Source organism: Parvularcula lutaonensis, from assembly GCF_014651915.1.
In the GTDB taxonomy this organism is placed as follows: Bacteria; Pseudomonadota; Alphaproteobacteria; order Caulobacterales; family Parvularculaceae; genus Parvularcula; species Parvularcula lutaonensis.
The window spans coordinates 850,492-906,530 of record NZ_BMXU01000001.1; the positions used below are offsets into that span (position 1 = coordinate 850,492).

At 64.7% G+C, this 56,039-nt stretch carries 55 protein-coding genes and 1 tRNA gene (2 of these 56 only partly in view); 26 read left to right on the plus strand and 30 right to left on the minus strand.

The window, feature by feature from the left end; genetic code table 11:
- From IE053_RS04015 to IE053_RS04065, 11 genes are all read right to left on the minus strand, one after another.
- On the minus strand, positions 1-105 hold the 5' end (the start) of the coding sequence (locus IE053_RS04015) for a DUF805 domain-containing protein (RefSeq protein WP_189572180.1). Its footprint begins 378 nt before the window's first position; the window shows 105 of its 483 coding nt (coding positions 1-105); the start codon lies at positions 103-105; the stop codon falls past the left edge of the window.
- Positions 102-590 carry a DUF805 domain-containing protein gene (locus tag IE053_RS04020; RefSeq protein WP_189572184.1) on the minus strand — a complete coding sequence of 163 codons (489 nt, stop codon included), beginning with the start codon at positions 588-590 and terminating at the stop codon, positions 102-104. Before IE053_RS04020 ends, IE053_RS04015 begins: the two co-directional genes overlap by 4 nt.
- Positions 591-619: 29 nt before the next feature.
- Positions 620-1,186 carry a hypothetical protein gene (locus IE053_RS04025; RefSeq protein ID WP_189572187.1) on the minus strand — a complete coding sequence of 189 codons (567 nt, stop codon included), beginning with the start codon at positions 1,184-1,186 and terminating at the stop codon, positions 620-622.
- Between the two features lie 18 nt (positions 1,187-1,204).
- Positions 1,205-1,729: a DUF805 domain-containing protein gene (locus IE053_RS04030; RefSeq protein ID WP_189572190.1), complete on the minus strand. Its 525-nt coding sequence runs from the start codon at positions 1,727-1,729 to the stop codon at positions 1,205-1,207.
- 90 nt (positions 1,730-1,819) lie between these two features.
- Positions 1,820-3,208, minus strand: coding sequence for a pyruvate dehydrogenase complex E1 component subunit beta (locus tag IE053_RS04035; protein WP_189572193.1), 1,389 nt, complete (start codon positions 3,206-3,208; stop codon positions 1,820-1,822).
- 84 nt (positions 3,209-3,292) lie between these two features.
- Entirely contained in the window at positions 3,293-4,078 is a 786-nt protein-coding gene (locus tag IE053_RS04040) for a sulfotransferase family 2 domain-containing protein (RefSeq protein ID WP_189572197.1), read from the minus strand.
- A gap of 61 nt (positions 4,079-4,139) precedes the next feature.
- Complete coding sequence (locus tag IE053_RS04045) at positions 4,140-4,955, minus strand: SDR family oxidoreductase (protein ID WP_189572200.1); 816 nt, start codon at positions 4,953-4,955, stop codon at positions 4,140-4,142.
- 75 nt (positions 4,956-5,030) lie between these two features.
- On the minus strand, positions 5,031-6,521 hold the full coding sequence (locus tag IE053_RS04050) for a GMC oxidoreductase (protein ID WP_189572203.1): 1,491 nt from the start codon (positions 6,519-6,521) through the stop codon (positions 5,031-5,033).
- 9 nt (positions 6,522-6,530) lie between these two features.
- A complete protein-coding gene (locus IE053_RS04055) occupies positions 6,531-6,809 on the minus strand; it encodes a hypothetical protein (protein ID WP_189572206.1) in 279 nt (92 codons plus the stop codon).
- Between the two features lie 3 nt (positions 6,810-6,812).
- Positions 6,813-7,205, minus strand: a complete 393-nt coding sequence (locus tag IE053_RS04060; protein WP_189572208.1) for a c-type cytochrome — start codon at positions 7,203-7,205, stop codon at positions 6,813-6,815.
- Between the two features lie 93 nt (positions 7,206-7,298).
- A complete protein-coding gene (locus IE053_RS04065) occupies positions 7,299-8,093 on the minus strand; it encodes an SDR family oxidoreductase (protein ID WP_189572212.1) in 795 nt (264 codons plus the stop codon).
- Between the two features lie 143 nt (positions 8,094-8,236).
- Between IE053_RS04065 and IE053_RS04070 the strand changes: the two genes are divergently transcribed.
- The gene (locus IE053_RS04070; protein ID WP_189572215.1) at positions 8,237-10,342 is read left to right on the plus strand and encodes a M13 family metallopeptidase; all 2,106 of its coding nucleotides are present in this window, start codon (positions 8,237-8,239) and stop codon (positions 10,340-10,342) included.
- Positions 10,343-10,510: 168 nt separating this feature from the next.
- Positions 10,511-11,206 (plus strand): alpha/beta hydrolase, encoded by a 696-nt coding sequence (locus tag IE053_RS04075; protein WP_189572218.1) that lies wholly within the window; start codon positions 10,511-10,513, stop codon positions 11,204-11,206.
- Between the two features lie 24 nt (positions 11,207-11,230).
- On the opposite strand, the gene IE053_RS04080 is transcribed toward IE053_RS04075, so the two are convergent.
- Positions 11,231-12,361, minus strand: coding sequence for a M14 family metallopeptidase (locus tag IE053_RS04080; protein ID WP_229786045.1), 1,131 nt, complete (start codon positions 12,359-12,361; stop codon positions 11,231-11,233).
- 81 nt (positions 12,362-12,442) lie between these two features.
- On the opposite strand from IE053_RS04080, the gene aat reads away from it, so the two are divergent.
- A complete protein-coding gene (aat, locus tag IE053_RS04085) occupies positions 12,443-13,072 on the plus strand; it encodes a leucyl/phenylalanyl-tRNA--protein transferase (RefSeq protein WP_505855988.1) in 630 nt (209 codons plus the stop codon).
- On the opposite strand, the gene IE053_RS04090 is transcribed toward aat, so the two are convergent.
- Positions 13,024-13,668, minus strand: coding sequence for a DUF2155 domain-containing protein (locus IE053_RS04090; RefSeq protein ID WP_189572224.1), 645 nt, complete (start codon positions 13,666-13,668; stop codon positions 13,024-13,026). The genes aat and IE053_RS04090 overlap by 49 nt on opposite strands.
- A gap of 39 nt (positions 13,669-13,707) precedes the next feature.
- The gene (locus IE053_RS04095) at positions 13,708-14,121 is read right to left on the minus strand and encodes an NADH:ubiquinone oxidoreductase subunit NDUFA12 (protein WP_189572227.1); all 414 of its coding nucleotides are present in this window, start codon (positions 14,119-14,121) and stop codon (positions 13,708-13,710) included.
- Positions 14,122-14,261: 140 nt separating this feature from the next.
- On the opposite strand from IE053_RS04095, the gene IE053_RS04100 reads away from it, so the two are divergent.
- Complete coding sequence (locus tag IE053_RS04100; RefSeq protein ID WP_189572230.1) at positions 14,262-15,374, plus strand: M48 family metallopeptidase; 1,113 nt, start codon at positions 14,262-14,264, stop codon at positions 15,372-15,374.
- On the opposite strand, the gene IE053_RS04105 is transcribed toward IE053_RS04100, so the two are convergent.
- A complete protein-coding gene (locus tag IE053_RS04105; protein WP_189572233.1) occupies positions 15,371-15,727 on the minus strand; it encodes an I78 family peptidase inhibitor in 357 nt (118 codons plus the stop codon). The genes IE053_RS04100 and IE053_RS04105 overlap by 4 nt on opposite strands.
- A gap of 63 nt (positions 15,728-15,790) precedes the next feature.
- On the opposite strand from IE053_RS04105, the gene IE053_RS04110 reads away from it, so the two are divergent.
- From IE053_RS04110 to IE053_RS04130, 5 genes are all read left to right on the plus strand, one after another.
- Positions 15,791-16,573 carry an SDR family oxidoreductase gene (locus IE053_RS04110; RefSeq protein ID WP_189572236.1) on the plus strand — a complete coding sequence of 261 codons (783 nt, stop codon included), beginning with the start codon at positions 15,791-15,793 and terminating at the stop codon, positions 16,571-16,573.
- Between the two features lie 85 nt (positions 16,574-16,658).
- Positions 16,659-17,249 (plus strand): VPLPA-CTERM sorting domain-containing protein, encoded by a 591-nt coding sequence (locus IE053_RS04115; protein WP_189572239.1) that lies wholly within the window; start codon positions 16,659-16,661, stop codon positions 17,247-17,249.
- Between the two features lie 111 nt (positions 17,250-17,360).
- Positions 17,361-20,105: a TonB-dependent receptor gene (locus IE053_RS04120; protein WP_189572242.1), complete on the plus strand. Its 2,745-nt coding sequence runs from the start codon at positions 17,361-17,363 to the stop codon at positions 20,103-20,105.
- 146 nt (positions 20,106-20,251) lie between these two features.
- Positions 20,252-20,902 (plus strand): murein L,D-transpeptidase catalytic domain family protein, encoded by a 651-nt coding sequence (locus IE053_RS04125; RefSeq protein ID WP_189572245.1) that lies wholly within the window; start codon positions 20,252-20,254, stop codon positions 20,900-20,902.
- Between the two features lie 79 nt (positions 20,903-20,981).
- Positions 20,982-21,647 carry a hypothetical protein gene (locus IE053_RS04130; RefSeq protein ID WP_189572248.1) on the plus strand — a complete coding sequence of 222 codons (666 nt, stop codon included), beginning with the start codon at positions 20,982-20,984 and terminating at the stop codon, positions 21,645-21,647.
- 94 nt (positions 21,648-21,741) lie between these two features.
- Here IE053_RS04130 and IE053_RS04135 read toward each other — a convergent pair.
- The 5 genes from IE053_RS04135 to IE053_RS04155 all read right to left on the minus strand — a co-directional run bounded on the left by IE053_RS04135 (position 21,742) and on the right by IE053_RS04155 (position 24,280).
- Positions 21,742-21,818: transfer RNA gene (locus IE053_RS04135), tRNA-Lys, on the minus strand.
- A 76-nt stretch (positions 21,819-21,894) separates the two neighbouring features.
- The gene (gene tgt / locus IE053_RS04140) at positions 21,895-23,019 is read right to left on the minus strand and encodes a tRNA guanosine(34) transglycosylase Tgt (RefSeq protein ID WP_189572251.1); all 1,125 of its coding nucleotides are present in this window, start codon (positions 23,017-23,019) and stop codon (positions 21,895-21,897) included.
- Positions 23,016-23,498, minus strand: coding sequence for a hypothetical protein (locus tag IE053_RS04145; protein ID WP_189572254.1), 483 nt, complete (start codon positions 23,496-23,498; stop codon positions 23,016-23,018). The genes tgt and IE053_RS04145 overlap by 4 nt, the downstream gene beginning before the upstream one ends.
- Before the next feature lie 16 nt (positions 23,499-23,514).
- On the minus strand, positions 23,515-23,814 hold the full coding sequence (locus tag IE053_RS04150) for a hypothetical protein (protein WP_189572257.1): 300 nt from the start codon (positions 23,812-23,814) through the stop codon (positions 23,515-23,517).
- 58 nt (positions 23,815-23,872) lie between these two features.
- Positions 23,873-24,280, minus strand: coding sequence for a DUF4345 domain-containing protein (locus tag IE053_RS04155; protein WP_189572260.1), 408 nt, complete (start codon positions 24,278-24,280; stop codon positions 23,873-23,875).
- Positions 24,281-24,387: 107 nt separating this feature from the next.
- Here IE053_RS04155 and IE053_RS04160 point away from each other — a divergent pair, with 107 nt between their 5' ends.
- Positions 24,388-25,593: a serine hydrolase domain-containing protein gene (locus IE053_RS04160; protein ID WP_189572263.1), complete on the plus strand. Its 1,206-nt coding sequence runs from the start codon at positions 24,388-24,390 to the stop codon at positions 25,591-25,593.
- Here IE053_RS04160 and queA read toward each other — a convergent pair.
- Both queA and IE053_RS04170 read right to left on the minus strand, forming a co-directional pair.
- On the minus strand, positions 25,590-26,702 hold the full coding sequence (queA, locus tag IE053_RS04165) for a tRNA preQ1(34) S-adenosylmethionine ribosyltransferase-isomerase QueA (RefSeq protein WP_189572265.1): 1,113 nt from the start codon (positions 26,700-26,702) through the stop codon (positions 25,590-25,592). The two genes, IE053_RS04160 and queA, sit on opposite strands and share 4 nt — an antisense overlap.
- 42 nt (positions 26,703-26,744) lie before the next feature.
- A complete protein-coding gene (locus tag IE053_RS04170; protein WP_229786130.1) occupies positions 26,745-27,611 on the minus strand; it encodes an alpha/beta fold hydrolase in 867 nt (288 codons plus the stop codon).
- A gap of 205 nt (positions 27,612-27,816) precedes the next feature.
- Here IE053_RS04170 and IE053_RS04175 point away from each other — a divergent pair, with 205 nt between their 5' ends.
- Positions 27,817-28,488 carry a DUF1013 domain-containing protein gene (locus IE053_RS04175; protein ID WP_189572271.1) on the plus strand — a complete coding sequence of 224 codons (672 nt, stop codon included), beginning with the start codon at positions 27,817-27,819 and terminating at the stop codon, positions 28,486-28,488.
- A gap of 72 nt (positions 28,489-28,560) precedes the next feature.
- Here the strand turns inward: IE053_RS04175 and IE053_RS04180 are convergent, their stop codons facing one another.
- The 3 genes from IE053_RS04180 to IE053_RS04190 form a co-directional block, all read right to left on the minus strand.
- Positions 28,561-29,124: an outer membrane beta-barrel protein gene (locus IE053_RS04180; protein WP_189572274.1), complete on the minus strand. Its 564-nt coding sequence runs from the start codon at positions 29,122-29,124 to the stop codon at positions 28,561-28,563.
- A 109-nt stretch (positions 29,125-29,233) separates the two neighbouring features.
- On the minus strand, positions 29,234-30,280 hold the full coding sequence (locus IE053_RS04185; protein ID WP_229786046.1) for a YeiH family protein: 1,047 nt from the start codon (positions 30,278-30,280) through the stop codon (positions 29,234-29,236).
- The gene (locus IE053_RS04190) at positions 30,277-30,540 is read right to left on the minus strand and encodes a DUF6356 family protein (RefSeq protein WP_189572277.1); all 264 of its coding nucleotides are present in this window, start codon (positions 30,538-30,540) and stop codon (positions 30,277-30,279) included. Before IE053_RS04190 ends, IE053_RS04185 begins: the two co-directional genes overlap by 4 nt.
- A 110-nt stretch (positions 30,541-30,650) precedes the next feature.
- Between IE053_RS04190 and IE053_RS04195 the strand changes: the two genes are divergently transcribed.
- The 5 genes from IE053_RS04195 to IE053_RS04215 all read left to right on the plus strand — a co-directional run bounded on the left by IE053_RS04195 (position 30,651) and on the right by IE053_RS04215 (position 35,585).
- Positions 30,651-31,115: an Lrp/AsnC family transcriptional regulator gene (locus tag IE053_RS04195; RefSeq protein WP_189572280.1), complete on the plus strand. Its 465-nt coding sequence runs from the start codon at positions 30,651-30,653 to the stop codon at positions 31,113-31,115.
- Between the two features lie 58 nt (positions 31,116-31,173).
- Positions 31,174-32,610: an MATE family efflux transporter gene (locus tag IE053_RS04200; RefSeq protein ID WP_189572283.1), complete on the plus strand. Its 1,437-nt coding sequence runs from the start codon at positions 31,174-31,176 to the stop codon at positions 32,608-32,610.
- Positions 32,611-32,670: 60 nt separating this feature from the next.
- Positions 32,671-33,765, plus strand: coding sequence for a PA0069 family radical SAM protein (locus tag IE053_RS04205; RefSeq protein WP_189572286.1), 1,095 nt, complete (start codon positions 32,671-32,673; stop codon positions 33,763-33,765).
- A gap of 42 nt (positions 33,766-33,807) precedes the next feature.
- Positions 33,808-34,410, plus strand: a complete 603-nt coding sequence (rnhB, locus tag IE053_RS04210) for a ribonuclease HII (protein ID WP_189572289.1) — start codon at positions 33,808-33,810, stop codon at positions 34,408-34,410.
- 95 nt (positions 34,411-34,505) lie between these two features.
- Complete coding sequence (locus IE053_RS04215) at positions 34,506-35,585, plus strand: site-specific DNA-methyltransferase (RefSeq protein WP_189572292.1); 1,080 nt, start codon at positions 34,506-34,508, stop codon at positions 35,583-35,585.
- Here the strand turns inward: IE053_RS04215 and IE053_RS04220 are convergent.
- Positions 35,578-36,597 (minus strand): A/G-specific adenine glycosylase, encoded by a 1,020-nt coding sequence (locus IE053_RS04220; protein ID WP_189572295.1) that lies wholly within the window; start codon positions 36,595-36,597, stop codon positions 35,578-35,580. The two genes, IE053_RS04215 and IE053_RS04220, sit on opposite strands and share 8 nt — an antisense overlap.
- Positions 36,598-36,647: 50 nt before the next feature.
- Here IE053_RS04220 and IE053_RS04225 point away from each other — a divergent pair, with 50 nt between their 5' ends.
- From IE053_RS04225 to smc, 3 genes are all read left to right on the plus strand, one after another.
- Entirely contained in the window at positions 36,648-37,136 is a 489-nt protein-coding gene (locus IE053_RS04225) for a DciA family protein (RefSeq protein ID WP_268249043.1), read from the plus strand.
- A gap of 33 nt (positions 37,137-37,169) precedes the next feature.
- Positions 37,170-37,904 carry a DsbA family protein gene (locus tag IE053_RS04230; protein ID WP_189572301.1) on the plus strand — a complete coding sequence of 245 codons (735 nt, stop codon included), beginning with the start codon at positions 37,170-37,172 and terminating at the stop codon, positions 37,902-37,904.
- 63 nt (positions 37,905-37,967) lie between these two features.
- Entirely contained in the window at positions 37,968-41,405 is a 3,438-nt protein-coding gene (gene smc, locus IE053_RS04235; RefSeq protein ID WP_189572304.1) for a chromosome segregation protein SMC, read from the plus strand.
- On the opposite strand, the gene IE053_RS04240 is transcribed toward smc, so the two are convergent.
- The 4 genes from IE053_RS04240 to sppA all read right to left on the minus strand — a co-directional run bounded on the left by IE053_RS04240 (position 41,382) and on the right by sppA (position 45,772).
- Positions 41,382-42,590 (minus strand): CCA tRNA nucleotidyltransferase, encoded by a 1,209-nt coding sequence (locus IE053_RS04240; protein WP_189572308.1) that lies wholly within the window; start codon positions 42,588-42,590, stop codon positions 41,382-41,384. The two genes, smc and IE053_RS04240, sit on opposite strands and share 24 nt — an antisense overlap.
- Entirely contained in the window at positions 42,577-43,215 is a 639-nt protein-coding gene (locus IE053_RS04245; RefSeq protein WP_189572311.1) for an NUDIX hydrolase, read from the minus strand. Before IE053_RS04245 ends, IE053_RS04240 begins: the two co-directional genes overlap by 14 nt.
- Positions 43,215-43,754 carry a DUF1285 domain-containing protein gene (locus tag IE053_RS04250; protein ID WP_229786047.1) on the minus strand — a complete coding sequence of 180 codons (540 nt, stop codon included), beginning with the start codon at positions 43,752-43,754 and terminating at the stop codon, positions 43,215-43,217. Before IE053_RS04250 ends, IE053_RS04245 begins: the two co-directional genes overlap by 1 nt.
- A 77-nt stretch (positions 43,755-43,831) precedes the next feature.
- Positions 43,832-45,772: a signal peptide peptidase SppA gene (gene sppA, locus IE053_RS04255; RefSeq protein WP_189572314.1), complete on the minus strand. Its 1,941-nt coding sequence runs from the start codon at positions 45,770-45,772 to the stop codon at positions 43,832-43,834.
- Between the two features lie 183 nt (positions 45,773-45,955).
- On the opposite strand from sppA, the gene IE053_RS04260 reads away from it, so the two are divergent.
- From IE053_RS04260 to topA, 7 genes are all read left to right on the plus strand, one after another.
- Positions 45,956-46,933, plus strand: a complete 978-nt coding sequence (locus tag IE053_RS04260) for an AAA family ATPase (RefSeq protein WP_189572318.1) — start codon at positions 45,956-45,958, stop codon at positions 46,931-46,933.
- Positions 46,930-47,802 (plus strand): DUF58 domain-containing protein, encoded by an 873-nt coding sequence (locus tag IE053_RS04265; RefSeq protein ID WP_189572321.1) that lies wholly within the window; start codon positions 46,930-46,932, stop codon positions 47,800-47,802. Before IE053_RS04260 ends, IE053_RS04265 begins: the two co-directional genes overlap by 4 nt.
- A complete protein-coding gene (locus IE053_RS04270; RefSeq protein ID WP_189572324.1) occupies positions 47,799-50,426 on the plus strand; it encodes a DUF4159 domain-containing protein in 2,628 nt (875 codons plus the stop codon). Before IE053_RS04265 ends, IE053_RS04270 begins: the two co-directional genes overlap by 4 nt.
- A complete protein-coding gene (locus tag IE053_RS04275; RefSeq protein ID WP_189572327.1) occupies positions 50,416-52,527 on the plus strand; it encodes a hypothetical protein in 2,112 nt (703 codons plus the stop codon). The genes IE053_RS04270 and IE053_RS04275 overlap by 11 nt, the downstream gene beginning before the upstream one ends.
- A 51-nt stretch (positions 52,528-52,578) precedes the next feature.
- Positions 52,579-52,809 (plus strand): hypothetical protein, encoded by a 231-nt coding sequence (locus IE053_RS04280; RefSeq protein WP_189572330.1) that lies wholly within the window; start codon positions 52,579-52,581, stop codon positions 52,807-52,809.
- A 35-nt stretch (positions 52,810-52,844) separates the two neighbouring features.
- Positions 52,845-53,786 (plus strand): tyrosine recombinase XerC, encoded by a 942-nt coding sequence (locus IE053_RS04285; protein WP_189572333.1) that lies wholly within the window; start codon positions 52,845-52,847, stop codon positions 53,784-53,786.
- Between the two features lie 322 nt (positions 53,787-54,108).
- Positions 54,109-56,039 carry the 5' portion of a type I DNA topoisomerase gene (topA, locus tag IE053_RS04290; protein WP_189572336.1) on the plus strand. Its footprint extends 661 nt past the window's final position, so 1,931 of the gene's 2,592 nt are visible here — the first part of the coding sequence; its start codon is at positions 54,109-54,111; its stop codon lies off the right edge, out of view.

Sequence of the window (56,039 nt, forward strand, 5' to 3'; positions counted from 1 at the left end):
AATCATCACCCCAAACAGCGGCAGCAGCATGCCGAGCGCCAGCTGGCGCCGGTCGATGCGGCCCTTGGGGCTGAACCAGAATTCCAACAGGTCTTTGGGGCTCACGAGTCCTTCTCGCCTCGGGGGTCGGGTCCGAAGCGATTGGCACCTTCCTGGCCAGGCCAAAAGGCCAGGACAAGGAACTGGATCGCGCCGATGGTCGCGCCGATCTGGGCGAACTCCGCACTGACGGGCGGAACCTGCGAATCATTGCCCCTGACGACGCTCAGCCAGTCTCCTGCCCGGATGACTGCCTCCCCAGGACCGGAGACAGGGCCGATGGTCGAAAGCAGGAAGACGACAACCACGACGACAAGATGGATCCAGCCCGGCGCGCCGAGGTCGTGGAGCCTCGACATAGGTGCCGCGAAATTCGCCGACCAGAGGAGGAGCGCCGCAATGCCACCGATGGCGAGGTCGCCGACCATGCCGAGATCCAGGATACGGATTGCGAGAATTGCGATAACAGCCCCGATATTCGGCAGGATCAGATCATAGATGAACCAGCGCCGCTTCAGCCGACCGCGCGGATCGATGACCATGCCTTTCATGCCGGAACTCCCCTAGCCCTCTGGCTGGATCATTCCTCCAAAGAGGGCGCGCTTTCAAGCCATCCCGGCGCATAGGTTCCAGGGGGCAGGCACGCTTTCGGGCTGTCGAAATTGGGCGCAATGACGATTCGCAAGGCTACAGAGCGCTTGGCCCTGGAGTAGCCGCCGTCGACGACCTTCCAGCAGGTGCCTGCGCGGTCGAGCGGTTCCTTCGTGGCAGCGTCGAAGGCGCGGTACTGGAGCGCGGAATGCTGCCTGCCGACAGCGTAGATCACGTCGCGCTCATTGGAGAAGCCGAGGAAGAAGGACGGCTCCGGCAGGCGACGCATCTTCGTCTCGCGTTCAACCGGGAAAGCGGGGGGTTCAAAGACGCCGAAATCGTCGGGGCGGCTCGACCGGTAGGGATTGCTGGCAGCGACCTCCTCCGCATCGAGAGGCCCGTGCCTGGAGCAGTCGCTGTGCCCGTAATGGGGGTCGAGCATCACCCGCACTTCTTGGGGCGGAGGCGCTTCGGTGGTGAACTGGCCGGTCAGGCGGACTTCCCCGCCTGACGCGCAGGCGGCGGTCAGGAACAATAAGCCAAACCACCGCTGCATATGGTCATCTCCCTGCCGTCAGTCGGCGAAACCCCGACCTCCTACCAACGGATCATTGCCATATTGGTTCGGTCCTGACTGTCCCGGGAAGAACAGCAGGTAGATGACGAAGCCGAAGTAGATGATCGAAGCCATCGCGCCCATCACCATCGCGGCGGGCGACTTCATGACAAGCTCGAACATGAACATGCCGACCTCGTCTTCGGGCATGCTCTCCATCTGCGCGGCAAAACCCTCGAACCCGCCATCGGCCTGGCCCGCGCCCATGACCACAGCAGCGACGATCAGGACCAGAGCGACGATCATCGCGCCCAGATAGAGCCAGCCGGACTTGCCCAGATCATGCATCCGCTTGAACGGGACGGCGATGACCGACGGCCAGAGGTAGAAGAGGGCGATGAGGCCGAAGACGACGCCCATACCGGGAACGCCGCCCAGAAGCCTGGGCGCGAGTTCTGTGAGCGCCAGGTAGGGAAGCAGGAACCCGATCCAGTAGCCCTTCCGGCTGATCCGCCCGCTGGGATTGAAAAGAAAATCAAACACGCCCTGTCCTCCTCCACGGCTCACATGGACGGACAGTTAGGAACGCTTCGAAGACTTAGCAAACCCTTGGGGCAATCCTTTGGGCCGGGATCAGCGGTAGAGGACCTTCTTCACCGCAGCGACCACGCGCTCCGCGTCCGGCAGGCTGAGCTTCTCGAGGTTGGCGGCATAGGGCAGCGGGACGTCTTCCTGCGTGACCCGCGCCGGCGGGGCATCGAGATAGTCAAAAGCTGCCTCAGTGACCGACCAGCCGACTTCGGCACCGATGCCCATCGGAGCCCAGGCCTCCTCCACCGTGACGAGACGGTTGGTTTTCTTGACGCTTTCGATGATCGTTGCGCGGTCCATCGGGCGGATCGTGCGCAGGTCGATGACTTCCGGGTCGATGCCCTCCGCTTCGAGCTGAGCAGCTGCTTCGAGGGCGCGCTTCATCCCCTGGGCATAGGAGACGATGGTCACGTCCTTGCCCTGACGAACGACTTTCGCCTTGCCGATGGGAAGAACGTAGTCGTCGTAATCAGGAACCTCGCCCTTGTCGCCATAAAGCATCTCGTGTTCGAGGAAGACGACCGGATTCGGGTTGCGGATCGCGGCCTTGAGAAGCCCCTTCGCATCGGCTGCCGAGTACGGAGCGATGACGAGAAGGCCCGGCACGTGTCCGTACCACGGGGCGTAGTCCTGCGAGTGCTGGGCGGCCACGCGGCTGGCCGCGGCGTTGGGGCCGCGGAAGACGATGGGGCAGCCCATCTGGCCGCCTGACATGTAGCGCGTCTTGGCGGCCGAGTTGATGATGTGGTCGATCGCCTGCATGGCGAAGTTGAACGTCATGAACTCGACGATCGGCTTGAGGCCAGCAAAGGCCGCACCAACGCCGAGGCCGGCAAAGCCATATTCGGTGATCGGCGTGTCGACGACCCGGCGCGCGCCAAATTCCTGAAGCAGGCCGCGCGTGACCTTGTAGGCTCCCTGGTACTCGGCAACCTCCTCACCCATGATGAAAACAGTCTCGTCGCGGCGCATTTCCTCGGCCATCGCATCGCGCAGGGCGTCGCGAACGGTGGTCTCGACCATCTGGGTGCCCTCGGGCAGCTCGGGATCGGACCCGACAGAGAACCCCGGTCCAGCACGTTCGATATTCTCGGGCTGCGGCTCGGTTTCGTTGGCAGCCTCCTGCGGCGCAGCCTGCGCGGCGGCAGGCGCACCGAGATTGCCGAGGTCGATGTCGTCAGCGCTCTCGCCATCCTCCAGCAGGACAGCGATCGGCGCGTTGACCTTCACGTTCTCCGTGCCCTCCGGCACGAGGATTTTGCCAAGGACTCCTTCGTCCACGGCTTCGACTTCCATCGTCGCCTTGTCAGTTTCGATCTCGGCCAAGATGTCGCCGGAGGAGACGGTGTCGCCCTCCTTCTTGAGCCATTTGGCGAGGGTGCCCTCTTCCATGGTGGGCGACAGGGCAGGCATCAGAACGGGAATCGTCACGGGGCGTACGCTCTCAGGTTCGTTGTTCGACATGAGCGGCTATCACAATTTCGGCCGCTCACAAGCCGTCAGATTGCGGTTTGGTCAGTTGGACAGCCCGGAGAGCCCATCGGCAATCTCAAAATCCCGCGCGTAGTAGCGTTCAACGAAGGCCTCGACCTCCGGCCCGCCGGGGACGGGTTGGGCCTCGTCACCGTTTTTCTTGGTGAGGAGCGGCTTCGCGACGTTGAGGATCGCCTTGTAGGGGGCTTCGGGCAATGCCTCGCGCAGGGCCTTGTTGGTACTTCGAGCTGCCTTGATGAGGCCGGGGAAGCGATGTTCCACGGTTTCATTGGCCCTCGCCGGCTCGCCCACACGCTTGCCGATATGGGCGCTCAGGGCGTCGAACATGCGATCGACGGCGTGCATCGGGAAAAGCTCGTCGGTGATGCGCTCCCCGTCGAGCTCGACCCACCGGTGTTGGGGCAGGAAGTGGATGAAGGCGGCAGGCGGCATCTCCTCGCCCTTGGAAAGCTCCTGCACCACAGCCTGCGCTTCGCTAGCGACGAGTTCGCTTTCGGCGTGCGCGAATTCCACCCCCCTCACCTCGCGCAAGCGTTGAGCCAGGGCCGAGCGGAAGCGCTCCTTGGGATCACGGATGATCGCGAAGCTGCGATAGGTGCGCACTCTCTCGAAGGTTTCGGGGAAGTGCTGGCGCAGGACAGACAGCGGGACATGGGTGCCGTAGATCCGCCCGAGAACCGCGTGGTCCATCATGCCGGTGAAGCGGCCGTCGGTGGTGTCAAAACCCTCGAGCTGCCGACGGACGGCGGTGCCTGCGCATTTGGGAATGTGCAGGAAGACGAAGCGATGATCGTCGGAAAGGATCATGGAAAAGACGCTACGCGACGTTGGAAGAAAGGTTCGGTCGCACGACTGTTGGAAGCGGAAGTCAAGACATGATCGTCCGCTCGATCATCCGGTCCACCATCTTGGCAGGCAGGATCGCGCGCATCAGCAGGAACCGCTTGGCGCTGGCCGGGCAGGCATAGCGCGTCCGCGGATTGGGGTCGGTGAGAGCCTTCTCGACCTCCCGCGCCACGACGACCGGGTCGGGGGCAACCTTGTGGCCCTTTTCGAGATGCCAACGGGCATAGCGGTCATGCCACGCGCCGTAGGCCTCCATGCGGTGGCGCTTGAGGCTCTCCTGCTCCTGCTCCCCGAAGCCCGTGTTGACGAAGCCCGACCGGATGAGGCTGACCTTGATGCCGAAGGGTCGCAGCTCCCGGCGCAGGGCGTCGTTAAGCCCTTCGAGGGCGTGTTTCGATGCTCCGTAGACGCCCTGGAACGGCGGCACGAGCCTTCCCGTGACCGAGCCGATATTGACGATGCGGCCCTCGCCGCGCTGGCGCATCTGGGGCAAGACAGCGCGGCACATGTTGGCCACGCCGAAGACGTTGGTTTCGAACTGGCGGCGCCACTCCTCCAGTGGCACGCCCTCGATCGGGCCCATCACCGCGACGCCGGCATTGTTCACGAGGCCGTCGACAGGGCTGATCTCCGGGATTGCCTGTTCGATGCTCTCGGGATCGGTGACGTCGAAGGTCGTGATGGAGATCGCGCCCGGCCGCTCGGCCTGCAGCTTCTCCAGCGGCTCGCGGCGGCGGCCTGCGGCGATGATGTGGAAGCCCTCGTCCGCGAGGTAGAGCGCGCAGGCCCTGCCGATGCCGCTGCCTGCCCCGGTGATCAGAATGCGTCCTCGGGTCATGGCAGGCTCCTTTGCGTTCACTCGGGCCAGAAAAAAAGCGCCTGATGCGGGGCGGATGTCAAATCCGCCCTGTTGTCACAGCCGGCCGGCCTTCGCGTTGAGATGCTCGCCAAGGCGCACGGCGAGGCTGACGAGGGTCAGCGTCGGATTGACGCCGCCGCCGGTCGGGAAGACCGATGCCCCTGCCATGTAGAGATTCGGGATGCCGTGGACGCGACAGTCCTTGTCCACCACGCCGTCCTTCGCATCGTCGGACATGCGCGTCGTGCCCATGTGGTGGCAATGCGCGCCAACGCCGATGGTCCGGTCGAGAAGCCCTTCGCGGACACGGAGCCGCGCGATGTCCTTTCCCGCAAGGAGCTTGCCAAGCTCGAAGGCGTGGCTCTCGATCGTCTTCCAGTCCTGGTCTGTGACCTCGTACTGGAGGAGGAGCTTCGGCTTGCCGAACTGGTCGCGGTCGTCGGGATCGACGAGGATCCGGCTTTCCCTGTTTGGGACCTGTTCCGTCAGCGTCCCGATGAAGTATTCATCCTTGCACGTCAGCGAGCTGTCATTCTCCTGCACCCTGGCGCGAAGGGGCTTCACGCCGCAGATGATGGCGCGGCGGGCTTCGCGATAAGGCGCGAGGCGTCCGTAATAGCGCTGCTGCGCCGCGGAGATCATGGTGATGATGCCATTGCCGATGTCAGCATCCTGCATCTTCGCGACGGTCGGCATCAGCGGCGGCGTGCGGCCATCCTCTTCGACGAACTCGGACCAGAAGCGCTCGTCGGTCGTCAGCACCTTGCCGAAATCGACGTTGAAATGCTCCATGAAGGTCCGGCCGACCATGTCGTTCTGGTTACCGAGACCTTCCGTGCGCTGTGTGTTCGCATTGAGGAGGAAGCGGGCGTTCTCCATCGCACCAAAGGCGATGACGAACTCCGCAGCCTCGACGATTTCTTCGCGTCCGTCATAGCCGGTGATGACAACAGCGCTGATGCGCTCGCCGTTCTCATCGAGGCGCAGGTCGGTGACGTTGGCGTTGTAGAGGCAGTCGATATTCCCGGAGGCTTCGAGCTCTGCCTTGTACTTCACGCCGAAGCGGGTCGGCGGGCTCATCGCATAGGCGCCGATGCGGAAAGGGCCTTCCGCCCACGGAGTGGCGGGCTCGAGCGTCAACTCCGCGTCAGGGATGTCAAGGATCGACTTCGCCTCGTCGAGGTGGCGGTAGGTCTCGTCGTAGCTGATCGGCCAGCCGGGGAGATCGAAGATGTCGCGCTGCTCGAAATCAACGCGGTCGAAGATCGCGCAGCGGCCTGCCCAGTGACCGGACGTGCCGCCGAATTGGCGCAGGCGGCAGGTCTCGATATGGCCGTAGGGGACCGTGCCGACATTGCGGCCTTCATAGACCGCGCGGCTCTCGGGCGTCGGGCCGAGGCCACCACCTTCGAGGAGAAGGACCCGGCCACCCGCCGCCGCGACCTTCAGCGCAACGGTCATGCCTGCCGGTCCTGTCCCGGCGACGCAGAGATCGTAAGGACCGCTCAGCGAGCCGGGTTCAACGGTGCCAAAGTCGCGCAGCATCGCTCTCTCCTATTCGCCGGCCCGCTCGAGATCGTCAGCGGTCAGCACCCAGCCGTCCACGAGGAAAAAGCCGTCGCCCAAGTCCCGGATATCGGCGCGGGGCGTATCCTTCGCGGCACGGATGAACGGCGAGCTTTCGCCGCTTGCCGCCGAAAGGCCAATGGCGCCGATGGTGATGATAGCTGTCCCGCCAAGCAGGACCTTGCGCCGGGTCGGCATGTCACTGACGGAGGCTGCGACGGCTTTCGTCTGGTCACCGAAGGTCTTGAGGAGGCTCTGGTCCGCCATGGGCTAGTCCTGCAACGACTGGAGATAGGCGATGATGCTGGCGCGTTCCTCGGCGTCACTGACGCCTTCGTAGACCATCGACGTCCCGCGCACGACGCCCTGCGGATTCGCGAGGTAAGCGTCGAGGGAGGCTGCACGCCATACGATGCCCGAGCTGGCCATGGCCGGTGAGTAGGCAAAGCCCTCCGCCGTGCCCGCTTGCCGTCCGTAGACGCCGTAAAGATTGGGCCCGAGGGAATGGGCCTCGCCCTTGCCGACCGTGTGGCAGGTCGCACACGGAGCGAAAGCCTTCTCGCCGGCGGCAATCGCTTCGGCGGACGGCGCATCCTCGCCGCAGGCGGTGAGCGCGAGGGCGGCAAGCGCCGCTCCCGCAGTTTGCATCGGATAAGAACGCATGATGTCTGTCGCCTCCGCTCACGCCCGTTCTTGGGCACGCCCCTGTTCCGGGTCAACAAGAGAGCAAAGACGTGAGCGTATCGTGAAAGCCGGTCAGATCTTCATTGCCTGGGAGGCATCGCCCAGGGTCGTGCCGCCTTCGACTTCGAGGATCGTGCCCGTGACGTAGTCAGCGCCCGGCGAGGAAAGCCACAGCGCCGCATCGGCGATGTCGTCGCGATCGCCAAAGCGCTTGAGAGCGAGGGCCTCACGGTACTTCTCTCGCATTTCCTCGCTCGGCGCTAGGCGCGCCATGCCTTCGGTGCCCTCGATCGGACCGGGACTGATGGCATTCACGCGGACACCTTCGATCCCCCATTCCAAGGCACAGCATTTGACCAGCATGTTCACGCCGGCCTTGGCCGCGCAGACATGGGCCTGGAACAGCCAGGGCTGGGTCGCCTGGGGCGCGGTGATGGCGATGAAGCTCGCACCGGGGCGCCTCGCCTTGTGGATGGCGGAGCGGAAGACGTTGAAAGTCCCGAGAAGATCGATATCGACCACGGACTTGAAGGCATTGGCCGACATCTGCGCCGCGCCGGCCGGGAAATTCCCCGCCTGCCCTGCCAGCACCATATCGATATCGCCGAACTTCTCGGCGCACTGGTTCACGGCGGCTTCGACATCGGGGTAGCTCCGGGCATCCACCGAAGCACCGTCGGCAGCCTCGGCGCCGGCCTCCTTCAGCATGGCCACCGTCGCCTCGACCTTCTCGATCGACCGCGAGACGACGAACACTTTCGCGCCTGCTTCAGCAAAGCGCCGCGCGATCTGCTCGTTGATGCCGGAGGTAGCGCCGGACATGAAGCAGGTCTTGCCCTTCATGTCGTAGGTGGGGGCTTGGGTCATGGGGTCTCTCCCTCATCGGTTCTGTTGTCGGGGGGACTTAGGCGCCGTTCTCGGTTCGCCCGCAAGACTGCCATGCTGTTGCCTTTCGTCCCGGCTTGGTCGAGAAACCACACCGTTTTTCGATAACGAGAGAGACCACAAGCATGAAGAACTTCCCTCTCCTCGCCTCGACGGCCCTCGCCGGCGTCCTGGCTCTGGGCCTTGCAGCATGCGACGGCGTGCAATGGGGTGAAGGCGACCAGCCAGAGTCCGAAACGAGCCAAGCCGTAGAGATCGCTTCGGAAACTGAAAGCGTCGGACCGGAGCTGGGCACCTTCGGTATCGAGACCGCCGACATGAAGCCTTCGGTCGATCCGGGCGACGACTTCTACGCCTATGTGAACGGCACCTGGCTCGATACTTTCGAGATTCCGGCGGAGCGCTCCAGCTACAACAGCTTCACGCGCCTGTTCGAGCGCTCCGAAGAGCGCGTCCGCAAGATCATCGAGGACGCCGCGGCAGCAGATGCGCCCATGGGCTCCACCGAACAGAAGATCGGCGACTACTTCGCCGCCTTTATGGACACTGACGCCATCGAGGAAGCGGGCCTTGCGCCCATCCAGGACGAGCTCGACCGCTACATGGCCGCCGAGACCCATGACGATATCGTCGCGCTGATGCTCGACCCGTCGGTCGCCGCGCGCAGCATCGTTGGCATCGGCGTCTCGATCGACGCCAAACAGCCTGACAAATACTCGGTCTATATCGGACAGTCGGGCCTCGGCCTGCCGGACCGCGACTATTACCTGTCCGAGCGCTTCGCGGACAAGGCTGTCGCCTATCAGGACTTCCTCGGCGACCTCCTGCGCTTCGCCGGTGTCGAGCAGGCCACTGAAAAAGCCGCAGAGGTCTATGCGTTCGAAAAAGCCCTCGCGGAGGCCCACTGGAGCCGCGCCGAGCGCCGTGACCGGGACAAGACCTATAACCGCTACACCCTCGCCGAACTCGAAGAGATGGCGCCGGGGCTCCCGTGGGCTTCCTCGATGGAAACCCTGGGTGCGGATGGTGAAGAGTACTACATCGTCTCCACCCCGAGCGCTGTCGAAGAAACGGCAAAGATCTTCCGCGACACGCCTGTCGAGACGCTGAAGAACTACCTTATCGCCGGTGCGATCCGCAGCTACTCCTCGGTCCTGCCGAAAGAGATCGACGACCGCGTCTTCGCCTTCACGGGCACCGAACTGCGCGGCGTGCCGGAGCAGCGCCCGCGCTGGAAGCGCGGCGTTTCCGCCGTGAACGGAGCGATGGGCGAAGCCGTCGGCAAGGTCTATGTCGAGCGCTACTTCCCCGAAGACAGCAAGCGCCAGATGGACGAGCTGGTGAAGAACCTCCGCGAAGGCTTTGCCGAACGTCTCGAGAACCTCGAATGGATGGGCGACGAAACACGCAAGGAAGCGCTCGCCAAGCTTGACGCCTTCACGCCGAAGATCGGCTATCCGGAAGAGTGGACGGATTACTCCGCCCTCGAAGTCTCGGCCGACAACCCTGTCGAGAACATGCGTCAGGCCCGCATCTTCGGCTTCAACGAAAACTGGTCCCAGCTCGGCCAGCCGATCGACAAGAAAGAGTGGTTCATGACCCCGCAGACGGTCAATGCCTACTACTCTTCTACCCGCAACGAGATCGTCTTCCCGGCAGCGATCCTGCAGGCTCCGTTCTTTGATCCGGAGGCTGACCTTGCCGTCAATTATGGCGCCATCGGCGCGGTGATCGGCCACGAGATCGGCCACGGCTTCGATGACCAGGGACGGAAGTCCGACGGCACGGGCGCGCTCCGAGACTGGTGGACCGAAGAGGACGCCGCACGGTTCCAGGAGAAGGCTGACGCTCTTGGAGCTCAGTACGCGACCTATGAGCCGGTGGAAGGTTTCTTCATCAACCCCGAGCTGACCATGGGCGAGAATATCGGCGACCTTGGCGGCCTGTCGATGGCCTATCACGCCTACAAGCGCGCGACGGCTGGCCAGGACGTGCCGGTCATCGACGGCTTCACCGGCGACCAACGGTTCTTCATGGCGTGGGCACAGGTCTGGAAGGGCCTCTACCGCGAAGAAGCCCTGAAGCAGCAGGTCGCGACGGACAGCCACTCGAACGGCAAGTTTCGGGTCAACGGCGTCGTCCGCAACATGGACCCGTGGTACGAGGCCTTCGACGTCTCCGAAGACGACGAGCTGTACCTGCCAGAAGACGAGCGCGTGTCGATCTGGTAAGCGCCTGCGGTCCGTCATGGACGGGCCGCGCAGGAATTGTGAAGCTCCCGGGCAATTTCTGCCCGGGAGTTTTTTATGCGCCTGCTCATTGTATTGATCGCGATTTCCTTTGGTTCTTGCAGCGCTATTCCGCCTCGCGACGGGGCCACGTCGGCACAGGCCGTTCCGATGAGCCAGGCCTACCTGACGGCCGAGACGAGCGACGGGGTGACCGTCTACGGACATATCTGGGAAGGACGCCGAGCGGATCGCCGGCCGACGATCCTGTTGTTCCATCAGGGGGGCTCCAACGGACGCGGCGAGTACGGAGAGATCGCCGGCTGGCTTGCCGGGGAAGGCTTCACGGCCATAGCTTGGGATACGCGCAGCGGCGGAGACCTCTACGGCTCCTCGAACCGAACGGCGGAGAACCTGCCGGACGGCGTTGCGGCAGGGTTCTGCGATACCCTGCCGGACCTCATCGCTGCAATCGACGAGGCCGAGAGCAACGGCTTCGGGGAGCACGGCTTCATCCTTTGGGGCAGTTCCTACACCGGGGCGCTGGTCTTTCATGCGGCGGCGGATCGGCCTGAAGTGACCCGCGGCGTGATCGCCTTCTCGCCTGCCTCAGGCGGGCCGATGCGCTCCTGCCTCGCCATGGAGCGCGCACCGGAAGTGAAAGCCCCAATGCTGGTGATCCAGCCACCTTCGGAAATCGTCCGCCCCACCGCCGCTGAGCAGCGCAGGCAGCTCGAAGCCCTGGGCGCGAGTTATGTCATCCCTGAAGATGGCGTGCACGGATCGTCCACCCTCTCCGACGAGCGAACAGGCAAGGATATGACCGGCACACGGAAGCTTGTCTTGGGATGGCTGAAAGGGCTTTGAGGGCACCTTGCGCTCAATCCCGGATCAGCGAAGCCGCTCCGCGATCCGTGCCATGCTTTCGATCGTGTTGCGGGCGAGCTCCTTGCAGCGACGGGGCGACCAGCCTTCGCCGGGGATGGCGTTGGTCCGCGCATCCTTGAACGGCATCTCAAGGGTCATCGACAGGCAGTCGAAGCGCTCGGCCACGGCGTTGCAGGCGATTTTCATGTTGGCCTTGCCCGCGGGGTCGATCGGGTAGCCTTCCTTGTCCTGAAAGTCAGGGGTCGCCTGAATGAGCTGGTTCTTGAAGGTCGAGAGCAGCTCCGACAGCCGCGGCGACCAGCTCGGGATGCCTTCGGAGCCGGCGATGAAATTGTTCGCGATGGCTTCGTCGCCATGGGCGTCGAGGAAGAGGTCGCAGCCCACCTCGTCCATTTTGTTCAGGACACAGAGGACCTCGGGACTTGTCTCTGCGCTCGGACTCTCCCATGCGCGGTTGAGATCAGTCCCTGCCGCATTGGTACGGAGGTGGCCGCGGGCGACACCGTCGGGGTTCATCATCGGCACGACATAGACCGTGGCATGACGCAGGAGCTGTTGGGCCATGTTGTGGTCTTCGTCCACGAGGGTCTCGCAGAAGCCCTCCGCGAAGAAACTCCCCATTGATTCGCCGGGATGCTGGCGCGCGATGACCCAGATCTTCCTCTTGGCCTCGGCAGGCTCGCCAAAGCGCAAGGCATCCACCGGGCGACCGTCGAGGGAATAGCCGAGGGGCATCCATTCCACGCCCTTCTTCTTGGCCATCCTCGCGGTGAAGCGCATGGCCTCATAGGCCGTGTAGGGTGCGAAATAAGCGTAGTAGCAGACCGGACCCTTCGCTTCGTGTTCGACGATCAGCTTGCCGTTCTCGTAGCGGGTCGGGACGCGGAACCAGTCCTCGAGATCGTAGGAGGCGCAGGCGTGGTAGTCCTGCCACCCGCCTTCGTAGCTCGCCTTGGCCGCGTTCTCGAAGGTCATCACACGCAGGCCCTCGGGGCTTTCGAGGCGGAAATAGAACCACTGGAAGAAGTCAGCCTTGCCATCGCTTTTGATTTCCAGCCGAATATCTCCCGGTTCATCGGCGCGCAGCACGCGAATGTTGCCGCTCTCAAAGGCGGAGGTGATCGTGATCGACATGACGCTCTTCCCAAGGCTGCCTGCGCTCCTGCGTTTAACGACTCTCGCGGGGCGGGCAATCCTGTGAAGCTTTCGCCCGAAGTGTTGATGCAAGCTTATCGTCTGGGCTTTTTTCCGATGGCGGAGGCCCGCGACAGCGACGAGTTGATGTGGCTGAAGCCCAAGTTCCGCGGGATCTTCCCGCTGGACGGCTTCCATGTGCCGCGGTCGCTGAGGAAAGTCGTGCGGCAGGACCGCTTCACCGTGAAGGTGGACACGGCCTTCGAAGAGGTGATGCGCTATTGCGGCAGCGAGGAGGCGGGCCGCGAGGAAACCTGGATCAACGAGGAGATCCTCGAGGTCTATTCCGCGCTGCACCGCGAGGGCGTGGCCCATTCGGTCGAGAGCTGGCGTGGCGACAGGCTCGTCGGGGGCCTCTACGGCGTCGCGATCCAGGGCGCCTTCTTTGGCGAGAGCATGTTCAGCCTCGAAACCGATGCGTCAAAGGTCGCCCTCTGCCATCTCGTGGCACGGTTGAAGCAGACGGGATTCACCCTGCTCGATACGCAGTTCCTGACGCCGCACCTTGCGCGCCTGGGCGGGATCGAGGTGCCGTCGGAGGAATATAGCGCGCTGCTGGCAGCCGCCATGAAGGCCGAAGGGCGGTTCACCGCCCTGCCAGATCAGATTTCGGGATCTTCCATTTTGCAGGCGATCACCCAGACATCATAGGTCGGGTGTTCCATCGCGTTGAGCGATGGCGAGGAGGCGAACATCCATCCCTTGAAGACAGGCTCACCGAAGAGCTCGGTGTCGATCTGCGCCTGGATGCTGGGCGGGACTTGCGCATCGCTGTCCTCGATGAGAGCGGCGATGGGATCGGCTTGACCGTCCGGCGTGCCAGCTCCGTTGGCGACGTCAGAGGTGTCGCGGGCGCGCTTGCCCGCTGCGTCCGTGTCACCGGAGTAGACTTCGAGAAACACTGTCGTCTCCGGGAATTCCTCCGGCGGACGGGTCGAACAGGTCCGCGGCAGCAGGGTCAGCGAGCCGAACGCCTGCGGGAGGCCGATCGGGACCTCGAGATCGACGAAGCTGGCGGTCACTTTGTCGAGCGCGCGCAGGGTCACGGAGACCGGGATGCGCGAATCATCGCTGTCGGTCCCAAAAACACTGTCGAGGAATCCAGCACCGGATTTCGAGCGCGACAGGCGGTCGAGTTCGGTTTCCTGCCCCTCGACAGGTGCAGGTGGCTCCACCGTCCAGCCGAGCAGATACTCAGGCTCCTGGGCCTGAAGCTGCGCTGCGAGGGCGAGGATTGAGATCAACATGAACAAGCGACTCCGATGCGCGGAGAACCCCTTAGCACATCAAAGCGCGTCAGGTGACCACGCTTCATAGTCTTTCTGTTCAGGTTGCGGGCGGCTCGCCACCGAGATTGAGCCGTGCGGGCGATAGGCGAGCGGCGTGCCGGTCATGTTTGGCAGGTGCGGCTTCTCGAATTTCTTGACCTCCGGCGGGTTCACCGTCGGCGGCTCGTCCCAGATGTGGTGCAGCCAGCCGTGCCATTCGGGCGGGACCCGGCTGCCCTCGGCATGGCCGTGATAGACGACCCAGCGGCGCTTGCCGCCTTCGGGGAAGCTCCCCTCGCCACCCTCTTCGAAATAGCGGTTGCCCTCGAAGTCTTCGCCAACGAGACGGGCCTTGGCCTTCCACAGGGTGAAGCCGGTGCCGATCGTCGACTGGTGCCACCAGGTGAAGATGCGTTTCAGAAGGCCGATCATTGATAACTCCGCGGGCGATGGCAGCAGCCTATGCAAAAGACCGCGGCGTCTGTCCAGTGAATGCGGGAAAAGGCTGGCCGGGAAAGCCTGCACGAGGGTTTCCGTTGAGCGGCGGACGGGCGTCTCCTATCGTCACGATCATGTTCCGTCGCTTAGCGTCTGCCACCCTTCTCCTCGCCGCCTGCGCCACGCCAAGGGCCGACATGCCCGCCCTCGACAGTCGCGCCGTCAATGAGCAACGCCTCGCCGTGCAGCGCGGGGCGGTGGCCGATGCGCTGGCGCGAGAGGACCGCGTGCTGCGCCTTGCCTGGCCGATCCTGACCGCGAACGCGGAGCTCTGCACGAAGACGGCCCCTGCGCTCGGCATGAGGCTCGGTGATGCGAAGACGATCGGAGTGCTGGCGGAGGGGCTTCGCAAGGAACAGGTCGAAGCGCTCGGCTATGACGAGACGGTGCGCGTGCTGAGCATCGCGCCGGGGGGACCTGCCGCGAACGCCGGACTGCGCCCCGGAGACGTGGTGACGGCGGTCGGCGCCGAGAATGTCGAAGGCCTGCGTGAAACGGGCGAAGCCCTCGACAAGGTGCTCGGCAAGCAGGACCCCGCGCCCGTCACCCTCTCCATCGCGCGCGGAGCCGAGATGTTCGAAGCCACGCTCGAACCGGTGGAAGCCTGCGACGTGCGTGTCGTCTCCAGCCCGAAGAACGCCATCAACGCCAAAGCGAGCTTCAAGACCATGACGGTCTATGCAGGGCTCCTGCGCGCGGTGGAGGATGACAATGCCCTGTCCTTCATCATCGCCCATGAGCTGGCCCACGTCGCGGGCAGGCATCCGCGCAAGGTGATCCGCAATGCGGGCGTGACCGGAACCGTGCTTTGGGCGCCGCCCCTGGTCATCGCAGGGCAGGTTCTCGACATCGTCGCGCGGCCTGTGGCCAAGGGCCTCGGGGCCGAGGCTGCGCCATTCACGACCCTGACCACCCGCGCCGCCGCAGGCGCAGTGCGGTCAGCCGATTTCGAGCGGGAGGCTGACTATGTCGGCCTCTACATGCTCGCCCGCGCTGGCGGTGCGCCCGAAGGGGTCGGCGACGTCTTCCAGCTCTTCGCCAATGTCAGCCCGCTGAGCTCCTGGATCCTCGTCAGCCATCCGACCGTGCCCGAGCGCCAGCTCAGGCTCGATCTCGCGGCGGCGGAAATCTCGAGGAAGCGCAAGGCGGGTGCGCCGCTGCTGCCAGAAGGTTGGACGACGGACTAACCGCAGACGATCTTGGTGATCGTACCGTCCTCGTCGACATGGATGTTCATCCGGTCGGCGATGTATTCCATCGTCACCATCATCCCCGGCTCGATGATCCTGACCTTGAGGTCGGCAGGGTAGATGACCGCCGCGAGGTTCTTGCCGACGAAGCCCTGATAGTCCTTCGCAGGACACGACATCTCGCCAGTAGGGCCGATCAGGTCCTCGCCCGCTTCGCGCGGACGATCGATCTGTGCGCCCTCGTCGAGCAGCGGTGTGTCATCGTCCAGCAGGATGGGCTGGTCGTCTTTCGAACATGACGCACAGGCGGCGGCGAGGATCAGCGGGAGAATGAGAAGGGATCTGGCCATCGGAGGCTCCGGAACGCTAGCACGGGGGCAACCTAGCAGAACCTGAGCGTGAGGAACGCCCCAATGATCTCTCCCAACGAACTTTTCAGTGTCTCCGGCAAGACCGCCGTCATCACCGGCGGCACCCGCGGCATCGGCTTCGACATGGCGATGGCCCTCGTCTCCAACGGCGCGACGGTTTTCGTATCCTCGCGCAAAGAGAATGCCGTCGCCTCCGCTGTGGAGGAACTGGCAAAGCACGGCACGGCTTATGGCTTCGCCGCCGATCTCGGCACCGTCGAAGGGGCGAAACTGCTCGCGGATTTCGTCAGCTCCAAGACGGACAAGGTCGACATCCTCGTCAACAATGCCGGCGCGACCTGGGGCGCAACCCTCGAGGAGTTTCCCGAGGAGGGTTGGGACAAGGTGATGAACGTGAACCTCAAGGGCCCGTTCTTCCTGACCCAGAAGATGCTTCCCCTTCTCAAGGAAGCCGCTTCGAAGGAACAGCCCGCCAAGATCATCAATGTCGCCTCGGTCGAAGGCATGCGCGCGGGTCAGATGGAGACCTATTCCTACGGCGCGTCCAAGTCCGCGCTCATTCACCTTACGGAGCACCTGGCGTTGCAACTTGCCGGCCGGAATATCACCGTCAACGCCATCGCGCCCGGACCCTTCGCCACGAAGATGATGGCGGGCACGATCCAGATGGCAGGCGAGGACACGATCGCGGGCATGGTCCCGCTCAAGCGCCTCGGCCAGTCCGAGGACCTCTACGCCATGGTGCTCTATCTCGGCTCGCCGGCGTCGAACTACGTGACGGGCCAGACGATCGCGCTGGGCGGCGGGCTCGGCACCGTTGCCTGATAGCTTAACCCTATGATGTGATAAGGTTGCGTTTTCGACTCAAATTGTAGATATCCCCCATCAGACTAATCCGATGGGGGATTTCATGCGTCATTTCCTGCTCGCGGCAGCAACCGCAGCCACCATGGCGATCGGCAGTGCCAACGCTGCCATCGTCAGCTTCACCGAGGGCGCCCGCCCGCTCGAGCCCGGCTCCACCAAGCTCGGCGATGCCAGTGCATCTCCGAACGGCACCGATCTCGATGCCGGTCTCGGCGGCTCTGTCGATCGCGGTGACATCATCAATCTCTTCGGCCGCATCGTCGGATCCGAAGACGTGTTCAACTTCACCGCTGGCAACAGCTTCGACTTCAACCTGATCCCGGCACCGAGCGGCAATTCCGCTGGCGTGACCCCGGAGCGCGGCCCGTCCCCGCACCAGATCTTCTTCAAGTTCACGAACACGGACACCAACATCGTCACGACCTTCGTCGCCAATGCGAGCACGCCGGTCGGCACGCTCGGCACGCTGATCGCTGGCAACTACATTCTCGAGCTCGACATGGATCCGGACAACCGGCGCCGCGTCGCGCTCTACGATATCCAGGTCGCAGGCGTTCCGGTTCCCGGCGCCCTCCCGCTCTTCGTTGCGGGTCTCGCAGGCTTCGGCGCCATGCGTCGCCGCAAAAAGGCATAACGACAGGCGCGCAAAACAGCCTGCACGTTACGCTTCGCGACATTTGCGCACTCGCATGTCCCGGTGGATCGGTTAGATCCTCCGGGACTTTTTGTGCGGGGAACTGACTGAATGATCGCCGAGCGCAGCCTAGCCGCCTTCTTTTTCTGTATCGGAACGTCTCCCCTCGCACTCTCCACGGCCATCGCGCAGGAGCGGGCGACCCAGGACGATACCGAGGTGACTGCCGAAGCAGAAGCTGCTGGCGATAGGGATATCATTGTCGTCGATGGCGTCCGGCGCCGGGGCATCACCCTTTCCAACGTCGAGCCCGAACTGACCCTGACCGAGGCCGACATCGAGGCCTATGGAGTCTCTTCCATCGCGGAGCTGCTCGAACAGCTTGCGCCGGAGACTTCTTCCGGCCGCTCTCGTCGGGGCAGTGGCGGCAGGCCCGTGGTGCTTCTCAACGGGCGGCGGATCTCAGGCTTTCGCGAGATCGGTCGCTATCCACCCGAAGCCCTCGCACGGGTCGAGATCCTGCCCGAAGAGGCCGCCCTCGCCTACGGCTTCAACGCCGACCAGCGGGTCATCAATTTCATCCTCAAGCCCAACGTCATCGTCCGCGCGGCGGAAGGCCAGGTTCAGACCCGGCAGGCCGGCGGCAACGCCACGACCCAGGCGAGCCTGCAGCGCCTCTCCGTGGACGGATCGAAACGCTTCTCCATCGACCTCAGCTACGAGACGCAGTCGGAGCTCCTCGAAAGCGAGCGCGATTTCATCTCCGAGCAGCCCGCCCTTCCCTTTGCATACCCCGGCAATCTCGGTGCCGACAATTTCGGCGACCCCATCGGCGCACAGCTCGGCGGCGATCCTGCTTTCACGGTGGCGGCACTGCAGGACAACAGCTTCAACCTTCCTCTCGTCGGCAGCCGGAACCCCGAAGACGACCAGTCCCAGCGGACACTCCAGCCGGAACGCGAGCAACTCGTCCTCGGCTTCAGCCGTGCTTCCGGCTTCGCCTGGGACAGCGTGCTGACGCTCACCGGTGAACTCGAGCGGAGCGAGGCGACCCAGAAACTGGGGCTCGGCGACATCGCACTCGATCTTCCGGGGACGAACCCGTTCGTCCCCTTCGGCGACGGGCTGACGCTCTACACGCAGGTCCCTTCGGACGGGCCCCTCTTGCAGGAAAACGACACGGATGTTCTTTCTGGCGGGATCGCCGTGGTCAGCAAGCCGAGCAGGACCAACTGGACCTTCACCGCAAACTATGAAGTCTCGGACAATGAGACGGTCACGGATCTCTCGCTCGACACCGCGCAGCTTCAGGCAGCAGTTGATGGCGGCGCCGATCCCTTTGCGGCGCTCGGCACGGCGGTCTTCACCCGCGAGCAGCGGATCACCGAAAGTGAGACCCGTACCGGCGAGGCCGAATTCGTCGTCAATGCAAAGACCTTCGCCCTTCCCGCCGGCGACCTTCAGGTCTCCGCGCAGGCCGGCCTCTTCAGCCGCGAACTCGATACGCGGGTGGTCGACAGCGCCGGAGAAACCGAATCCGCTCTCAGCCGCGAGACGGTGCGTGGGCAGTTGAGCGTCGATGTCCCGCTCGTCGATGCCGTAGACGGATGGGTCGGGCGCCTTGCGGTCAACGGGAACATCAACGCACGCGACCTGTCAGACTTCGGCACACTGACGAGCTGGGGCGGCGGCTTCAACTGGCGCCCTTCGGAGAGATTCCGGTTGCTCGCTTCCTACACCCGCGAGGAAGGCGCCCCCGGCATCGCCCAGCTTGGCGACCCGGTTCTCGTGACACCCAATGTCCGGGTCTTCGATTTCACCACCGGCGAGACCCTGCTGGTTGATGCGATCACTGGCGGCAACCCGGCGCTCGTCGCGGACAGCCGCGACGTCTCGAAGGTTGGCGTGCAGATCAAACCGTGGGAGGAGCGCGAGGTCACGCTCAATATCGACTACACGCAGTCCTTCCTCGAGGACGAAGCCCGCGCATTCCCCGCCCTGACGGCCGAGATCGAAACCGCCTTCCCCGACCGGTTCACGCGGGATGCGAGCGGGACGCTGATCGCCATCGACCAGCGTCCGGTCAATTTCGAGGAGGGCAACAACCGCCAGCTCAGGACGGCGCTGAACTGGTCAAAACGGCTTGGCGGTCGCGGCGGGCGTCCGGGCGGCGGCAGGCCGCAAGGCGCAGGCGGCCCTCCTGGCGGAAGACCCCAGGCGGCATCACGGCCGGAAGGCGCCGAGGGGCAGAGCCAGCAAACCCAAGGCGGACCCCCTCAGGCAGCGAGAGGCGGCAGGCCAGAGGCGGGATCTGCCCAACAGGCTGAGGGTGGCCGCAGGCAATCCAACCGGCAGCCGACGCGCAGCGGTCGACCCGGCCGCGTCAGCCTCGGGATTACCCACGTCTGGACGCTGGAAGACACGCTCCTGGTCCGCGATGGCCTTCCCGAACTCGACCTTCTCGGCGGCTCGGCCATCGGCCCCAATGGCGGAACGTCAGAACACGAACTCAACGTCGTCTACAGGCGCTGGAACAAGGGTCTCGGCCTGTTTGCCCGCGCCCAGTGGAAAAGCGGCACAAAGGTCGATGGCGCCCTTGCTGGCGGTTCGGACCTCGAATTCTCCGATCTCCTGATCGTCAACACACGGATTACCTACGACCTCGGATTCTCCGGCGCGATCATGCAGAAGGCTCCGTGGCTACGCGACACCCGCGTGGCGATGAGCGTCAACAACGCCCTGAACCAGATCCAGGACGTCCGCGACGACACCGGCTCCATCCCCCTGCGCTACCAGCCAGACCTCATCGACCCCAATGGCCGCATCATCGAATTCGAGATCAGGAAGCGGTTCTAAGCGCCTGAAGATCCGTTCAGGTTCCACCAAGGCGGTTCACAAGACGCTCGAGATCCCCATCTTGTGAACGGGACAGCGCGAGACGTTTTCCGGTCCGGTTTTGGCCGCGGATTGGCACCTTGCGCGGAAATTCAGGGGTTCATTTCATGATTTTCTCAAAGCTTCTCGCTTCTGCCATGCTCGGTTTCGCATCATTTCTCCTGGCGCCGTCCGCCTTGGCTGCCGGACTGGCGACAGAGGAGGTTTCCGGCAGCTTTGTCGAGGCTGGCCTCAACCCTGCGGTCCTGAGCAAGGCCCTCAAGGCTTATGAGGAGCATCAGGACGTGGTGGAGAACGAGCGCTATATCGGCATTATCGACTATACGAGGCACAGCTCGGAGCCGCGCTTTTTCGTCCATGACCTTGAAACCGGAGAGACCGAGGTCCTGCTCGTCTCCCACGGGCGCGGTTCTGATGCTGCGCACACAGGCCGCCCGGTCAGGTTCAGCAACACGCCCGGCTCCAAGATGACCTCGGTCGGTGCCTATGTCACGGCGGAGACCTATCACGGCAAGCACGGCCTCAGCCTGCGCCTTGACGGCCTGAGCGAGACCAACAGCCGTGCAAGGGAGCGCGCGATCGTCATCCATGGCGCCGACTACGTCGCCCCAGGCCGGACCATCGGCCGTAGCTGGGGTTGCCCGGCGGTGGAGCGCCGCCTCGCAGGCGACCTGATCGAGAAATTCAAGGGCGGCGCGTTCCTCTATATTCACGGCGAGGAACCCGACGAGCTGGCCCAGGTTGCGTCCGCCAGCTAGCCCGCTGGCGCAATCGGTCCTAACTGAAGCCCATGATGCTGGAGACAATCCCCTGCCGGTTCCTGAAAGGCGGCGCTTGATGTGGCCCGTCCTGCTGCGCGCGGGTCTTGCCGTGGGCACCGTGGTCGGTGCCGCGGTTGCGGGCCGCAAGGCGCTCGACAAGAAGATCGAGAAGAAACTCCTGACCGCGACCGAGGAAGCCGTGATCCTCGCCGAGGCCGAGCTGGACCGGAGCGTGAAGGCCGTCCTGCGTGAACGGTCGATCCGCTTCGCCAAGACGATGGCGGTGAAATTTGCTCTCCTGGGAATCGTCGCGCTCAGCTACTGGGCGGAGCTTCTCACCCTCCGGGGCTTGCGTTTCTCGATCATTGCGCTGGGGATAGGCTACATCGTCTATGACCTCCGGCAGGTCCTGCCTCGCCTGCTGCCGGCCCTCGCCTATGCACGGCTGCACAAATTTTCAGTACGCAGCATGATTACCGATACCGTCGCCGCCGCCGCCTTCGAGCGCGCGCGCGAAGAAGTGGCCGAGCGCCTGAGCGGTGACAAGCATCGCCGCTGGATTGCCCTGTCGAGCTTCACGCCCGAAGGCATGTCGCACGACATCGCCGAAGCCGTCGCGGAAGTCGCAAGGCATGCAAGCTATGACAAGGTGATGCCCCGTGCACTGATGTTCATCGCCGCAACGGTCGCCCTGTCCATGGTCTACACCGGCCTTGCATGGCTCGTCGCATCGCTGGGCTAGCAGGACACAACCCCTTCTCGACCAAAGCAAGCAGCCCACGCGCCCGGCGACCAGCCCGCTCGCTCGGTAATGCCGAGTACCTTGAGAGATGAGATGGTGAGCCCTCTCGGATTCGAACCGAGGACCTACTGATTAAAAGTCAGTTGCTCTAACCAACTGAGCTAAGGGCCCATCCAGAGCGGCGTGACTAATGGGCTGCGGCGGAGGCGTCAACCGCTTTCTCGGTGCGACTTTTGGTACTTTCTGCTCAGCTTTTCTCGCGGTGGCGGGCGCGGAAATCGGCGGCGAACTGGGCGAAGCGGCCCTCGGCGATGGCGGCGCGCATGGCAGCCATGAGTTTCTGGTAGAAATCAAGATTGTGCCAGCTCAGCAGCATGGGGCCGAGATACTCACCCGCACGAAAGAGGTGGTTGAGATAGGCCTTGGTGTAGTCGCGGCTGGCCGGGCAGTCGCTCTCTGGATCGAGCGGGCTCTCATCCTCGATGAACTGGGCGTTCTTGACGTTGATCGGGCCGTCCCAGGTCCAGGCCTGGCCATGGCGGCCTGAGCGCGTGGGCAGGACACAATCGAACATGTCGATGCCGCGCTCCACCGCGCCGACGAGGTCCAGCGGCTTGCCGACACCCATGAGGTAGCGCGGCTTGTCGGTGGGCAGGACTGGCGTCGTGAAGTCGAGCACCTTGAACATCTGCTCCCGGCCCTCCCCCACGGCGAGGCCGCCGACGGAGTAGCCGGGGAAGCCGATCTCCTGCAGCGCTTCGGCGGAGCGCTTGCGCTGGTCCTCGAAGACCGAGCCCTGGACGATGCCGTAAAGCGCCTGATGCGGGCCGGCCATCTCCTCGAAGGCCTGTTTCGAACGTCTGGCCCAGCGGATGGAGAGTTCGAGGCTTTCGAGGGACGCTTCCTCGGTGATCGGGAAAGGCGGGCATTCGTCGAGCTGCATCTGGATGTCCGCACCCAGCAGGCATTGGATCTCGATCGAGCGCTCGGGCGTCAGCATGTGCTTCGAGCCGTCGATGTGGCTGCGGAACTCGACGCCCTTCTCCGTCAGCTTGCGCATCTGGGCGAGGGACATGACCTGGAACCCGCCTGAATCGGTGAGGATCGGGCCATCCCATGTCGAGAATCTATGCAGCCCCCCGAGCTTCGCCACACGCTCCGCCGTCGGACGAAGCATCAGGTGGTAGGTGTTGCCAAGGATGATGTCGGCGCCCGTCGCCTTCACGTCCCGCATCTGGACGGCCTTGACCGTGCCTGCCGTGCCCACTGGCATGAAGGCAGGTGTGCGGATCGTCCCGCGCGAGGTGGTGATCTCACCGGTGCGGGCCTGGCCGTCGGTTTTGTGGAGGGAGAAGGAGAAAGGCGTGGTCATGGAAGCTCTTCGCGGGCGTAGTCAGAGAGGGCGTACTCGGGCTCGAAATACCTATCCGGAAAGCCGGGAGCTGCGATAGCGAGAGAGCACGGCATCGCGTTCGGAACGATCGTCATTTTCTGGCCCTGCTCCCACAATATCTCGATCCCAGACTCGATGGTGGCATGCTCTTCCACGGAGATTAGTTCAGTGATTGACCGATCACCTTCAGGGAGAGGAATCTTTTCGGCACAGAGCGAAGCGATGCAGGAGTCAACGCCGACGTTCAGCCTACCGACTTCAAGCCGCTCTTCGATATCGATCATCTCAATGAAGAGAGTGATTGCTGTTCCTTGATCCGGTACAAGTGCTGCGCAGCCGTGAGATCTGGCAGCAAGTTCGGGTACAGCAAGCCACCGAACAAGGCGAAGAGCGTTCACCAGATCAACGTGGCTGAGATCCGTCGCGTAGGGAATATGTCCCGTCGGCCAATCGCTCATACTGAACTCTTCCGGTTCAACTCGCGTGCTCTTCCCCATAAAGCTGCATCGTATGGTACTGGATCGGGAACTTGGCGAGGTCCCGCACGAGCCCCGCTTCGGTCGGGTCGTCCGGGGTGCCGAAGATCTCGCGCTTGTCCTCGAAGTCCACGACGTCATAGCGGAAGTGGCGGCGGAAGTGGTGGGTGACTTCCTGCTCGAAGGTCTCCCAGTCGTCGAACTTGCCATAGACCCAGCAATAGCCGCCGGCGGGGCCGCCCGGGGCGGCGCCGCGGTTGCGGGTCTTGAAGTGGATGACCATGGCGCGGTCGGACATGCGTTCACTCCCGATAATCCTGGGCCGCGGGCGTGCGCGGCTCTCGTTCGGGAGGCGGCTAGCAGGATGTGGCGCGCATGTCTCGCCCCACCTGGGACGCCTTCGCCACGGCCCGCTGCCAGAGGATGAGGACCGGCGCGCCGATCTCCAGCCCGGTGAAGAAGACCTGCTGCGGCAGGGCATCGCCGACGGTCATCATGGAGACCAGACGCCCGATCCCGCCGATGCAGAGGGCCACCGTCACGAGAGCGAGGGTCGCCCCCTCCTCCTCGATCCGCGGGATGATCCGCCAGGCGAGGAGCGTCACGAGAATGTAGACGCCGGAGAGGTAGCGGAGCTGGTTGTCGAGGGCGCCCGGCACCCCTTCCCCGCCAAGCCGCTCGGCCCCAGCGAAGATCCCGACGACAGCGAAGAACAGGGGGATTAGCGACAGCACCCCAAGGACGATCTGCAGGCCTCTTTTCATCACTCTCTCTCCTGTGCGTCAGTCACTCGCAGGCGGGCGGTTCGTCTTTCGCTGGCTACCCTGCTAGGAAGAAAAGAGAAACGACTCGGGTCAGGAGGAACAGGGCCATGAACAGGATCGCGCGGATCGCGAGCTTCGCTGCGGCAGGGGTCGCGGGACTCGCAGCCGTCACATGGATCGGCATCGGCAAGGACTGGCGCGCGCTGCTGGCCAACCCGCCGAGCGGGACGGACGTCCTTTTCTGGTCGCAGGAGCAGCGCGACGCCGGCTTCAGGATGATCGACAAGGTTCCCTTCCTCATCGAAGCGCGGAGGATCGAAGCAGGCCGCGATGTGCGGGAACTGCCCGAAGGCGAACCGCTGGACCTTGGCGACGCGCTCGAAACCTATATGGACGAAGCGCGCCTCGCCTCCGTGGTGATCCTGCACAATGGCGAGATCAGGGCCGAGCGCTACGGTCTCGGCTTCGGTCCGGGCAAGCGCTGGACCAGTTTCTCCGTGGCCAAATCATTGACCTCGACCCTCGTCGGCGCGGCCATCGCGGATGGCTATATCGAAAGCCTCGACGCCCCGGTCACCGACACGATCGAAGGGCTCAAGGGCTCCGCCTATGACGACGTGACGATCGCGGAGCTCCTGACCATGACCTCGGGCGTCGACTGGAACGAAGACTACGAAGATCCGCAGTCGGACGTTGCCCTCTTCATGCAGCACGAGCCCGAAGGCGACCTTCCGGTCACCGTCAGCTACATGCGCGGCCTCGCAAGGGCACATGAGCCGGGGGAGCGCTGGAACTACTCCACCGGCGAGACGAACCTCATCGGCATTCTGGTGTCGGAGGCGACAGGCAAGACGCTGGCGGAGTATCTCGAGGAGAAGATCTGGAAGCCTTATGGCATGGAGGCTGATGCGACGTGGCTTCTGGGCACGGACGGGAACGAGATCAGCGGCTGCTGTATCCAGGCGACGACCCGCGACTTTGCCCGCTTCGGCCAGTTTATCCTCGAAGGCGCCGTGGCCGATGGCGAGCGCGTGGTGCCTGCGGACTATCTCGCCCGCGCGACGTCGAAGCAGGCCGACATCGGCGCGCCAGAAGCGGGCTACGGGTTCCAGTGGTGGACCGTGGACGACAACGCCTTCCAGGCACAGGGGATCTTCGGTCAAGGGATTTTCATCGACCCCGAGCGGAACCTCGTCATCGCGTCGAACGCCAACTGGACCTCCGCCCGCGGTAGCCCTGGCGGCGAAGGCGCGGCTCGCGCAGCCTTTCACCGGCTGGTGCAGGACACAATCGACCGTGAGGGGCGGATCTAGGCCTTCTTCTCCAGAAGGCAGGCATCGCCATAGCTGAAGAAGCGGTATTTCTCCGCCACGGCATGGGCGTAGGCGGCCTTCATCTCTTCAGTCCCGGCATAGCCGCAGACGAGCATGAACAGCGTCGACTTCGGCAGGTGGAAGTTCGTCATCAGAAGGTCCGTGGACGGAAACTTGTCACCGGGCTTTAGGAAGATGTCGGTGTCGCCGCGGAACGGCGCGACCTTCTCGCCGTTCCAGGCTGACTCGAGGAGGCGCAGCGACGTCGTTCCCACGGCGATGATACGCCCGCCCTGCGCCCTCGTCTCGGCGATTGCCGCTGCCGTCTCCTCGCTGACCACGCCCCATTCTGAGTGCATCTTGTGGTCGGAAACATCGTCCGTACTCACAGGCAGGAAGGTGCCTGCGCCGACATGCAGCGTCACATAGGCGCGCCCGACGCCCTTCGCCTCGAGCTGCGCGAAGAGTTCGTCCGTAAAGTGCAGACCTGCCGTGGGCGCGGCAACGCTGCCTGCCTCTCTCGCGTAGACCGTCTGGTAGCGCTCGCGGTCGTCCTCTCGCACACCGCGCTTGCGCGCGATGTAGGGCGGCAGCGGCGGCATCCCGGCTTTCATCAGGGCACCGTCGAAATCCCCCTCCGCAACATCGAAGAGGATGTCCGTCTCCATCCCGTTGCGCGCCACGACCTCCGCCGTAAGGCCACGAAAATCGAGCCGGTCACCGACCTTCAGCCGTTTGCCCGGCCGCGCAAAGCTGCGCCAATGCGCGCGTCCCTCGCGGGGCTCGAGATGTTCAATCAGGTTGGCCTCGACCACGACCCCTTGGTTTTGGCTCACGGCGCGAGGCGCCTCCGCCGGGGTGGCCTGCCCGGCCGGGCCACCGTCGTGGTCTTCCCGCGGAAGCCTCCTGCCTTCGAGTGCAGCAGGAATGACCTTGGTGTCGTTCAGAACCAGCAGGTCGCCTGCGCGCAGGACCTCGACCAGGTCCTTCACCGACCGGTCCACGATCCCATCCCCGACATGCAGCATCCGCGCATCCGTCCGCTCCGCCGGAGGTTCCAGCGCGATCAGCTCTTCGGGCAGCTCGAAATCAAAGTCAGACGTCCGCATAGCCGCGCCTTTGGCGGAGCAGGCGATGCTCGGCAAGACGCCCTAGCGCAGCGCCTCCACGATGGCCGCGCCAGCCTCTTCGGGCTTTTCCCAGTGGGGGTAGTGCCCAGCGCCTTCGATCTCGCGGATCTCAGGGTTTGCCGTCCGCTCGCGGAGGGCTTGGAGCACGTGCCCCCCGGACACCGGGTCGAGCGGACCCCAGACAAAGCTCATGCGGCCCTCCTCAATCGCCCTGTGCATCGCCGCAACCCATGGTTCACGGTGGATGCGGCGGTCGTCGACATAGGTGAGGAGCGAAGCAAGACGCTTCTGGCCGTCATTGTGCGCAATGGCCTCGAAATGCTCGTCGATCGCCCACTCGGTCCAGGCGTCCGGGGAGCCTGCGATCCGTCGCAGGGCCTTGGCCAGCGCATCGCGGCCTATGGCCCCCGCCACGATCTCGCCGACCAGAGGTGCCCGGAGCAGCTTCTGGATCGGACGCGCCCGGTGATGCTCGGGATAGATCCCACCATTGAGAAGCACGACCCTGCCGATACGGAAAGGCAGCCGACCCTCCCCTTCTGCATGGAGAAGCTCCTGCGCCAGCGTCACGGAGTAGTCGTGGGCCACGATGTCGATCTCGCGGATGCCGCGGCTATGCAGCAACGCTTCGACGAGCTGGCGGTGGTGCGGGAAGGTGTAGCGGATCCGGGGCTTGTCCGAGAGACCGAAGCCGAGAAGGTCCGGATAAAGACAATGCCTGTCAGCGAACCGGTAGGCGATCAGCCGCCAGTCGATACCGCTGGTCGGATAACCGTGCAGGAAGAGAAGCGGCCTGCCCGCGCCGCGGTGCTCCCTGACATGGAGCGTCTGGCTGCCGAACTTACGGGTCGTGAGGGTCTCGGGCCCGCCCTCGGGGAAGTCGAACATGCTCACTTCTGGAAGCTCCCTGTTCACCTGATAGGCAGCCGATGCCGCAGCGTGCGTCAAGCAGCGAGGAGCCCTTGCAACGGCCCTCGTTGCGGCCTAGTTCAGGGGCACTCCCCCTTTGTCATTCAGCGAAGACCCCGCCGGACGACGCGCCGGGGAAGCCGTATTCTCGCGCCGGAAAGGCGCACCGACTGGAGGAACCTCGATGTCCGACAAACCGCTGATGCCGAAGGCGACGGCCGTCTGGCTGATCGACAACACAGCCCTGACCTTTGACCAGATCGCGGATTTCTGCGGCCTGCATCCCCTTGAGGTGAAGGGTATCGCCGATGGCGACGTCGCCCAGGGCGTGCGCGGCATCAACCCGATCACCAACGACCAGCTCACCCGCGAGGAAATCGAGAAAGCGGAGGCGGATGAGAACTACCGCATGAAGCTCTCGAAAAAGAAAGTCGTGGTGCCCGAGCTCAAAAAGAAACAGAAGCGCTACATTCCGACGTCGCGCCGCCAGGAACGTCCGAACGCCATCGCGTGGATCGTGCGCAACCACCCGGAGGTCCCGGACCGCGTGATCTCCAAGCTGCTCGGCACCACCAAGCAGACCATTCAGGCGATCCGCGAAAAGACCCACTGGAACTCGGCCAATCTCGAGCCGATGGACCCGGTGACGCTGGGCTTCTGCACCCAGTTCGACCTCGACATGGCCGTCCAGAAAGCCGCCGACGAGCGCGCGCGCCTCGAAGCGGAAGGCAAGCTGCCCGAAGGCGCAACCCTTCAGCCTGCTGAGGATACGACGGCTGCCGAAGAAGAGGAAGAAACCTCGAGCGCGCCGGATCTCGACAAGGTATTCGCGAATTTCGGCTCGTCGGACGACTGATCGAGTGCCCACAGACGATAAAAAACGGGGCCCGTCGGGCCCCGTTTTCGTATCTGCGATCGGCCCTGCTTCCTAGAAGCGGAAGCGATAGGTGACCGAGTAGCTCGAGTTCGCGTAGTCGAGGTCGAACTCGGTGCCCGACTGGTCTGCCACGAAGCCGTCGGTTTCGAGGATCGCAGCCTGCACACCGATATAGTGCGGGCCGGAAACGTTGAGATCGACGCCGCCCTTGAACTGCGTCGCGAAGGCGTTGCCGCCATCCTCCAGGTTGGTCGAGGCGAAGCCCGCGCCGACGCCGACCCAGCCGATCACCTTTTCATTCGCCGGGGTCGAGAGGACCGCATTGGCAAGGAAGGCGGTGACGGTGAAGGTCTCATCGCCCACAAAGAACGAGCTGTCGTTGGACTGGCCGGTGATCTCGAGCTCGCCTGCAAAGAACTTGTTCACTTGCAGGCCGCCGAGGAAACCAAAGGCCGGTCCATCATCATAGTCGATGGCGCCGAAGTTCGTTCCGTTGACGTCAAGTCCGTCTTCGTCGACCGAGCTCAGGCCAAGATGGGCACCGAAATAGCCTTGCGCCGAGGCGATCCCGAGGGACGCAGCGCTCACGGCTGCGAGGAGAGCGAGTCTTTTCATCTGTACTACCCCATTGGGCACGCCCTGCGCGGCACCCATTCTTCAGGCGTGACCCTCTCACGCCCCGGTGAATTGTCAAGAAGGCCGAGAGTTCGTCGACCCGGCTCCGTCAGCCCCCGACAAGGCCGAGCAGGATCGCCGCCAGGACGAAGAGCGCCAGCCCTGCCGTCGTGAGCGACAGGCAGAGGATCGGCTTCAACCCCACCGTCATCAGCGACTGGAGGGAGGTCTTCACGCCGAGCGCGGCGACCGCCGCGACCAGCGCCCCGCGCGAGACATCGGAAAGGATCCCTTCCGCCGCGGGCGGTATCCACCCGGCGCTGCCGATGGCACAAAGGGCAAGGAAGGCGACAAGAAAGACCGGCATCGCCTGGCGCCGCACGGTCTCGGCTTCTTCGTCTCCGGGGACACGGGCGAAGACCATGCTGATGACGAAGACAGCGGGCGCGAGCATCGCGACACGCAACAGCTTGACGATGGTGGCCGTCTCGCCCGCTTCATTCGAGATCGCGAAACCTGCGCCGACCACCTGCGCCACGTCATGGATGGTCGCACCGAGGAAGATGCCTGCCTGCGTGTCGGAAAGACCGAGGAGGCTCGCGATAGCCGGGTAGACCACCATCGCGACCGTACTGAGCGTCGTGACACCCACCACGGTGATGCCGAGATTCTGCTCCGACTGCGCCGTGCGCGGAAGAACGGCGGAGATGGCAAGCGCCGCCGATGCGCCGCAGATCGCCGTGGCTCCGCCCGAAAGAACTGCGTGGTCTGCTTTCAGCCCGAGGGCGCGTCCGACGGACCAGCCGAAAAGGATCGTCAGCGTCACCCCCGCGATGACAAGCGAGAGGGTGCCGAAACCGAGCCCGGCGATCTCCGAGATCGTGATCCGTACACCGAGGAGCGCGACGCCTATCTTGAGGACGTTGCGCGCCACGATATCGAGGCCCGGACGGAAGCGTTCGTCCGCATGAAGGAAGTGGAAGGCCATTCCGATCAGCAGCGCGAGCAGCATCACCGGACCGCCCGCCCCGGTCGCGACGAACGACGCAGCGCCAGCGATGGTCAGGCTCAGGACCACACCCGGCCCAAAGCGTTCGACCGCGCGGCGGTGGCGCGTGCCGAGGGCCAGGGTCTCTCCTGGCGTTCCGGGACTCAAGCGGCCTCGCGGGCCTGGGACAGTCGTTCCTGCTGCGCACGAGCGGCGCGGTCCGCGCGGGAGCGGCAGACCACCATCCGGTCATGCAGACCGCTGATGATGCGGCTTCCGGTGCCTTGGAAGAAGAAGGGCAGGAGGCCATGGAGGAAACAGCACAGCCCGCCAAGGATCATCGCGCCGGCAAAGGACCATGCCTCGCCGAGGTGCTGGACATAGGTCTCGCCCACGGATTCAGGATGTTCTTTGAAGAGACGTTTCATGGCTCATCCTCGCTACTGGGTTCCTACACCACGTCGCGCGAAATTGGGGATCAAATTATATCGTAAATGCGCTATCGATTGATTATTTTCTTTCGCTTATAACGCATCGAATGGACGGAATTGATCGTAAAATCCTCGAAGAACTGCAGCGGGACGCGAATCTCAGCGTCCGTGACCTCGCCGAGCGCGCCGGCACCTCCGAGCCCACTTGCTGGCGCAGGATCCGCGCTCTGGAACAGGCGGGCGTCATCAAGGCGCGGGTCGCGATCGTGGACCCCGAGAAGATCGATCTCGGCCTCACCGGTTTCATCCTCGTGCGCACCGACAAGCACAACGAGGCCTGGACCAAGCATTTCGCCGAAGGCGTCGCCCGTATCCCGGAGGTCGTGGAGTTCCACCGCATGACCGGCGATGTCGACTACCTGCTCAAGATCGTGGCCCCTGACATCAAGGGTTATGACGCGGTCTACAAGCGCCTGATCCGGGTGGCGGACCTTAGCGACGTCAGCGCCTCCTTCTCGATGGAAACCCTCAAGGCGACCACCGTCCTGCCCCTGACCTACGTGACTGAATAAACCTCGAGAAACCTCTTCTGCGCTGCTGCGGTGCTTGCGCTTGCAAGGCGATCCGGCCATGTCCGGGACCATGGCGCGTGCAGCTTTCAGCATTGGCGATCGGCGCACGCGGCTTCTTGAACAGCCGGTGACCAAGGTGCTGTTCGACCTTTCCTGGCCGATGTCGCTGGGCCTCTTCTCGGTCATCGCGATCAACGTCACCGACACCTTCTATATCGGCAGGCTCGGCTCGCAGGAGCTGGCGGCCATCGGCTTCTGCTTTCCGGTCATCTTCGGGATGAGCGCCATCTCCATCGGCATGGGCAATGGCGGGGCCGCCGTCGTCGCGCGGGCAATAGGAGCGGGGCAGGAAGACCGCGCCAAGGCTCTCATCACCTCGACGCTGCTCTTCGTGCTGATCTTTGCGCTGATGCTGGCGATCATCATGCTGCAGGTTTCCGACGCCGTGTTCCTTGCGCTCGGCGCGCCGCGGGAGCTCCTGCCCTACATCAACCAGTTCATGACCATCTGGTACTCGGGCCTTCCGCTCCTGGTCCTGCCGATCGTCCTCAATGGCCTGATACGAGCGGCTGGCGAGGCGAAGGTGCCGAGCGGGCTGATGGTCCTCGCAGCCGTCATCAATGCCGTGGTGTCGCCCTTCATCATATTCGGCCTCTTCGGCATGCCCGAGCTCGGCATGGCCGGCGCCGCCCTGGCGACGATCATCGCGCGGCTCGTCATCACCGTCATGGCATTCACATGGCTTGCCAGGGCCGACCTCATCACTGCGAGTCCTTCCGTCCTGCGGAGCTTCCTGCCCTGCATCGCGCAGGTCCTGCGCTACGGCGCGCCAGCCTTCCTCGCGCAGCTCTTCTCCCCCATCGGCAGCGCCATCATCACGCGCCTGCTGGCGAGCTCAGGCCCCGAAGCCGTTGCAGGCTTCGCCGTCGGCGCCCGGATCGAGGCCCTGGTCCTGATCCCCTTCTTCGCGCTCCAGACAGGCATCACCCCCTTCATCGGCCAGAATGTCGGGGCCCACGAGGACATGCGCCTGCGCCTCGCCGAGCGGAACGTCTGGGCCTTCGCCGCGCTCTGGGGCGGCGTCGGGGCCGTGGTGCTCTTCGCCTTTGGCGGCAGCCTCGCAAGCCTGTTCACCGAGAACGCGGCCATCGTCGCAATCTCTGACCGCTATCTCGAAGCCATTTCGCTTGGCCTCTGGGGCGCTGGCCTGCTTTTCGTGGCGATCGGTGTCTTCAACCCGCTCGGCTATCCCAATGTCGCCATGGGCATGAATGCCCTGCGCTGCGTCGTGGCCTATGCAGGGCTTGCGACACTCGGCGTCATGGTGTTTCAGCAGAGCCCGGTCGAGGCGGTGTTCCGAGCCGCCTGGCTCTCCTACGTGATCGCGGGACTCGCCTCGGCGCTTCTGGTGCGCTTTCTTCTTCAGCGGCCGAACCGTTCTGACCTCAAAACCACCCCCGAAAAACAACCCGCGGCTGTGGGCCGCTCCACCTAGGGCTGCGGTTCGGGATAAATCGTTCTTGTCCTGTTCTGATGTTCTGCTATTGTTCCGATCATGGGACACCCGGCGCACCTCAACTTCAAGCCGACCCAGGCCTCGAAGAAGCGGGGCCGCGGAGCCTTCTCAAACGCTTCGGGGCGCTATGAGAGCGAGGTTCGCGAGGCTGCCGACGATGGCTGGGAAGCTGACGAACCCCTGCCATTGAAAACGGAGGTCGTGCAGGAAGCGGCGAAGAAGATCGTCACCTTCAACGACAGCCCGTTCGTCGGCTTCGACCGCTCGATCAATCCCTACCGGGGCTGCGAGCACGGATGCGTCTACTGTTTCGCTCGACCGACCCACGCCTATATGGGCCTGTCCCCCGGCCTCGATTTCGAGAGCAAGCTCTTCGTCAAACCGGGCGCACCGCAGCTCCTGCGCAAGGAACTCTCCGCCAGGCGCTATAGGGTCCGTCCGATCGCCATCGGCACGAATACCGATCCGTACCAGCCGATCGAGCGGCGGCACGAGATCATGCGCCAGGTGCTCGAAGTGCTTCTTGCGTTCCGGCACCCCGTCAGCATTCTGACGAAGTCTCACCTCATCCTCCGCGACCTCGATGTATTGCAGGAGATGCAGAAGCACGATCTCGTCCGCGCGATGATCTCGATCACCACGCTCGACGGTGCCCTCGCCCGCACGATGGAGCCCCGCGCGCCGACGCCGAAGAATCGGCTGGCAGCCGTGAAGGCCCTTGCCGATGCGGGCATCCCCACCGGCACGGTCCACGGGCCGATGATTCCGGGGCTTTCCGACCATGAACTCGAGCGGCTGATGCAGGCGTCGCGCGAAGCTGGCGCGACGTTCACCGCCTACACCCTCCTCCGCCTGCCGCAGGAGGTCGGGCCGATCTTCGAGGAATGGCTCGAAAGCGCCGCGCCGACGCGGAAGGCAAAAGTGCTGAACCGCATCCGCGAGATCAATGGCGGAAGGGTTTACGACGTCGCTCGCTCCCGCGGCGGTGGACCGAAGGGCGCCTATGCCGAGATGCTCGACATGCGCTTCCGCGCCGCGAAGAAGCGCTACGGCTTCACCGAGATGCCGGTGCCGTCTTCGGAGCATTTCCGCGTTCCCGGATCAGGCCCGCCCCAGCCAGACCTCTTTGGATAAGTCGCGCTTGGCCGCCAGCACGGCGCGGCGGACAATGGGGGGATGAAAGAGCCCTGCCCGATATACGAAAGCGAAATTGCCGCCGGCCGCCCGGTGATCGGCGTCGACGAAGTCGGGCGCGGCCCGCTCGCTGGGCCCGTGGTGGCCGCGGCGGCTTACCTGCCGCCCGGTCATGGCATCGAGGGGCTCCGGGATTCAAAAGCCCTGACAGAGAAGCGGCGCGAAAAGCTGGCTCCCATCATCCTCACAAAAGCCCGCATTGCCCTCGGCGCGGTTTCGGCCGCGGAGATCGACAGCCTCGGCATCGAGCCGGCGACCAAGCTCGCCATGCGCCGGGCGGTGGAGGCACTTGGCCTTATCGAAGGCGCCGTCGCGATCGTCGATGGCAACCGTCCGCCGGACTTTGGCCACGTGCCTGTCATCACCGAGATCAAGGCCGACGCCTCCTGCCCCTCCGTCTCAGCCGCCGCCGTGGTTGCCAAGGTAACGCGCGACCGCGCCATGATCCGGCTCGGCCAGCGCTATGCCGCTTATGGTTGGCACACGAACAAAGGCTATGGTAGTGCCGCGCACCGTGCAGCGATCACAGAGCAGGGCGTCACCCGCCACCACCGGCGGTCGTTCCTGAAGAACATCGCGCCTTAACGCCCTATTCACAAAGATTAACCGCGCACGGATTAAGACCTCTTTTACCCTGTTGACTCAGGACGAATCGGCAGGGGCGAATAGGAGCGTAACGCGTGCAGAAACTACCCATCGACCGGATCCTGAACGGCTGCTGCATCGAGGAGCTCAAGAAACTTCCTGACGGCTCGGTCGAGCTCGTTTTTGCCGACCCGCCCTACAACCTCCAGCTCGGCGAGGGACTGACACGGCCGGACCAATCGAAGGTCGACGGGGTCGATGCCGAATGGGACCAGTTCTCGAGCTTCAAGGCCTATGATGATTTCTGCCGCGAATGGCTCTCCGAGGCGCGCCGTGTGCTGAAGAAAGACGGTGCGCTGTGGGTCATCGGCAGCTACCACAACATCTACCGCCTTGGCGCGGTGCTGCAGGACCTCGGCTTCTGGATCCATAACGATATTGTCTGGGTCAAGAGCAATCCGATGCCGAACTTCCGCGGTACGCGGTTCACCAACGCCCATGAAACCCTGATCTGGGCCGCGAAGAGCGAGAAGTCGCGCGTGACCTTCAACTACCACTCGCTGAAGGCCGCGAATGAAGACGTGCAGATGCGATCGGACTGGACCCTGCCCCTTTGTACGGGCGCGGAGCGCCTCAAGCAGGACGGCGCCAAGCTGCACCCGACCCAGAAGCCTGAAGCCCTTCTCCACCGCATCATCACCGCGACGACGAAGCCGGGCGATGTCATTGTCGATCCCTTCTTCGGCACAGGCACCACCGGCGCCGTCGCCAAGCGCCTCGGCCGCCACTATATCGGCATTGAGCGCGACCAGTCCTATGTTCTTGCTGCGGAGCAACGTATCGGCGCCATTGTTGCGCCGAAAAATCCGGAAGAGCTGGCACCCCTCCCCGCCCCGCGCCGCGAACCGCGTGTCGGCTTCGGGCAGGTGGTCGAGGCCGGCCTCCTCGCTCCGGGCACGAAGCTTTACTGCCCCAAGCGCAAATACACCGCCAAGGTGAAGGCCGACGGCTCCCTCAGCACGCCCAAGCTCGAAGGCTCGATCCACAAGGTCGGCGCGAGCCTGCAGAACGCGCCGAGCTGCAATGGCTGGACCTACTGGCACTTCGAAGAGCGAAAGGGCCAGTTCGCGCCCATCGACAGCCTGCGGCAAGCCATCCGCTCACGTCCTAGCTGAGTGCACGCTCCAGCGCCTTGACGAACAGCGTGGGCATCGCCGCCCGCGCTTCGTCAGGCTGCATCCAGACGCCATCGCCGGGCGAGCCATCCGTGGGTCCCGTCTTCACGTCGATCTCCAGGCGTCGGTGCGTCAGGATATGTGTCACGCCGCCAGCATCGCGTAGCGTGGCAGCAACCTCAGGCACCGCACGCCCGTCCCAGCCGCCTCCCGGCAGGCCGAGCATACCGCCGAACAGGCCGTCGGCAGGACGCTCCTCACACAGAACGGCGCCGTCCTCGCGCCGCAGGACGATCATCACGCCCTGCACGGTCTTCCTTTTCCGTTTGTGCGCCTTGCGCGGCAGGCTCTCCGCTTCCGCGCTTCCCGCGACGGCGCAATAGCTCCGCACGGGGCATAAAAGGCAGTCAGGGGCCTTTGGCCGGCAGACCCGCGCCCCGAGATCCATCATCGCCTGCGCATAGTCGCCGAACCGCGCGTCAGGCATCAGCTTCGCCGCCTCGCCCTTGATCAGCTTTTTCGCCCCCGGCATTTCGTCCGTGACGCGAGCAACCCGCGTCACCACGCGCTCGATATTCCCGTCCACGACCACCGCAGGCTCGCCAAAGGCAATCGCCGAGATCGCCGCAGACGTGTAGTCCCCAATCCCCGGCAGGGCTTTGAGCGCCTTCTCGTCCTGCGGGAACACACCGCCATGCTGCGCCATCAGGGCTTTCGCGCAGGCATGGAGAGAGCGCGCCCGGCGGTAATACCCCAGCCCCGCCCAAGCAGCCATCACGTCCGCTTCCGGCGCCTCCGCCAAGGTCTTGAGATCAGGGAACTGATCGAGGAACTGAGGGAAGCGCTTCTCGACCACGGCGACCGTGGTCTGCTGCAGCATCACCTCGGAGAGGAGGACGTGATAGGGATCGGCCCGCCGGTTCTCTCCCGGCTGCGCCCGCCATGGCAGGACACGCGCATGGGTGTCGTACCATGCGAGCAACGCCGCGCCGAACCCTTCCGTTTTCCTCATGACCGCCGCCCGCGCTTGAGCTCCGCCCGCTGATCCCGCATCGTCCCGCTATGCGAGACACCCCGCCTGCAACTCAAGCCCCAAGGACCAAGCCCGCGCGAAGGGCCGCACCCAAGCTCTCCAAGTCGCTGGGCCCACACCTTGCCCGGCTGGCCAAGGCGACAGGCGCGATGGATCCGCGCCTGGCGGCCGACTGGGGCGAGCTGGCGGGACCGGAGATCGCACCGCTTTGCCGCCCGGTCAGGATCATCAACCGGGGCCGGTCCCAGGCGCTGGAAGTCTCGGTGAAGAGCGGTGCGGCGGCCATGAAGCTCCGCTACCATCAAGAAGCGATCCTCGGACGGGTCCGCCAGAAGGTCGGCCTGCCCCGCCTCAACAGCATCGTCATCCGCGAAGGCAACTCCGGCCGCGGGTGGGAGAACCGGCGCATGGCTCCTGCGCAGAAGGAGGCGATGAAGCCTCCGCCATCGCCCCGGTCGGGTTTCCTCAAGAGCGCGCTGGAGACGATGCGACAAACAATTCATAAAGACGGCAGCTAGCCCCGGGATTCCGCACGGGGTAAGGGAACTCGCATGACTCGAAACCAATTCCGCCTCGCCCTGATTGCCGCTGGCTCTGCCGTCCTCGCCGCCTGTGGCGGTGGCGATGATGCCGCGTCCGACGCTGCCGAAGAGACAGCGGCGCCCGCAGCGGAGACCTCCGCTGAAGCCCCTGCCGAAACCGCGGCAGCCCAGCCGCAGACGATCGCCGCGCCCGAAGGCAGCATGGCCGCCGAAGAGATGGTCATCGGCGATCCGGACGCTCCCCTCACCGTCATCGAATACGCCTCGGTCACCTGTCCGGGCTGCGCAGCGTTCCATGAGCGCGTCTTCCCCACGATCAAGGAAGAGTTCGTTGACACCGGAAAGGTGAAGTTCGTCTACCGAGAGTTCCCGACGCCGCCGGAACGGCTCGCGTTTGCAGGTTTCATCCTTGCCCGCTGCGCCGCCACCAATGCTGGCCCCGAAGCCTATTACGGCATGGTGGACGCCCTCTATAAGCGCCAGCAGAGCTGGGTCCGCGGCCCGAACACCGGCGAAGAGCTCCGCAACATCGCGGCGCAGGCTGGCCTTGCTGGCGAGCAGTTCGACCAGTGCTTCCAGCGTGAAGACATCCGCGACGCGATCATCGAGAATGTCGAGATGGGCCGCGAGGCAGGCCTTCGCGGCACGCCGTCTTTCATCATCGACGGCAAGCAGGTCGACCTGACCTTCGACCCGGAACGCGCTTCGGAGATTCTCCAGGCTGAAGTGGACAAGCGCTCCTGACGCGCGAATCGCGTACGTTAACCTTTCGGCGGCGGTCCCTCCGCCGTCCTGAGGACTTTGCCCATGCGCTTTGAACGCCTCCGCCTGTGCGGTTTCAAATCCTTCGTCGAGCCTGTCGACATCGAGATCAAACCAGGCCTTACCGGCATTGTCGGGCCGAATGGCTGCGGGAAATCGAACCTCGTCGAGGGACTGCGCTGGCTGATGGGCGCCAATTCGGCCAAGGCGATGCGCGCCAGCGGCATGGACGAAGTGATTTTCGCCGGCACCACCGGTGGCCGGCCTGCAAGAAGCTGGGCCGAAGTCACGCTCGAGATCGACAACAGCCAGCGCCGCGCCCCTGCGCAGTTCAACGACAGTGACCAGCTCACCGTTTCGCGACGGGTCGTCCGCCGCGCTGACGGCTCGGTTTCGCAATACTCCATCAATGGCAAGGAAGTCCGCGCCCGCGATGTGCAGATGCTCTTCGCGGATGCCTCCACCGGTGCAACATCACCCGCCCTCGTCCGGCAGGGCCAGATCAGCGAGCTGATCAATGCCAAGCCGACCGACCGCCGCCGCTTCCTTGAGGAGGCCGCAGGCGTCACTGGCCTCGCCGCCCGCCGCCACGAGGCCCAGCTCCGCCTCAACGCTGCCGCGGACAATCTCGAGCGCCTCGACGATGTGATCGGCGAGCTCGACGTGCAGGCCGAACAGCTCGCCCGCCAGGCCCGCAAGGCCGAGAAATACCGCACGCTGAGCGAAGAGATCAAGGAGGTCGGCAAGGCGCTCTCCATCTCCCGCGTGCGCGAGAGCTACAAGGCGCACGAGGCCCTGGACCGGCAAACCTCCGAACGCCGGGGCGCTGTTGCCGATGCCGTCGAAGCTGCCGCGCGCGCGGACCGTCTGGCAACGGAAGGTGCCGACAAGCTCGAGGACATCCGCGAGAAAGAGCGCGAAGCCTCGATGAAGATGACGAAGGCGGAAGCGGCTCTGCGCGCCTTTGAGACCAATGAAGCCATGCGCAAACGCGCAGCGGAGGAGCGCGAGCGGTCGCTGCAACGCTTCGCCGCCGACCAGGAACGCGAAGGCGCGCTCGTCAAGGAAGCCGACGAGGCCATCGCCGCTGCCGAGACGCGAATCCAGCACCTCAAGAGCGAGATCGCCGAGGAAGCCGATACCAAGATCGCCCTTGAAGAAGCCGCGACGAAAGCCGAGGCCGCTGCCGCCGAAGCCGAGGCGCTCTTCGAAGCCGCGCAACGCAAGGCCGCCGAACTGATTGCCGAGGCCCGCGCGGCCAGACAAAGCCGTCAGGAGGCGGAAGACCGGGTCGCCGCCGCCAAGGCCGAGCGCGCGCGCCTGAACGAAAAGCTTGCCGCTCTCCCCACCCTTGACGATGGCGCTTTCGAGCATGCCGCCTTGGAAGCCGAGCGCACCCGAGAAGCCCTTGCCGAAGCAGAGCAAACGCTCCGCCAGCGGAACGAAGAACTCGATGCGGCGCGGAGGACCTCGACGGCCGCTGACGAAGCTTTCCGCGAAGCGAAAGAGCGCCTGCGGCTTCTCGAAAATGAAGCGAAAGTTCTCGCCCCCCTGATCCCGACCCCTGCGGAGGATGCGGCGGAGGGCGAGACGGCCCTGACCGCCATATCGGCGCCGGAAGAGCTGCGCGCCGGTCTGGCCGCGGCCTTGGGCGACGCCCTCCACGCGGCGATCGGTGACGAAGCGGACCACGCCTGGACCCAGCTTGGTCAGGACGCGGAAGGCATTGCCCCCCTGCCGGCGGGCGTTCAGTCTCTGGCCAGCCTTCTTACCCCGCCCCCGGCGCTGCGCCGCAGCTTCGCGGCGATTGGCCTTGTCGAGGGGACGCCTACGGACGAGCAGCTCGAGGACCTTGCGCCGGGCCAGCTCATCATCAACCGTCAGGGCCACCTGTGGCGCTGGGACGGTTACCGCCGCCGCTCCGCCGCCGACCGGCACCTCGAGGAGCTTCTCGCCGCGTCCTCGCGACTGCGCGCCATCGAAGACGAGACCGAGGAGGCCCGAGCGGCCCTCGCCCAGGCCCAGCTAGAGGCAGAAACCGCGCGCCGGAATCTGAAGGAAGCCGAAGCCGCCCTCGCCCTGGCCCGCAGTGCACAGAGCCAGGCCGTCACCGCGGAGCGCCACGCCGAACAGCACCTTGCCAAGCTGACACGAGACTCCGATGCGATCCGCCTACGGAAAGAAGCACTCGACGAACAGCTCGCAGCAAACGCCGTCGCACTTACTGCTGCCGAGCGCCGTCTGTCCGAGATCGGAGAGCAGGTCGATACGCCACAAGTGGACGAAAAGGCACTCGACGAGGCCCGCGCCGTCCGTGACGAGGCTCGTCGCAGGGCGAGCCAGGCGCGTGGTCAGGCTGCGGAGCATCGCCGCAAGTCGGTAGAACGCCGCGATGCCCTCCGCCGCGAGGAAGGCCAGGCCAAGGCTTGGCGCGACCGCCGGACGGCTGCAGCCCAGCGCCTCGAACAACTGGCCGAACAGAAGGCCATCCTCGAAGACGAGGTCAAGCAGGCCTCGACGGAGGAGAGCGATATGGCCGCTGGCGAGGCGCTCGAACTCGCGGCTTTCGAGGCCAAGAGCGCGTGGGAGAAGACCCGTGACGCCCTTGCCGAGGCCCAGCAGGCCCAAAGCGCTGCCGAAAAAGAGCGCCGCGAGACCGAAGCCCGCGCCAGCGCCGCCCGCGAAGCACTCGCCGAGCTTGGCGCGGAACTGAAAGCCGCGAAGGCCCGCCTCGATGAGACGCTCGAAGAGGCCAATATCAGCGGCGACAACATCCGCGCCCTGCTCGCCGCTACGGGCGAGGTGGAGCCGGTCGACGTCCTGTCGCGGAAGCTCGAAAAGCTCGAGCGCGAGCGCGAACGCCTTGGCGCCGTGAACCTTCTGGCTGCGGACGAACAGAGCCAGGTCAATGAACGCCTTGGCAGCCTCCGGTCCGAGCGCGAAGACTGCGAGGCGGCTGCCAACCAGCTCAAGACCGCGGTCAACGCAATCAACCGCGAGGGCCGCCAGCGGCTTCTCGCAGCCTTCGAAGCGGTGAACGGGCACTTCCGCGAGCTGTTCACCAGCCTTTTCAATGGCGGCGAAGCGCACCTCAAGTTCATCGACAGCGATGATCCGCTCACGGCGGGTCTCGAGATCTTCGCCTGTCCGCCGGGCAAGAAGCTCCAGTCGCTAAGCCTGATGTCAGGTGGCGAACAGGCGCTGACCGCAACCGCGCTGATTTTCGCCGCGTTCCGCACGAACCCTGCCCCGATCTGTGTCCTGGACGAGGTCGATGCGCCGCTCGACGACGCCAATGTCGAGCGCTTCTGCGACCTTCTCTCCCTGATGGCGAAGTCTTCGACCACGCGCTTCCTCGTGGTGACGCACCATCCGCTGACCATGTCGCGCATGGACCGGCTGTTCGGTGTGACGATGATGGAGCGGGGCGTCAGCCAGCTCTTCAGCCTCGACCTCGAGTCAGCCCGCAGGCTTGCTGCCTAGGGCCCGATTGAGCAATTCTTCGGTGCGCTGAGATTCGCTTGGCGCACCGGCTTCGAGCCAGAGCTTTTCGAAGCGCTTCATCACCTCGCTGACTTCCGCTCCCGGCTTGACGCCCTTCGCAATTACGTCCCGGCCAGAGATTGGAAGGACCGGAACTTCATCAGCCTGCAAACGAGCGACGAGGCCATCGGGAACTTGACGCCCTTCCGCAGCAGCGAGAGCCGCCGCCGCGACCGCATCCTCGCGACCAAAGCGGTAGAGCAGCTCATGCGCCTGGATGCCCCTGATGATCGCATCCCGCGTAGCCTCGATAGCGGCGTAGCGGCCGAGGACCTCGTTGGATGGCTTCAACCGCTCGCGCAGCACATCCCGAGGCAGGCCCGGCCACAGCGCGGCGAGCGAAAGCGCAGGCTCCCAATGGCCCGCCGCATGGAGCCTCGCGAATACGTCCGTTCGTGGAACGCCAGGAAGAAGGCGCTGCAGGACGCCGACCTCGCAAGCAACAGCCAGCGCCCGAGGGGCACCCTTCGCCGCGAACGTCCGGCGCAGCTCCGACCACACCCTTTCCCGCGAAAGGATGTCAAGCAGGTCCGCCTGCTCCCTGATCGCAGCCAGCCCGTCGGCATCATAGCCTTCGGCGAAACGCGCCGAGAAGCGGAAAAACCGGAGGATGCGAAGCGCATCCTCGCGGATGCGGTCCCTCGCATCGCCAATGAACCGGACACGGCGGGCTTCGAGGTCTTCGAGGCCGCCGGCCGGATCCCAGATCCTGCCGTCAGGATCCGCGTAAAGAGCATTGATCGTGAAATCGCGGCGGCGCCAGTCCTCGTCCCAGTTGCGGGTGAAGCGGACCTGCGCATGGCGGCCGTCCGTCTCTTCGTCCGCCCGGAGAGTCGTGCATTCGGCGACGAGGCCGTCCTCGACGGCGGTCAGCGTCCCGTGCGCTTCACCGGTCGCGATCCAACGAATGCCCGCCGCATCGAACAGCGCCTTCATCTCTTCGGGCGTCCGGTCGGTCGCGATGTCGATGTCGATTGCGTCATTGTCGAGCGGGGTCTCCCCCAGAAGGCTGTCCCGCACGCATCCGCCAACAAAACGCGCTTCACCTCCGGCCGTCAGGGCCCCAACGATTTTCCGGAGGCGCGGCTCGCTGAGCCATGAGAAATCGGCATCAGGCATCGTCATGGATTGCGTCCGAGAGGGTGCGGAGTATGCCAGCCGTTAGCCCCCAGATGTTCCGGTGCTGGCCAGCGGTATCAAGAACCGGCACCGCGAACATGTTGTAGGGCACGCCGCTGAATTCACGTTCCTGAATGACGTGGTTGCCGGGGTCAGCAATCGCGGAGAGTGGCACTTCGAAGACTTCCGACACTTCACGCGGGCAGGCTTCGATTGGCACGTTGCCGTCAATGATCCCGATCACCGGCGTCACCACATAGCCGAGGCCGCCGTAATGAAGGCCGTAATTGCCCAGCACGCTGACCGCTTCCGCAGGGACCCCGACTTCTTCATGAGTCTCGCGCAGGGCCGTGCCGATCAGGCCGTCATCGTCTTCCTTCGGCGTTCCGCCGGGCAGGCTGATCTGCCCGGCATGGGACGGCATGGTCGGTGCGCGGAGAGTCAGCACCACCGTTGGCTCGGCAATGTCCCGCACGCCGATCATCACGGCAGCAGGCCGCGGCCGCTTCGGCGGCTCGCGCAGGATCGGCGTGTGGTCGAGGCCGGGGTTGAGTTCATCGAAGAGCCTCCGGTCACGCGCGGCGTGAGGCGAGCTGAAGCTCCTGCGAAGGCGTTCCTGCCAGTCGTTCATCAGGCATCCGCTTCGATCGGGAGGCGGAAGGTCGCGCCGCCTGACCGCAGGACGAGTGCGCCGTCTTCGACCGGCAGCTCTTCAACCAGCCGGTAATAGGGTGCGCGGTCGAGGCGCGCTTCGAGGCCACCGCGGATCAGGATATAGGGTGCGCGTTGGCCCAGGGCTTCGGAATGCCGCAGCGTGATCGGATGGTCGGCATCGATCAGCACACGGTCCCCGACATTGGTGCGAACCTCATAGCCCCTGTCCGTCCGATCGTAATCGACCGCGAGGAAAGGCACATCCTCGACCTTGATCGTGACCTTCTCGGCAGGCGTCACGAGGACATAGCCTTCGGGGTCCTTCCGAAGGATGCGGGAGAAAAGCCGGACCAGCGGCGCGCGGGTGATCATCGACCCTTCGTGCCACCAGCTTCCATCCGCCTTGATGACAAGGTCCATCTCACCGCAATGCTCGGGGTTCCACCGCTCCACGGGAAGCGGTCCGTCGTCGCTCGAATCCGTGAGCGAGGCTGCGATGCGCGAAAGGTCTACCACCCTCCTGAAATGGAAGAGCCCCGGGCGGCGGTCAAGCGCGCCCGGGGCTCGTTGTTCAGAACCTGATGCCGCAGCCCTTACGGGATGGGGCACTCGAGGCAGCGGACATAGATGCCGTTGGGATCATCGAAGCTGCGCTGGAACCGCAGTTCATCGTCAATCAGCTTGGCCGCCGCACCGAGGGTGGTGCGCTCGAAGCCCGTGCGGCGCGAGACGAAGAGCTCGTCATCGTCCGAGATCAGGCCGTACGCCTGGGCTTCGCCCGCGAGGCTTTCGAGGAAGAGTTCGAAGCGGGTCTTCTCCTTGATGAGGCCGACAACGTCCCACTCATCAAGGCCGGCCGCCTTGGCCGCCGCAGCGATCGCGTCCGGCAGGCCGCCGAATTCATCGACAAGCCCACGCTCCTTGGCGTCCGAGCCGATCCAGACTCGGCCTTGGCCGATCTCGTCCACCCGTTCGAGGCTCAGATCACGACCCTCGGCCACCACGGTGAGGAACTCCTCATAGCCATCCTCGATATTGAGCTGGAGGATCGTCCGCAGCTCTTCGGGCAGCTCGGCCAGCGGGATGCCGCGGATCGAGGACAGGGGCGAGGTGCCGACACCATCGACATTGACCCCGACGCGCGCGGCCAGCTTTTCGAAGGTGGGCAGGTAGCTGAAGATGCCGATCGAACCCGTGATCGTGGTCGGCTGGGCAAAGATCCTGTCAGCCGGGGCCGCGATCCAGTAGCCGCCCGATGCAGCCAGCGAGCTCATCGAGACGATGACCGGCTTGCCGGCTTTCTTGATCGCGAGAAGCTCGTCGCGGATGACCTCCGAAGCGAAGGCGGAACCGCCGGGACTGTCGACGCGCAGCACGACGGCGGCGATGTCATCGTCCTTGCGGGCTTCGCGAAGCTGCTTGGCAACGTAGGTGCCCGAAGCAACGCCCGGCTCCTGCGGACCGTCGATGATCGCGCCCTCGACGGTGACCACGGCGATGTTCTTGACGTCTTCGCGGTCCTGCGGCGACTTGATGCCGATCTTGTACTTCTTGAGCTTGACGGTGTTCAGCTCGCCCTCGTCGTTTTCGCCGACGATGTCCTTGATGAACTGGCGCTGGGCTTCACGATCGGCCAGGTCATCGACATAGCCGCCATCGAGGATCGCCTGGGCGATGTCGCCGCCAGCCGCTTCGAGGCGGCTGCTGAACTCGTTGGCGAAGGCAGCGGTCGCGCCCGGCGTGAAGCTGCGGTTCTCGTCGACGCGCGTGGTGTAGCTGTTCCACAGGCCATTGAGATAGGTGAGGTTAGCTTCCTTCGCCTCCGGCGACATGCCATCGCGGAGCACCGGCTCGAGCGCCGACTTGAACGTGCCGACGCGGAAGACGTTCACGGACACGTCGAGCTTCTCGAGCATCGAGGCGTAGTAAGTCCGGAACGAGCCGAAACCGGTGAAGAACAGCATGCCCTGATCGTGCATCAGAACCGTGTCGGCCTCGGAGGCGATCATGTACTGGTTCTGGTCGTAATAATCGCCGACAGCCACGACCCGCTTGCCGCTTTCGCGGAAGTCTTCGATCGCATCGGCCAGGATGTGGGCCTTGGACAGGTAGGCGTCCGGCACGACCAGCCCGCCGAGGTCGAGGACCAAAAGCTGGATGCGGTCGTCGTTCTTTGCATGTTCGATCACGCGAATCAGCTCGTGGACGCTGACCTGACCGACCGAACCGCCGCCAAAGGCTTCCTGGAGTGCCTGTTCGAACGGATCCTGTTCAGGAGCGTTTTCCGACAGCACGCCGCTCGGGTTGAACACGAGAGCGGCGCCCTCAGGGACTTTCAAGGACGGGCCGTCCTCGTTCTTGCCCTTCATCTGGTCGCCGAAGCTGCCGAGGACAGACAGGAGCACGGCAAAAACCATAATGAAAAGAAGAGCCTGCAGGAACAGCGCACCGCCCACCACGACCTTCGCGAGGCCCCGGAAAAACTGCCAAACTGTCAATCGCGAGCGTTCCTGCCCGCCTACGTAATCGGTCAAAAGAGCCTCCCAAAGCCAACGCGACCACCCTAAAGGGGCACCCTAAACGTTTTATCGATAAATAATCAATCGTCCGGAAAGTGCCATCGGCCAGATAGACGCATTCCGGGTTGCAAATTCGCCATTTGCGCGCGGGGCACGGCTGGCTTTAGCCAAGGATAAGCGATTTGCGGAGTTTTCCAGATGAACGTTCCTGAACATGACCTCGTGGCGCGGTTCGATGCGCTGTCGGTTCGTCTGGAAAAAGCGCAGGATGCGCTGGGCCGGGTGGTGTTCGGCCAGGAGCGCGTGATCGAGGAAACCCTCATCACCATCCTTTGCGGCGGACACGGACTTCTCGTCGGCACGCCGGGCCTCGCCAAGACCCGCCTCGTCAACGCGATCGGCACGGTGCTCGGCATGGAAGCCAAGCGCGTCCAGTTCACGCCGGACCTGATGCCGTCGGACATCTTGGGCACCGAGGTCCTCGACGAAAGCCCTGACGGCAAGCGCAGCTTCCGGTTTATCGAGGGTCCCGTCTTCAGCCAGCTCCTGATGGCCGACGAGATCAACCGCGCCAGCCCGCGGACGCAGTCGGCCCTTCTCGAAGCGATGCAGGAACGCCAGGTCACCGTTGCGGGCGAAGTCCGCAAGCTGCCCCAGCCCTTCCACGTCCTTGCGACCCAGAACCCGATCGAGCAGGAAGGCACCTATCCCCTGCCCGAGGCGCAGCTCGACCGCTTCCTTCTCCAGATCAATGTCGACCAGCCGTCGGTCGATGCCGAGCGCGAGATGCTCCGTGCAACGACCTTCACCGCGCAGCCGCAGCCGGACCAGGTGCTTGGCGCCGAAGAGCTCATGGAGGCCCAGGAGCTGGTGCGGGCCATGCCGGTGGGCGACACGCTGATCGACACGGTGCTGAAGCTCGTTCGCACAGCTCGGCCCGGCGGCCAGTTCGCAGAGCACCTCCGCTGGGGACCCGGCCCGCGTGCGAGCCAGGCCTTCTCTCTCGCGCTGAGGGCTCGCGCCCTCCTGCGCGGCGCCCCTGCTCCGGAAACGGAGGACCTCATCGCCCTCGCCCAGCCGATCCTGCGCCACCGCATCGCGCTCAGCTTCGCGGCGCGTGCGGAGGGTCATGATATCGACCACCTCATCGACAGGATGGTCGAGGCGGCCCTGTGACCGACGCCGCCGCCCGGACCAGTCTCGAGCGGCGCGCGCAGGAAGCTGCGGCCCGCCTGCCCGACCTCCTCGCAGCCGCCGACCAGGCGGCGCAGGTGGTGCTGGCAGGCCGTCACCCGCGCCAGAAAGAAGGGCGCAGCGATACCTTCTGGCAGTTCCGCGACTATGCCCATGGCGACCCGGTCAGCTCCATCGACTGGCGCCAGTCCGCGCGCCTCGACCGGCGGCTCCTCGTGCGCCAGACCGAGTGGGAGCAGCCCCAGACCATCCTCCTCTGGTGCGGCGGTGGCGACGATTTCGACTATCAGGGCGAAGGCGCCGAGGCAAAAAGGTTCCGTGGCCAGACTGTCGCCCTCGCCCTCGGGATCCTCGCATTGAGGAGCGGCGAACGGGTCGGCCTGTGGGGCTCGCCCGAGCCCTCCCGCGCCGGCAATCAGGCCGCATCCATGATTGCCGACCAGCTTCTCCGTCAGGATGCGGAGCTTGGCGGACACCTTCCTCCGAACGGCGCACTCTGCCTGTTTGTCAGCGATTTCCACGACGACCCGCAGAAACTCCACGACGCCTTCCAACGCGTCCGCGACGCTCGCGGCCATCCGGTCGCCGTGGTGGTGGAGGACCCTGCGGAGGAACGCTTCCCGTTCCAGGGTTCGCGCCGCTTCGAAAGCCCGAGAGGGACCGCGCGGAAGTTCTTCGGCGAAGCGGGCGCCATCCGTGACGCCTATGTTGGATTGCGGACAGAGCACCATGACGCCCTGCGCTCCGCCGCACGCGGCGCAGGCGAGGCGGTGCTGTTCCACACGACCGACCAGCCGGTCGCACCGCTGCTCCTACAGCTTTCCACCCTGTTCAGTGAGGGCCCGCGATGAGCTTTTCCGCGCCGCTGATCCTTGCCGCTCTCCTCGCCCTGCCGCTTCTCGTCTGGCTGCTGCGCGCCATCCCTCCGCGTCCTGAGCGGCAGGTTTTTGGCGGCATGTATTTCCTGCGCAAGCTTTCGACGCCTAAGCAGCAGCCCGTCCGTACGCCACCGATCATCCTCATCGTCCGCCTCCTCGCCTTCGCGGCGATCGTCATCGGTCTCGCGGGGCCCAAGCTCGGGCCTCAGACCGACCAGACCTCAGGGCCCATGACCCTCGTTTTCGGAGATGGCTGGGATGCGGCACAGCGCTGGGAAGAACGGCTGGACGCGGCCCGCGCGGCCATTGCCGCCACCGATGGCGAGATCCGTATCCTGACAGCGAGCAATGGCGAACTCTCGCCGCCGCTCTCCCCGACCGCGGCCGCACGCGCGTTCGCCCGCCTCAACCCGCAGCCGAAGCTTGCCGACTGGCTGGCCATTCGCGAAGCCCTCGCCGAGGTCGACACCCGGATCGTCCTTGTCCCCGGCGGCCTCTCCCCGGATGACGAGATCGGCGTCGGCAGCCTGCCGCCCGTCACTGCCTATCTTCCCGAAGGCCAGACACTGGCCCTCGGCGCGCCGCGCGTCACCAGCGACTCGATTGCCGTCAGCCTCTACCGTTCGCGCGTAGATCAAGCGTCGTCGCATCGCGTCCGAGCGCTCAGCCGCGACGGGCGCACGGTCTCGGTCACCGACGTCACCTTTGCACCGGGAGAGGACACGGCCGAGGCCCTGTTCCGCCTGCCTCTTGCCCTGCGCAACGAGGTCTCCCGGCTCGATGTCGAAGGCATACGCAGCGCAGGCGCGACCTCGCTCCTCGGCTCCTCGGCCCGACGCACCCTCGCAGGGCTTGTCTCGACAGGCAGCGGCACGCTTCGCGAAGGTGGCTTTTACATCTCCAAGGCACTCGAGCCTTCCGCCGAGATCATCGAGGCTCCGATCCGTGAGCTGACGAATTTCGATCCGGGCCTAATCATTCTTGACGATGTCGGCACACTTCGCAGCGATGACCGGATCGCCCTTCAATCCTTCCTTCAGGACGGCGGCATTCTCGTCCGCTTCGCAGGACCCGACCTCCTCGCCGGCGATAGCCGTTCAGGCGATCCGCTGCTGCCTGCGCCGATCCTCGGCGGCGAACGTGCCCTTGGCGGCGCCCTCACCTGGGCCGAGCCCCAGCGTGTCGCTTCGATCAATCAGGACTCGCCCCTTGGCGGCCTCACCCTTTCCGAGGAGATCGCGGTCCGGCGGCAGGTCCTGACCCAGCCCGGCGCCGATGCCGAGGTCTGGGCCAGCCTCGCCGATGGCACCCCGCTCATCACTGCTGCCCGTCGCGGTGACGGCCTTGTCGTCCTCATCCATGTCAGCGCCGCGCCCACCTGGTCTGACCTGCCCGTCTCAGGGTTCTTCGCGGCTCTGATGCAGCGCCTCGCCGCCCTTGCGGAAACCGACATCGCCGCTGATGTCAACGCCGCGGGCGAGCCGCTGCCTGCCCGCAAGCTTCTTTCAGGACGCGGAGCGTTAACTGATCCTCCCGGTGACGCAGCACCGCTTGTCCCCGGCGAGCCTCTGCCTTCCCCCGGCCTCTATGGCGATGGCGCGAACGAGCGCGCGGTCAACGCCTACCGTCTTTCCCAAGCCCCCACGGCTTTCACCGCAGACCTTCTGCCCCGCGGCTCCCGCGTGCTGACGGTCGAGGATGGTCCCCAGCGTGACCTCTCGCCCTACTTCCTCGCAGCGGCGCTTGTCCTCCTCATGATCGACGCCATCATCAGCCTCGGGCGTTTGCCCTTCTTCCGCGCCGCAGCGGCTGGCCTCGCGCTCTTCGTCGCTGTCGCCCCCCTCTCCGACGCCAGCGCCCAGCTGCGCCCGCCCCTGCCAAGGAAGGCCGTCGAGGCAGCGCTGGAGCTGCGCTTTGCCTATATCCGTACCGGCGATCCGGCTACGGACCGGCTCAGCGAAGCGGGACTGCGCGGCCTCACCGCCAAGGCTGCCGAGCGCAGCTCACTCGAGCCTGCGGCGCCGCAGGCCGTCGACCCCGACCGCGATGAACTCTCCGTCTACACTCTTCTCTATTGGCCGGTTCGCCCCGGCCAGGAACCGCCTTCCGACGCGGCGCTCCAGAGGCTCGAAGCCTATATGGCAAGCGGCGGTATGCTGATTATTGATACGGGCGATGGCGGCGCGCCGGGTCGCGGCGGCTTTCTTGGCTCTGTGCTGGGCCGCCTCGACGCACCACCGCTCGAACCGCTGCCCGATGACCATGTGCTTCTCTTCTCCTTCTACCGCCTCGATGACCTGTGGGGCCGCAATGCCACCGGCCGCGTCTGGGTCGAGACACGCGGCGCGCTCGACCAGCGCCGCGATGGCGTGCCGAGCCTCATCATTGCAGGCCGCGACTGGGCCAGCGCCTGGGCACTGGATGCGCAGGGCATCCCGCTGAAACCTCCCGGTCCGGGCGGCGAAGGCCGTCGCGAGATGGCCTTCCGTGCAGGGATCAACATGGCGATGGTGGCGATCACCGGCAACTACAAGGCCGACCAGGCCGATGTCGAAGCGATGCTCGACAAGCTGGGGGAGGAAGCCGGTGGCCTTTGACTTCTCACCCCTTCTTCCTGTCTGGCTGATCACCTCGATCGGTGGAACGTTCCTTCTCGCAACGGCCGTCCGCATACCGACGGCTCCCATTGGTGCGCTTCTCCGGCTTCTCGCGGGCGCCGCGGCCGTGCTGTTCCTCCTCGGCCCTGAACGGGTCGAACAGGACTTCGACCGCCTGCCGGATCAGGCCCTCATCCTCCTCGATGACAGCGCCAGCATGGGCCTCGCAGGCCGTACGGAAATCCGGGACGAGGCCGCTCTCCGCCTGCGGGAGCGGCTCGAGGACGATGGCATCGACGTCCAGACGGCCCGCTTCGGCGGCACCGATGACAGCGACCTTGCCGCGGGTCTGACCGATGGTCTCGCGTCCGTCGCACGCAGCCAGCTCGGCGGCGTTTTCGTCCTCAGCGACGGCCAGGTGACAGGTACGGAGCAGGCGCAGGGCCTCGATCTCCCCGCCCCGGTCCACAGCATTCTCATCGGCGATCCAGAAGGCGAGCAAGACCGCCGTATCGCATGGGTCTCCGCCCCCTCCTTCGCCCTCGTCGGCGAAGACATGGAGCTCCAGTTCCGGGTCGATGACACGCGCGGCCAGCCGACGCTCCCGGTTACCCTGCGCATCGATGGCGAGGATGTCCTCAGCCGCGCGGTCATCACCGGTGAGACCGTGACCGTGACCGTCCCCGCTGAGCGTCCCGGTGAGCGGATCATCGAACTAGGCATCCCGTCCGTACCCGGAGAGCTGACCGACCGCAACAACGCTATTTCGGCCAAGGTCAACGTCATCCGCGACAGGCTCCGTGTGCTGCTGATTTCGGGAGAGCCCCATGCAGGCGAGCGTGTCTGGCGCAATGTCCTCAAGTCTGACCCAGCGGTGGATCTCGTCCACTTCACGATCCTGAAACCTGCGGACAAGCCGGCCTATGCCGGGCCCGAAGACCTCAACCTCATCCCTTTCCCCAGCCAAGAGCTGTTTCTCGACAAGCTCCAGCATTTCAACGTCGTGATCTTCGACCGCTACACCTATCGCGGTGTCATCACGTCGTTCGAACTGGCGGAGGTTGCCCGCTTCGTGGACCGGGGCGGCGCGGTGCTCGTCGCTGCAGGGCCGGAGCTGACAGTCGACGGCTCCCTCGCCCAGCAACCGAACCTCAGCTACATCCTACCCGCCCTGCCGACGGGCGGGATCGCAGAGGAAGCATTCATCCCGACGCTGACGCAGACCGGCGGGCGGCATCCGATCACCTCGACCCTCGGCAGCTCCGACGACTGGGGCCGCTGGCTGCGGCTGATCCCCTCTCAGGTCCGGCGCGGCACGGTTCTGATGGAGGCCGAAGACGGACAACCGCTCCTCGTCACCGACCGTGTTGGCGAGGGCCGCGTCGCCATGCTCCTCTCGGATCACCTCTGGCTCTGGGCGCGCGGTTTCGACGGCGGTGGTCCGCATAGGGAGTTCCTGCGCCGCCTGGTCCACTGGCTGATGGCCGAACCCGAGCTTGAGGAAGAGGCTCTCTCCGCCAGCCTCTCCGACGAGGGCGTGCTGACCATCACACGCCGCTCCCTTTCAGAAGACGTCAGCTTCGTCCGCGCTGAAATCGACGGCGCGCCGACAGACGCCATCGAGCTCGCCGAAGGCGCGCCGGGCCAGTTTGGTGCAACTCTCGAAGGCATCGAGGCCGACAGGGTCCGGCTTGAGACCACCACCGAAGACGGGCGAGTCCTGACCGCCGCCGCCGTGCGGGAGCGCGGCGCCTCGCAGGAATTCTCCGCCGTGACCACGGACGCGTCGGCGCTCGCACCGCTCGTCGGAGCCACCGGAGGCGGCAGCGTCGTGCTCACCGATGACGCGTCCGAACTTCCGGGCATCAGGCGTACCAGAGCTGACCGGCGGGACCATTCGGGCCGCGGCTGGCTGGGCGTTGCCCGGCGGGATGCCCGTGCGGTGCTTTCCGAGACCCGTGTTCCTCTGCTTCCGCGCCATGGATACCTCCTGCTGGTCGCAGGACTTTTGCTTCTTGCCTGGGTCACCGAGAGTGGTCGCATGAAGTTCTTCGCACCTGCACAAAGACTTGGCATAAGACAACCTAAAGAAACTGCGTGACTCGTTTCCGAATTGCCCCCACTCTTCTAGTGAGGGCATCAGGAAAAACCGATGATCAGAGCGTGTTTCCTTCTGGGTTCCGGAATTGCAGCCGTCGCGTTGAGCGGCTGCGGCACGGTTTCGACGGCGAGCGGCCTCGCCAAGCAGACCGGGCGAGCCGCGCTGCGCGCTGCCGGGGTCGAGGTTTCCACACCCCAAGCTCCTGAGAGCACCCAGACCGCGGACGCCAAGGGGGGTCGCCACTGGTCCGAGAACTGGGTCTGGGAAGGCGATCAGGATTAACCTCTTCTTGACCATGAGGCGCTGAGCCTCGGGCCGTGGCGGACCAAGATCTCACAAGCCTGACGGCCCGGTTTCTCGACACCCTGCGCGCCGAGCGCCGCGCCAGCCCCTACACCGTCAGGAATTACGGCAGCGCACTCGCGCATTTCGCCGAATTCATGTCAGGCCATCTCGGCGGCATGCCCACCGCGAAATCACTGAACAGCCTCAAGACCCGCGATTTCCGCGCTTTCCTCGCATCGCGCCACCGGGAAGGGCTCGATGCTGCGACACTCAGGCTCGAGCTTTCAGCGGTGCGCAGTTTCTTCCGCTACTGGGACCGCCAGGGCGTTCTCTCCTCTGCGGCACTTTCTGCCCTCAAATCCCCCAAGAAGCGCGCCGTGCTCCCCCGGCCCGTCAGCGCTCCGAATGCGGAAAAGCTGCTGCAGGCCGCGTCAGAACAGCCCGGCGACGCTAGCTGGATCGCCAAGCGGGACACAGCGCTCTTCACGCTTCTCTATGGTGCGGGCCTCAGGATCAGCGAGGCTCTGGGGTTGGGATGGCACATCGGCCAGGGCCATCTGCGTATCCACGGCAAGGGCGGAAAGTCACGGGACGTCCCCCTCCTCCCGGCGGTCCGTGAAGCGATCAGGGCCTACAAGGCAGCACTCGCGCAACAGGTACCCGGCTTCCTTGCCCAGGACGATCCACCGCTCTTCTTCGGGGCGCGCGGCGGTCGCCTTTCCGCCACCGTCGCCCAGGCGCGGATGCGCCATCTTCGCAAGGCTCTCGGCCTTCCTGAGAGCGCAACACCCCACGCCCTTCGCCATGCCTTCGCCACGGAACTGCTCGCTGGGGGCGCTGACCTGCGGGTTATCCAAGAGCTGCTCGGCCACGCCTCTTTGGCGTCGACCCAGCGCTATGTTGCTGTGGATCCCGATCGGCTGGCGGCTGAGCATCGGCGCTGTCATCCACGATCGCGGCTGTCTCGTAGCTGAGTGCCTGCGATGCCTCGAGCATCATGCCTTCTGCCTTGCTGAGAACGATTTCCACGCTCTCGCTGAGTTCCTCGAGACCGTTGATCCGGAAATAGGCCTCCAGCCGGATCAAGTGGGATAAAGCGGGTTTGATTGTTGCCTGCACAAAGGCATGATCAGGACGCGACAATTGAAAACTCCCCGTAAACCATCCGACTCAACCTCTAGATGAATTTCCTCCCGTTCACAACCTTTCATCGCCAAGGTACGTTGACAGAGTGAGATGACGTCACCACTTTGCCGCGGCCCAGCGCAAAGAATTCCCCGAAAGGTCCGAACCCTCATGCAGGTTGTCATTGTCGAGTCGCCGTCGAAAGCGAAAACCATCGGCAAATATCTGGGTAAGGACTACGAGGTGCTCGCCTCCTACGGCCATATCCGAGACCTTCCGTCCAAGGACGGTTCCGTTGACCCCGAGCAGGACTTCAAGATGCTCTGGGAGAGCGACGCCAAGTCGAAATCCCGCGTGAAAGAGATCGTCGACGCCGTGAAGGCTGCCGACGGCGTCATCCTCGCAACCGACCCCGACCGCGAAGGCGAGGCCATCTCCTGGCACCTCTACGACGTGCTTGCCCAGAAGAAGGCGCTGAAGGACAAGAAGGTCCAGCGAGTCGCCTTCAACGCCGTGACCAAGAAGGCGGTGCAGGAAGCAATCGCCAACCCGCGCGATATCGACCAGGACCTTGTCGATGCTTATCTCGCGCGCCGCGCACTGGACTACCTCGTCGGCTTCTCGCTCTCGCCGGTCCTGTGGCGCAAGCTGCCGGGCAGCCGTTCGGCAGGCCGCGTGCAGTCCGTCGCTCTCCGCCTGATCTGCGAGCGGGAACTCGAGATCGAGAAATTCGTTGCGGAGGAATTCTGGACCGTCGAGGCCCAGGTCACGGCCAACAGCGATCCCTTCACCGCGCGGCTCACCCATCTCGACGGCGAGAAGCTCGGCAAGTTCTCCCTCACCACCGAAGCTGACGGCGCCCGCGCCAAGGCACTGATCGAGGCTGCGGATTTCTCGATCGCCTCGGTCGAGGCCAAGCCCACCAAGCGCAACCCGTCCGCTCCGTTCACCACCTCCACCATGCAGCAGGAAGCGAGCCGCAAGCTCGGCTTTACCGCCAAGCGGACCATGCAGGCAGCCCAGCGGCTCTATGAGTCGGGCCTCATCACCTATATGCGGACCGACGGCATCGACATGGCGCCCGAGGCGGTCATGGCCTGCCGGGAGGAGATCAAGTCGCGCTATGGCGAACGCTTCGTTCCCGCTAGTCCGCGCATGTACAAGTCGAAGCAGAAAAACGCCCAGGAGGCGCACGAATGTATTCGGCCTACGGACTTCTCGAAACACCCTGACGACATCAAGGCCGGTGAGGACGAAGCCAAGCTCTACCGCCTGATCTGGCGTCGCTCCGTCGCCTGCCAGATGGCGAGTGCCGAGCTTGAGCAGACCACGATCGACATCCGGTCCTCCGACGACAAGATCGCCTTCCGCGCCACTGGCTCGGTCATCACCTTCGAAGGCTTCATCGCCGTCTATACCGAAGGCAAGGATGACGAGGAGGAAGAGAAGCAGGGCGTACTTCCGAAGGTGGAGCCGGGCACGCCCGCCATCGTCTCGAACGTCAAACCAGAGCAGCACTTCACCCAGCCGCCGCCCCGTTTCACCGAGGCATCGCTGGTCAAGGCCCTTGAGGAGAACGGCATTGGCCGCCCCTCAACCTACGCTTCGATCATCAGCACGCTGCAGGACCGGAATTATGTCCGCATGGACAAGAACCGGTTCATCCCCGAGGACCGTGGCAGGATCGTCACGGCCTTCCTCGAGAATTTCTTCGGCAAGTATGTCGAATACGACTTCACCGCGCAGCTCGAAGAAACCCTCGACGAGATTTCCGCGGGCAAGGAAAACTGGCGCGCCTTCCTGGCCCGGTTCTGGGAGGAGTTTCACGCCAAGATCGAGGATATGACTGGCCTCCGGATCACCGAGGTTCTCGATGTCCTCAACGAAGCCCTCGGCCCGCACATCTTCCCCGACAAAGGCGACGGCACCGATCCGCGCCTCTGCCCGACCTGTGGCGAAGGCCAGCTCAGTCTGAAGGTCGGCCGCTACGGCGCCTTCATTGGCTGCTCGCGCTATCCCGATTGCAAGCACACGCGCCAGCTCGGCAAGGACGCGCAGGAAGCGCCGGAGGACAGGGTGCTCGGCATCGATCCGGACACCTC

Bases quoted from the DNA above. Each gene is read 5' to 3' on its own strand.
- IE053_RS04020 (WP_189572184.1), bottom strand. From the start codon at position 590: ATGAAAGGCATGGTCATCGATCCGCGCGGTCGGCTGAAGCGGCGCTGG.
- IE053_RS04025 (WP_189572187.1), bottom strand. From the start codon at position 1,186: ATGCAGCGGTGGTTTGGCTTATTGTTCCTGACCGCCGCCTGCGCGTCA.
- IE053_RS04040 (WP_189572197.1), bottom strand. From the start codon at position 4,078: ATGATCCTTTCCGACGATCATCGCTTCGTCTTCCTGCACATTCCCAAA.
- IE053_RS04045 (WP_189572200.1), bottom strand. From the start codon at position 4,955: ATGACCCGAGGACGCATTCTGATCACCGGGGCAGGCAGCGGCATCGGC.
- IE053_RS04050 (WP_189572203.1), bottom strand. From the start codon at position 6,521: ATGCTGCGCGACTTTGGCACCGTTGAACCCGGCTCGCTGAGCGGTCCT.
- IE053_RS04055 (WP_189572206.1), bottom strand. From the start codon at position 6,809: ATGGCGGACCAGAGCCTCCTCAAGACCTTCGGTGACCAGACGAAAGCC.
- IE053_RS04060 (WP_189572208.1), bottom strand. From the start codon at position 7,205: ATGCGTTCTTATCCGATGCAAACTGCGGGAGCGGCGCTTGCCGCCCTC.
- IE053_RS04065 (WP_189572212.1), bottom strand. From the start codon at position 8,093: ATGACCCAAGCCCCCACCTACGACATGAAGGGCAAGACCTGCTTCATG.
- IE053_RS04070 (WP_189572215.1), top strand. From the start codon at position 8,237: ATGAAGAACTTCCCTCTCCTCGCCTCGACGGCCCTCGCCGGCGTCCTG.
- IE053_RS04075 (WP_189572218.1), top strand. From the start codon at position 10,511: ATGAGCCAGGCCTACCTGACGGCCGAGACGAGCGACGGGGTGACCGTC.
- IE053_RS04080 (WP_229786045.1), bottom strand. From the start codon at position 12,361: ATGTCGATCACGATCACCTCCGCCTTTGAGAGCGGCAACATTCGCGTG.
- IE053_RS04090 (WP_189572224.1), bottom strand. From the start codon at position 13,668: ATGTTGATCTCAATCCTCGCCCTCGCAGCGCAGCTTCAGGCCCAGGAG.
- IE053_RS04095 (WP_189572227.1), bottom strand. From the start codon at position 14,121: ATGATCGGCCTTCTGAAACGCATCTTCACCTGGTGGCACCAGTCGACG.
- IE053_RS04100 (WP_189572230.1), top strand. From the start codon at position 14,262: ATGTTCCGTCGCTTAGCGTCTGCCACCCTTCTCCTCGCCGCCTGCGCC.
- IE053_RS04105 (WP_189572233.1), bottom strand. From the start codon at position 15,727: ATGGCCAGATCCCTTCTCATTCTCCCGCTGATCCTCGCCGCCGCCTGT.
- IE053_RS04110 (WP_189572236.1), top strand. From the start codon at position 15,791: ATGATCTCTCCCAACGAACTTTTCAGTGTCTCCGGCAAGACCGCCGTC.
- IE053_RS04115 (WP_189572239.1), top strand. From the start codon at position 16,659: ATGCGTCATTTCCTGCTCGCGGCAGCAACCGCAGCCACCATGGCGATC.
- IE053_RS04120 (WP_189572242.1), top strand. From the start codon at position 17,361: ATGATCGCCGAGCGCAGCCTAGCCGCCTTCTTTTTCTGTATCGGAACG.
- IE053_RS04125 (WP_189572245.1), top strand. From the start codon at position 20,252: ATGATTTTCTCAAAGCTTCTCGCTTCTGCCATGCTCGGTTTCGCATCA.
- IE053_RS04130 (WP_189572248.1), top strand. From the start codon at position 20,982: ATGTGGCCCGTCCTGCTGCGCGCGGGTCTTGCCGTGGGCACCGTGGTC.
- tgt (WP_189572251.1), bottom strand. From the start codon at position 23,019: ATGACCACGCCTTTCTCCTTCTCCCTCCACAAAACCGACGGCCAGGCC.
- IE053_RS04145 (WP_189572254.1), bottom strand. From the start codon at position 23,498: ATGAGCGATTGGCCGACGGGACATATTCCCTACGCGACGGATCTCAGC.
- IE053_RS04150 (WP_189572257.1), bottom strand. From the start codon at position 23,814: ATGTCCGACCGCGCCATGGTCATCCACTTCAAGACCCGCAACCGCGGC.
- IE053_RS04155 (WP_189572260.1), bottom strand. From the start codon at position 24,280: ATGAAAAGAGGCCTGCAGATCGTCCTTGGGGTGCTGTCGCTAATCCCC.
- IE053_RS04160 (WP_189572263.1), top strand. From the start codon at position 24,388: ATGAACAGGATCGCGCGGATCGCGAGCTTCGCTGCGGCAGGGGTCGCG.
- queA (WP_189572265.1), bottom strand. From the start codon at position 26,702: ATGCGGACGTCTGACTTTGATTTCGAGCTGCCCGAAGAGCTGATCGCG.
- IE053_RS04170 (WP_229786130.1), bottom strand. From the start codon at position 27,611: ATGTTCGACTTCCCCGAGGGCGGGCCCGAGACCCTCACGACCCGTAAG.
- IE053_RS04175 (WP_189572271.1), top strand. From the start codon at position 27,817: ATGTCCGACAAACCGCTGATGCCGAAGGCGACGGCCGTCTGGCTGATC.
- IE053_RS04180 (WP_189572274.1), bottom strand. From the start codon at position 29,124: ATGAAAAGACTCGCTCTCCTCGCAGCCGTGAGCGCTGCGTCCCTCGGG.
- IE053_RS04190 (WP_189572277.1), bottom strand. From the start codon at position 30,540: ATGAAACGTCTCTTCAAAGAACATCCTGAATCCGTGGGCGAGACCTAT.
- IE053_RS04195 (WP_189572280.1), top strand. From the start codon at position 30,651: ATGGACGGAATTGATCGTAAAATCCTCGAAGAACTGCAGCGGGACGCG.
- IE053_RS04200 (WP_189572283.1), top strand. From the start codon at position 31,174: ATGTCCGGGACCATGGCGCGTGCAGCTTTCAGCATTGGCGATCGGCGC.
- IE053_RS04205 (WP_189572286.1), top strand. From the start codon at position 32,671: ATGGGACACCCGGCGCACCTCAACTTCAAGCCGACCCAGGCCTCGAAG.
- rnhB (WP_189572289.1), top strand. From the start codon at position 33,808: ATGAAAGAGCCCTGCCCGATATACGAAAGCGAAATTGCCGCCGGCCGC.
- IE053_RS04220 (WP_189572295.1), bottom strand. From the start codon at position 36,597: ATGAGGAAAACGGAAGGGTTCGGCGCGGCGTTGCTCGCATGGTACGAC.
- IE053_RS04225 (WP_268249043.1), top strand. From the start codon at position 36,648: ATGCGAGACACCCCGCCTGCAACTCAAGCCCCAAGGACCAAGCCCGCG.
- IE053_RS04230 (WP_189572301.1), top strand. From the start codon at position 37,170: ATGACTCGAAACCAATTCCGCCTCGCCCTGATTGCCGCTGGCTCTGCC.
- smc (WP_189572304.1), top strand. From the start codon at position 37,968: ATGCGCTTTGAACGCCTCCGCCTGTGCGGTTTCAAATCCTTCGTCGAG.
- IE053_RS04240 (WP_189572308.1), bottom strand. From the start codon at position 42,590: ATGACGATGCCTGATGCCGATTTCTCATGGCTCAGCGAGCCGCGCCTC.
- IE053_RS04245 (WP_189572311.1), bottom strand. From the start codon at position 43,215: ATGAACGACTGGCAGGAACGCCTTCGCAGGAGCTTCAGCTCGCCTCAC.
- IE053_RS04260 (WP_189572318.1), top strand. From the start codon at position 45,956: ATGAACGTTCCTGAACATGACCTCGTGGCGCGGTTCGATGCGCTGTCG.
- IE053_RS04270 (WP_189572324.1), top strand. From the start codon at position 47,799: ATGAGCTTTTCCGCGCCGCTGATCCTTGCCGCTCTCCTCGCCCTGCCG.
- IE053_RS04280 (WP_189572330.1), top strand. From the start codon at position 52,579: ATGATCAGAGCGTGTTTCCTTCTGGGTTCCGGAATTGCAGCCGTCGCG.